Source organism: Prosthecobacter sp. (assembly GCF_044227185.1).
Taxonomy (GTDB): domain Bacteria; phylum Verrucomicrobiota; class Verrucomicrobiia; order Verrucomicrobiales; family Verrucomicrobiaceae; genus Prosthecobacter.
In genome coordinates this window covers 228,339-272,038 of record NZ_JBGAFO010000012.1, presented here as the reverse complement: position 1 = coordinate 272,038, position 43,700 = coordinate 228,339, and the positions used below count along the sequence as shown (strand labels likewise).

The 43,700-nt window shown below is 62.9% G+C and carries 32 protein-coding genes (1 of these 32 only partly in view); 16 read left to right on the top strand and 16 right to left on the bottom strand.

Annotation, left to right across the window (positions count from 1 at the left end; all coding sequences use genetic code 11):
* Positions 1-185: 185 nt before the first annotated feature.
* The 4 genes from ACILSQ_RS25525 to ACILSQ_RS25510 form a co-directional block, all read right to left on the bottom strand.
* A complete protein-coding gene (locus ACILSQ_RS25525) occupies positions 186-608 on the bottom strand; it encodes a DoxX family protein (RefSeq protein ID WP_395746513.1) in 423 nt (140 codons plus the stop codon).
* 361 nt (positions 609-969) lie between these two features.
* On the bottom strand, positions 970-3,867 hold the full coding sequence (locus ACILSQ_RS25520; RefSeq protein WP_395746512.1) for a valine--tRNA ligase: 2,898 nt from the start codon (positions 3,865-3,867) through the stop codon (positions 970-972).
* A gap of 318 nt (positions 3,868-4,185) precedes the next feature.
* Positions 4,186-4,386, bottom strand: a complete 201-nt coding sequence (locus ACILSQ_RS25515; protein WP_395746511.1) for a hypothetical protein — start codon at positions 4,384-4,386, stop codon at positions 4,186-4,188.
* 21 nt (positions 4,387-4,407) lie between these two features.
* A complete protein-coding gene (locus ACILSQ_RS25510; RefSeq protein ID WP_395746510.1) occupies positions 4,408-4,878 on the bottom strand; it encodes a hypothetical protein in 471 nt (156 codons plus the stop codon).
* Positions 4,879-4,975: 97 nt separating this feature from the next.
* Here ACILSQ_RS25510 and ACILSQ_RS25505 point away from each other — a divergent pair, with 97 nt between their 5' ends.
* Positions 4,976-5,218 (top strand): hypothetical protein, encoded by a 243-nt coding sequence (locus ACILSQ_RS25505; RefSeq protein ID WP_395746509.1) that lies wholly within the window; start codon positions 4,976-4,978, stop codon positions 5,216-5,218.
* Positions 5,218-5,676 (top strand): type II toxin-antitoxin system VapC family toxin, encoded by a 459-nt coding sequence (locus tag ACILSQ_RS25500; RefSeq protein WP_395746508.1) that lies wholly within the window; start codon positions 5,218-5,220, stop codon positions 5,674-5,676. Before ACILSQ_RS25505 ends, ACILSQ_RS25500 begins: the two co-directional genes overlap by 1 nt.
* Positions 5,677-5,736: 60 nt before the next feature.
* Here the strand turns inward: ACILSQ_RS25500 and ACILSQ_RS25495 are convergent, their stop codons facing one another.
* Genes ACILSQ_RS25495 through ACILSQ_RS25480 form a run of 4 tightly spaced genes read right to left on the bottom strand, consistent with a single transcriptional unit; the run spans position 5,737 to position 11,731 of the window.
* A complete protein-coding gene (locus ACILSQ_RS25495) occupies positions 5,737-6,609 on the bottom strand; it encodes an ABC transporter ATP-binding protein (RefSeq protein ID WP_395746507.1) in 873 nt (290 codons plus the stop codon).
* 5 nt (positions 6,610-6,614) lie between these two features.
* Positions 6,615-7,943 carry a hypothetical protein gene (locus tag ACILSQ_RS25490; protein WP_395746506.1) on the bottom strand — a complete coding sequence of 443 codons (1,329 nt, stop codon included), beginning with the start codon at positions 7,941-7,943 and terminating at the stop codon, positions 6,615-6,617.
* A complete protein-coding gene (locus ACILSQ_RS25485) occupies positions 7,940-10,069 on the bottom strand; it encodes an ABC transporter substrate-binding protein (protein ID WP_395746505.1) in 2,130 nt (709 codons plus the stop codon). The genes ACILSQ_RS25490 and ACILSQ_RS25485 overlap by 4 nt, the downstream gene beginning before the upstream one ends.
* A gap of 45 nt (positions 10,070-10,114) precedes the next feature.
* Positions 10,115-11,731, bottom strand: a complete 1,617-nt coding sequence (locus ACILSQ_RS25480) for a formate--tetrahydrofolate ligase (protein WP_395746504.1) — start codon at positions 11,729-11,731, stop codon at positions 10,115-10,117.
* Between the two features lie 89 nt (positions 11,732-11,820).
* On the opposite strand from ACILSQ_RS25480, the gene ACILSQ_RS25475 reads away from it, so the two are divergent.
* Positions 11,821-12,591, top strand: a complete 771-nt coding sequence (locus tag ACILSQ_RS25475) for a hypothetical protein (protein WP_395746503.1) — start codon at positions 11,821-11,823, stop codon at positions 12,589-12,591.
* Positions 12,592-12,675: 84 nt separating this feature from the next.
* Here the strand turns inward: ACILSQ_RS25475 and ACILSQ_RS25470 are convergent, their stop codons facing one another.
* The gene (locus ACILSQ_RS25470) at positions 12,676-13,662 is read right to left on the bottom strand and encodes an isoaspartyl peptidase/L-asparaginase family protein (protein ID WP_395746502.1); all 987 of its coding nucleotides are present in this window, start codon (positions 13,660-13,662) and stop codon (positions 12,676-12,678) included.
* A gap of 117 nt (positions 13,663-13,779) precedes the next feature.
* On the opposite strand from ACILSQ_RS25470, the gene ACILSQ_RS25465 reads away from it, so the two are divergent.
* From ACILSQ_RS25465 to ACILSQ_RS25445, 5 genes are all read left to right on the top strand, one after another.
* Positions 13,780-15,750: a CapA family protein gene (locus ACILSQ_RS25465; RefSeq protein ID WP_395746501.1), complete on the top strand. Its 1,971-nt coding sequence runs from the start codon at positions 13,780-13,782 to the stop codon at positions 15,748-15,750.
* A gap of 62 nt (positions 15,751-15,812) precedes the next feature.
* A complete protein-coding gene (locus tag ACILSQ_RS25460; RefSeq protein ID WP_395746500.1) occupies positions 15,813-16,904 on the top strand; it encodes a hypothetical protein in 1,092 nt (363 codons plus the stop codon).
* Between the two features lie 44 nt (positions 16,905-16,948).
* Positions 16,949-18,742 carry a hypothetical protein gene (locus ACILSQ_RS25455; protein WP_395746499.1) on the top strand — a complete coding sequence of 598 codons (1,794 nt, stop codon included), beginning with the start codon at positions 16,949-16,951 and terminating at the stop codon, positions 18,740-18,742.
* A gap of 35 nt (positions 18,743-18,777) precedes the next feature.
* Complete coding sequence (locus ACILSQ_RS25450) at positions 18,778-19,686, top strand: hypothetical protein (RefSeq protein ID WP_395746498.1); 909 nt, start codon at positions 18,778-18,780, stop codon at positions 19,684-19,686.
* Between the two features lies 1 nt (position 19,687).
* A complete protein-coding gene (locus ACILSQ_RS25445; RefSeq protein WP_395746497.1) occupies positions 19,688-21,232 on the top strand; it encodes a serine hydrolase domain-containing protein in 1,545 nt (514 codons plus the stop codon).
* A gap of 54 nt (positions 21,233-21,286) precedes the next feature.
* Here ACILSQ_RS25445 and ACILSQ_RS25440 read toward each other — a convergent pair whose 3' ends face one another.
* The 3 genes from ACILSQ_RS25440 to ACILSQ_RS25430 are packed head-to-tail and all read right to left on the bottom strand — an operon-like array spanning position 21,287 to position 28,396.
* On the bottom strand, positions 21,287-24,790 hold the full coding sequence (locus ACILSQ_RS25440) for a PAS domain S-box protein (protein WP_395746496.1): 3,504 nt from the start codon (positions 24,788-24,790) through the stop codon (positions 21,287-21,289).
* Positions 24,791-24,794: 4 nt separating this feature from the next.
* Positions 24,795-25,247 carry a response regulator gene (locus ACILSQ_RS25435; protein ID WP_395746495.1) on the bottom strand — a complete coding sequence of 151 codons (453 nt, stop codon included), beginning with the start codon at positions 25,245-25,247 and terminating at the stop codon, positions 24,795-24,797.
* Positions 25,244-28,396 (bottom strand): PAS domain S-box protein, encoded by a 3,153-nt coding sequence (locus tag ACILSQ_RS25430; protein WP_395746494.1) that lies wholly within the window; start codon positions 28,394-28,396, stop codon positions 25,244-25,246. Before ACILSQ_RS25430 ends, ACILSQ_RS25435 begins: the two co-directional genes overlap by 4 nt.
* A 587-nt stretch (positions 28,397-28,983) precedes the next feature.
* On the opposite strand from ACILSQ_RS25430, the gene ACILSQ_RS25425 reads away from it, so the two are divergent.
* Positions 28,984-30,522 (top strand): hypothetical protein, encoded by a 1,539-nt coding sequence (locus ACILSQ_RS25425; RefSeq protein ID WP_395746493.1) that lies wholly within the window; start codon positions 28,984-28,986, stop codon positions 30,520-30,522.
* Positions 30,523-30,559: 37 nt separating this feature from the next.
* On the top strand, positions 30,560-33,328 hold the full coding sequence (locus tag ACILSQ_RS25420; protein WP_395746492.1) for a toll/interleukin-1 receptor domain-containing protein: 2,769 nt from the start codon (positions 30,560-30,562) through the stop codon (positions 33,326-33,328).
* 9 nt (positions 33,329-33,337) lie between these two features.
* Here the strand turns inward: ACILSQ_RS25420 and ACILSQ_RS25415 are convergent, their stop codons facing one another.
* From ACILSQ_RS25415 to ahcY, 3 genes are all read right to left on the bottom strand, one after another.
* The gene (locus ACILSQ_RS25415) at positions 33,338-34,441 is read right to left on the bottom strand and encodes a patatin-like phospholipase family protein (RefSeq protein WP_395746491.1); all 1,104 of its coding nucleotides are present in this window, start codon (positions 34,439-34,441) and stop codon (positions 33,338-33,340) included.
* Between the two features lie 61 nt (positions 34,442-34,502).
* Entirely contained in the window at positions 34,503-34,868 is a 366-nt protein-coding gene (locus ACILSQ_RS25410; RefSeq protein ID WP_395746490.1) for a hypothetical protein, read from the bottom strand.
* 10 nt (positions 34,869-34,878) lie between these two features.
* Positions 34,879-36,282 (bottom strand): adenosylhomocysteinase, encoded by a 1,404-nt coding sequence (ahcY, locus tag ACILSQ_RS25405; protein WP_395746489.1) that lies wholly within the window; start codon positions 36,280-36,282, stop codon positions 34,879-34,881.
* Positions 36,283-36,410: 128 nt separating this feature from the next.
* Here ahcY and ACILSQ_RS25400 point away from each other — a divergent pair, with 128 nt between their 5' ends.
* The 5 genes from ACILSQ_RS25400 to ACILSQ_RS25380 are packed head-to-tail and all read left to right on the top strand — an operon-like array spanning position 36,411 to position 41,216.
* Entirely contained in the window at positions 36,411-37,049 is a 639-nt protein-coding gene (locus ACILSQ_RS25400) for a DUF1080 domain-containing protein (RefSeq protein ID WP_395746488.1), read from the top strand.
* A 3-nt stretch (positions 37,050-37,052) separates the two neighbouring features.
* On the top strand, positions 37,053-38,003 hold the full coding sequence (locus tag ACILSQ_RS25395; RefSeq protein ID WP_395746487.1) for a threonine/serine dehydratase: 951 nt from the start codon (positions 37,053-37,055) through the stop codon (positions 38,001-38,003).
* A complete protein-coding gene (locus ACILSQ_RS25390) occupies positions 37,991-38,299 on the top strand; it encodes a YunC family protein (RefSeq protein ID WP_395746486.1) in 309 nt (102 codons plus the stop codon). Before ACILSQ_RS25395 ends, ACILSQ_RS25390 begins: the two co-directional genes overlap by 13 nt.
* 10 nt (positions 38,300-38,309) lie before the next feature.
* Positions 38,310-39,800 (top strand): sulfatase, encoded by a 1,491-nt coding sequence (locus ACILSQ_RS25385; protein ID WP_395746485.1) that lies wholly within the window; start codon positions 38,310-38,312, stop codon positions 39,798-39,800.
* 9 nt (positions 39,801-39,809) lie between these two features.
* Positions 39,810-41,216, top strand: coding sequence for a sulfatase (locus ACILSQ_RS25380; RefSeq protein WP_395746484.1), 1,407 nt, complete (start codon positions 39,810-39,812; stop codon positions 41,214-41,216).
* Here the strand turns inward: ACILSQ_RS25380 and ACILSQ_RS25375 are convergent, their stop codons facing one another.
* Positions 41,217-41,819, bottom strand: coding sequence for a lysophospholipid acyltransferase family protein (locus ACILSQ_RS25375; protein WP_395746483.1), 603 nt, complete (start codon positions 41,817-41,819; stop codon positions 41,217-41,219).
* Positions 41,820-41,891: 72 nt separating this feature from the next.
* Here ACILSQ_RS25375 and ACILSQ_RS25370 point away from each other — a divergent pair, with 72 nt between their 5' ends.
* On the top strand, positions 41,892-43,700 hold the 5' portion of the coding sequence (locus ACILSQ_RS25370) for a heavy metal translocating P-type ATPase (protein WP_395746482.1). 441 nt of this gene lie beyond the right edge of the window; the window shows 1,809 of its 2,250 coding nt (coding positions 1-1,809); the start codon lies at positions 41,892-41,894; the stop codon falls past the right edge of the window.

Here is a 43,700-nt window from a genome sequence, read left to right as displayed (position 1 = left end):
GTGTAGCGTTTTGCTTCTGACTTCCTTCGGACCCAGCCTCGCGGCTGACGCCCTTGTCTTTCGGCTAGCACTTCCCCTTGCCGGGTGTGCGGCGGACTTGAACCGCCAAGTGAGTGCGCCCTGCCGGGCGCACCAAAAAAGGCCCGGCAGCCTGCGCTGCCGGGCCTGGATGAATCAAAGCGCGCTTATGCGCGATCAACGGAGAACTTTCCGGCGCCGGTGAAGAGGAGGGTGACGTAGGCGATGAGATAGACCATGGCGAGCTCGCCGGACTTGATGTTGCTGGCGGCCACATCCACCAGGGCTGACTTGTGAACGAGGAAGAAGGCGACGCCCATGGTGACGGCGAGCATGAGCGCGGCGAAACGGGTGAAGAGGCCGGCGATGAGCAAGGCGGAGCAGAAGACCTCCGCGAAGATGGCGAGGCCCAGATTGACATTGCCAGGGACGCCAGGCAGGCCGCCGAATTTTTCCGCCATGGTGGAGAAGTTCAGCAGCTTGCCGCGGCCATGCAGGAGGAGCATGGAAAAGCCGAGGGCGACACGGAGGATCAGCAGGCCGTAGTCGGGAGACTTCGGCAGGAACGACAGTTTCAGTACTTTGAGCATGAGTGTGTTGGGTTCGGGTTGGCGGGGATTTACGTGAGCATGGGCATGCCGGGGGGCTGGGGACAAGCCTAAAATTTTGGCTGCAAATGCAGGAAACCGGGGGCGGGCGGCGTTGGGGCGGACCACGGTGTGTGGAGGCCATGGGTGTGGCGGCGGCTTGTGTCACCGCTCCGCGGTTCCGCGAATTCCATCCCATGGACTGGCGCGAACCGTGGGTTGGCACCCACGGCTACGGTTGTGGCAGCGCTACGCGCTTATGAACCCATCGAGCCCGTGCGAGCGGGGCGGTGGGTCATTTGTGGGTGCTGTGTGCTTGAGATAGCGCTGGGCTCATCTCGGCGGAGCGAGATGAGTACTGTACTTAGCCGAGGGCGGCCATCATCTCCTTGAGCTTGGCGAGTTTTTCCTGCCAGTCGGTTTTGCGCTGAGTGTGCTCATCGAGCACTTTCTGCGGAACTTTGGAGGTGAACTTTTCGTCGGCGAGTTTGGCGGTGACTTTTTCGAGCTCGGACTCGGCTTTGGCGACTTCTTTGCCGATGCGGGCGCGCTCGGCTTCGACGTCGATGAGGCCATCGAGGGGGAGGTAGAGGGTGCCGAGGGGGGTGAGGGCGCTGGGGGTGCCTTGAGTTGGCGTAAACGAAGTGTCCACGTCCAATGGCTCGGCATTGAGGAGGATGCGGAGGACTTCGATCTCGTGGGCGGGGAGTTCCTGATTCGGCTTGAGGACGAAGCGGACGCGCTTGTTGATGTTGAAGGTGCTCTTCAGGCCGCGACCGAGATTGACGGCTTCGTATTTGTCGTTGGCGGCTTTTTCGTCTTCGGGAAGGATGCCGAAGTAGGCGAGTTCATCGGCGTCCAGAGGTTTGGGCCACTTGGCGAACATGATGGTTTTGCCGCCCTGATCGTCTGGCAGGTCGGTGTTGAAGCCCATGCCGTGCCAGAGCTCTTCGGTGATGAAGGGCAGGAAGGGATGGAAGAGGCGCAGGGTGTGGCTGAGGACGAAGTCGATGACGGCGAGGGTGTTGGCTTTGCGCTGGTCGTCGGTGCCCTGGAGGGTGGCTTTGGAGGCCTCGATGTACCAGTCGCAGTACTCGCTCCAGAAGAAGCGATAGAGGGTGGCGGTGGCATCGCTGAAGCGGTAGTCTTCGAGAGCGGTGGTGACTTCGGTGATGGCGGTGTTGAGGCGGAGGAGGATCCACTTGTCGTCGCTGCTGAGGAGGGCGGCGCTGATCTCGGTCTCGGTGGTGCCGCCCTGCATCTGGCGGAAGCGTGCGGCGTTCCAGAGCTTGGTGCAGAAGTTGCGGCCGAGCTCGACGTTCTTTTCGTCGAAGCAGATGTCCTGACCCAGCGGGGCGCTGCGCATGATGCCGAAGCGGAGGGCGTCGGCGCTATAGCTGGCGATGAGTTCCAGGGGGTCGGGCGAGTTGCCGAGGGACTTGGACATTTTGCGACCTTGTTTGTCGCGGATGATGCCGGTGAAATAGACGTTCTTGAAGGGGAGCTCGCCCATCCATTCGAAGCCGGCCATGATCATGCGGGCAACCCAGAAGAAAATGATGTCCGGGCCGGTGACGAGGTCGGTGGTGGGGTAGAAGGCCTTCAATGTGGCGGTCTTTTCCGGCCAGCCCATGGTGGCGAAGGGCCAGAGCCAGGAGGAGAACCAGGTGTCGAGGACGTCGGGGTCCTGGGTGAAGCCTGCGGCTTCAGCAAATCGCTGAACGCGGTTTTGGAGCTCTGGTTGGTCTGCGGAATCCGAACATGTGCACACGTATACTCGCACATCAAAATCACCTTCTTTATCAAAAACATCTCGAAGCTTATGCCACCCTGTATTCAGCGGTATATCTCCTTCAATGTCATGCCAACGACGTGTCCCGTTGACTTCTTCAACAGTAACAACCGATTCGCAGCATGTAATGTCAAACAACCCAGCCAACACTGAGTCATCGCGATCAAACATTTTGCTTAATTTCATCTCGCGGCTCCACACGGGAATGCGGTGGCCCCACCAGACCTGGCGGCTGATGCACCAGTCTTGGAGGCCGGTCATCCAGTGGTCGTAGGTTTTGGCCCAGCGGTCGGGGTGGAATTTCATTTCGCCGCTGGCGACGACTTCCTGGGATTCTTTGACGCTGGGGTATTTGAGGAACCACTGCTCGCTGAGGCGTGACTCGATGGGGACATCAGCGCGCTCAGAAAAACCGAGGTTGTTCTGATATTGCTCTTCTTTGACGAGGCTGCCGATTTCGGTGAGGAGCTCGGCGGCGCGTTTGCGGGCGGCGAAGCGCTCCATGCCGGCGAGGTCTTTGCCGGCGAGGTCATTGAGCACGCCATTGGGGTGCATGACATCGATGACGGGAAGCTTGTGGCGCTGGCCGATCTCGAAGTCGGCTTTGTCGTGCGCGGGGGTGACTTTGAGGACGCCGGTGCCGAAGGTGAAATCGACGTGCTCGTCGCCGATGATGGGGAGGAGTTCCTGATTTTCGACGGGGAGCGGGCGGCGGACGTGCTTGCCGATGAGATGGGTGTAGCGCTCGTCCTTCGGATTCACCGCGATGGCGGTGTCTCCAGGGATGACTTCAGGGCGGGTGGTGGCGATGGTGAGCCAGGTGCCGGGCTCTTCGACCACTTCGACTTTGAAGTGGTACATGATGGCGTTCTGGGGCTTCATGACGACCTCTTCATCGCTGAGCGCGGTGAGGGAAGAGGGGCACCAGTTGACCATGCGCTTGCCACGGTAGATGAGGCCTTTTTTGTAGAGATCGACAAACACGCGCATGACGCAGGCGTTGTAGTCGTCGTCAAAGGTGAAGCGCTCGCGGGACCAGTCGCAGGAGGCGCCGAGTTTTTTGAGCTGCTCAATGATGATGCCGCCGTGCTTTTCTTTCCACTCCCAGATTTTGGCGACGAGGGCTTCGCGGCCGAGGTCGTCGCGGTGCTTGATGACGCCCTGTTTCTTGAGGGTCTTTTCGACGACGTTTTGGGTGGCGATGCCGGCGTGGTCGGTGCCGGGGAGCCAGAGGACTTCTTTCCCGAGCATGCGGGCGCGGCGGGCCAGGATGTCCTGGATGGTGTTGTTCAGGACGTGGCCGAGGGTGAGGATGCCCGTGACGTTTGGTGGGGGGATGACGATGGAGTAGGCCGGGCGGGTCTCGCTCACGCGAGCTGGGTCGGCTTCAAAGCATTTGTCATCCAGCCAGCGCTGATACCAGCGGGCTTCGACTTCCGCGGGCGTGTAGGTCTTGTCGAGTTCGGGCATAAAGGGCGGCCAAGATGGGGGAAAGCGGCCGGTTTGCAAACGGGGAGGTGCGTCTTGGCTGACACGTGGGGGACTGACTGCCGGCGGTGCCCGGCGTCAGAATGCCTCTTGTCTTCTCTCACACTGCCGCACAGCATCAGGGCTGAAAGGCCCACGACCGGAGAGGTGAGGCTGGGGAGGGGCGGACGATCTCCCGCGCCCCTTCAGGGCGCGACCTTCGGTGGGAAGGTGGCGTCATGCGTGACCCAGGGCTTGCTGCGCTGCGCCCTGGGCTGAATCCGGCGGCCCTTCAGGCCGCGAGCCAATCCTCCTATGGGATCAGCGCATGGGCATGGAAAGGGGGCCGACGGGGGGCATTTCGGGGCGGGGGTCGCGGATGTTGTCTGGGACGGTGTGGGTGCGGCGGGCTTCGGCCTCCATTTCGCGCTCGGTTTTAGGCGGGGACTTGTCTTCGAGAACGGCGCAGCCAGACAGAAGGGCTGCACTGAGGAGGATCAGGGCGGTGGGTGCTGAGTTCATGATGGCGTGGGTGGTCAAAAATCACTTGGGGAGCCGCGCGTTCAAATCCTGCACGTACTTGCGGTCTTCCTCGCTGAGGCGTTCGAGCGGGACCTCGACGGGTTTTTTGTTCACCAGGAGGCGGATTTTGCCGTCGCGGATGAGCGTGGGTTTGTCCGGCATTTTGGCGGGCGGGGCTTTTTGGACGGCTTCGCGCGCGGCGGCGGGATTGGCGGCTTCAAATTCAATGACGGCCTCCTCAAAGGTGATGATGGCGCCGAGGAGCGATTTGCCATCGGTGCTCTTCCACTGGCGGGCATCGCCGAGGATGAAGTAGGAGGTCAGCTTTGTCTTGGTGGGAGGCGGTGGCTTGGTGGAGGCGTTGACATTGACGCCGTTGCTGCCGGCGCTGCCATTGATGGGACGGGTGTCGAATTTCTTGCCGGTGGTGGGAAGGACCACCTGCGCGCTGAGCGGCGCCGCCATCGCCAGAAGGATGAGCAAGGCTTTCATCCTGAGAGGCTAGCACGGCTTTTGGGTGGGATGCAATGGGGATTATGCGGCGGGTGGAGCTTGCCTGAAGAGAAGTAAACGACTATTCTCCGGCGTTATGTCCACTCTGACACTCGATCAGACCACGCGCATCGAAAGCCTGCTGGCCGCGGGTGAACTCGTGTATTTGTCGAAGGGTGGAAAGAAGCTGGGAGTGATCATTCCAGTGGTGGAGAAAGCGCATGGGGTGCCACTGCCGGACTTTCGCGCCCGCCTACGGCAGACCTGGGGCAGCCGTGTGTTCAGCAATGCAGAGGTCCGAGAGATGCGTGAGGCGGAGCTTGAACAGGATCACGGCTGATGCACTGCGCGGACACGTCTTATCTTTGCGCGCTGTACCGGCAGCAAAGCCACTCTGAATCGGCCATTGCAACCCTGGAGGAGATCGGGGCTCCGATTGTTATTTCACCGCTACTGGCCTATGAATTCCGGCAGGCCGTGAGGTTCCAAGTATTTCTGCGCTCCCGTGATGCCAGGAAAGGATATTTGGAGACGGAGGGTCTGGCGATGCTGGCGCAATTTGAGAACGATCTGGAATCTGGCGTTGTCATTGAAGCGGGCATGAATCTGGCGGACATAGTCACTGAAGCAGAACGCTTGAGCGACCGGCATACGATGCAGCGAGGTGCGCGTTCCTTTGACCTGTTCCACATCGCCACAGCGCTGAAATGGCAAGCCACGGTGTTTCTGAGCTTTGATGTCTTACAGCGAGAAATCGCGGCAGCCGAAGGATTGAACGTGCTGCCAGCGATGAACTGACCCGTTGGATTCACAGCAGCAGAGAGCTTTAAAAAATCTCCTAGCTGCCCGTCCTCCCATTTATGCGTCCAGCGCGGCGTAGTCGATGGCCTTGAGGCGGGGCTGCTTGGGGCCCATGCGGGGGACGCAGGCGATGAGGGCCTTGGTGTAGGGGTGCCGGGGGTTGCGCAGGATTTCATCGACGGGGCCGGTTTCGACGATCTCGCCGCGGAACATGACGGCGACGCGGTCCACGACGCTGCGGATGATGCTGAGATTGTGCGTGATGAGGATCATGCTCATGTCGAGATCACGGCGGAGCTGGGCGAGGAGGTCCATGATCTGTTTTTGAATGGTGACATCGAGCGCGGTGGTAGGCTCGTCGGCGATGAGGAGCTTGGGCTGCATGCAGAGGGCCATGGCGATCATGACGCGCTGCTGCATGCCGCCGCTGAGCTCGTGCGGGTAGGCGTTGAGGCGCTTGCGGGAGTCAACGATGCCGACTTTGTCGAGCCACCTGACGATCTCGTCATCGCGGCCGGTCTTGGGGATGTCCGGGCGGTGGAGGGCGAGGGCCTCGCCGATCTGGGTGCGGATGGTGAGGACGGGATTGAGCGAGGTGGTGGGCTCCTGGAAGATGTAGGCGATTTCTTTGCCGCGGATCTTGCGCAGCTCGCGCTCGCTCATCTCAAGGATCTCGTGGCCGCCGAGCGTCATCTGCCGGGCGGTGATGGTGGCGGGGGGCTCGGGAAGAAGGCGGGCGAAGGAGAGGGCGGTGGCGCTTTTGCCGCTGCCGCTTTCGCCGACAAGGGCAAGGGATTCGCCGCGCTTGAGCTCGAGGCTGATGCCTTTGACGGCCTTCACGGGCTCGGCGTCGTGGCGGCTGAACTCGATCTGCAGGTCGCGGATGCAGAGCAGCGGGGCGTCTTGGGCGGAGGTGGCTTCGGCGGACATGGGACTCAGGGAAGTCGGGGTTGTACGATGCGGCTGACTTGCAGCAAACACAAGGCGGCAAGCGCGATGATGCCGCCGGACTGGAGGAGGGGCATGGGGTCCGCAAGAGCGCGCTCGGCATCCTGCATGGAGGCGACGGCGAGAGGGCGGAAGATCTGGGCGAGGGGTGCGTTCAGCTCCGCCACCAGCCGGGGCAGCAGCGCGCAGACGGCGGCGATGCCGAGCAGCGTCTGGGCAAAGACGGTGCCAATCCAGGCGGCGAGCATGCGAAACTGGACCGCGGCGATGTGGGTGCGCCAGATGGCGAACTCCGAGGCGCCGAGCATGCGAGCGGGCTCGATGGGCAGCTCCGCCTCGAAGTGATTCCAGGTCTGATGCCAGGCGGCGCTGCCAGACACAAGCACGACGGCCCATAAGAGCAGCCAGAGCAGCGGCGACGGCGGACACAGCGCCAGCGCACCGAGCCCCCAGAGCAACCAAGGCTGCCATGCGAGCGCGGCCACATAGCCACCGGAGGATTTGAGCCGGCCGCGCAGCCTTTGCAGGCAGAGGCACAGCAGTGCGAGCATGGCCCCGCCGCTGGCGAATCCGAGAGCGATACCGCCGGCCGCGCCGGCACGAATGCTCTGCGCCATCCAGTCTCCCCAGCCCATGAAACGCAGGGTGTCTTCAACGATGATGAGGTAAACCGCCGCCACGAGAACGAGCGACTGCAGGCGCACGCGCAGCAGGGGGAGAAGCTGCGTGAAGTGATGACGCCAGAGGCGCGAGCTGCGCGGTACGCCGCGGGCACGGAGGAGGAAATCAAGATTCAAAACCGATCTGCCGTCCACGACGACGGCGTGGATCATCTCTCCGCACAGGGGCAGGGCCAGAACCAGCGCGGGAGCCAGAAACTCCCAGAGCGTGCGTGCGAGCAGGATCTGCTGCGAGTCGTGGCTGTCCGGCAACTGGGCGGGCATCAGCGACTCCACCGGCCAGCCCAGGCGCCCGATCCAACCGCCGATGAAACCCCAGGCCAGAACAACCACCGGCATGCAGGCCAGCGCGCGGCCGAAAAAGGCGGCCAGCATCTCCGTGCGCGGGCCGATGCGCCGTGCATTGAGGCCCACGATCACGCCGAGGCACAGGGCCAGCAGCAGGGCGATGGTGAGCACGATCAGGCTGGAGCCGCAGCGCACCCAGAAGCCTGGAGCGGGCACCGTGATGGAGCGCAGCGCCTGGAGATCGTGCTGCCTGAAAAGCAGCACCGCAGCCGCAGCCACCAGGCCACCAAGAAACAGGCGGAGAGGCAGCCACCGGGGCGGCAATGAGAATGGCTGCAGGCTCGTCATTCTCGCAGGCGTAGTTCAACTTTGATCCTGGGGGCAGCCGGCTTTTGCGTTTGCGGCGGCTGCATCGCCGGCTCTTCATCACGGGAGCGGAGCTGGAGCTTGAGGTCCGAAGCGGGCTGCGCGGGCTTCGACGCCGGCGTGAGGGTCTGCAGCGTCCAGTCAGACACGGGACCGTGTGCGGCAGCGCCCTGCTCATGCAGCGTGGGCATGGCGGCGGCCTCATCATGCGTGGTGAAGAGGGTGAGCATGGGGTGCATGGGCAGCAGGCGGGCCTCCAGCTCGCGCACGCGCCTGGTCACCTGATCGGGGTCAAACTCAGACGCGAGGGCCTCGAGGAGGAGATCGGTCTGCGGATCGGTGATGCCGCAGAAATTGCTGCCGCCTTCCTTTGCCTGCGCGGAGTGCCACCAGGGGAGCTGGTCCCAGGAAACTTCAAAGCGCTGGTCCAGCAGCACGGCGTCAAAGCGGTGCTCGTGCAGGCGCTGGGAAAGGGTTTGCGAATCCGGCACGTGCTCGATCTTCACCTCGGCGCCGAGCTTGCGCCACTGCGCGACGAGCAGCTCCGAGGTGCGGCGGTGGAGGGCGTCATTGCCGGGGACGAGCAGGGTGAACCGCAATGCGCGCTCCGGGCTGCGCGCGATGCCGGAGACATCGCGCGGCCAGCCGGCCTCGGTGAGGATCTGTCGCGCCTGCTCAAGCTGGAAGGGCTGGCTTTTCGCACGAGTGCTGAACCAGAGGCCGGGGGCGAAGAGGCTGGCATCCGCATGGCCCAGACGTCCTGGCAGCGCGCGGATGAGCTCGTCCGTGTCCGTGGCGAGGGCGAGCGCCTCGCGGCAGCGCTCGTATTTTAAAACGTCATGCCGCGTGTTCCAGAGCACGACGAGGCGCTGCCGCGGCGGGGTGAAGCGCAACTGCTCCAGGTCCGTGCGGTCCGCCGCCGGCCAGATGAGATCCACCGAGCGGGTGCGCATGCCGATCTGCGTCATCAGCGGCGAAGCCAGGAAGTTGAACAAGAAACGCGGCGCCGCCCTGTCCTGCCGCACCGGCGCGAGCAAGAGCGAGCGCACATCCCGCGAGGCGATGCGGTGCGAACCGGCGCCGGGAGGCGCGTGCTGTACAAAATCCGACTCCTGCGCGGACGGATGAGCGCGCAGCCATGCGGCGGGAAGCACGGGCAGACCGACCAGCACGCACAAGGCGGTGCCCTGGCGGCGGCGGAAGGAGACATGGAGGCGCGAGCCGTCATTCTGCGACTCCACGGCCTGGATGTTGCTGAGCGCCTCGCGGTTTGGCAGCGGCCAGTCGTTGGTGCGGAGAAACTCGAGCGTGGCCCTGGCGTCCTCCGCAGTGGCGGGTGTGCCGTCATGCCAGTGCTGGCCGGGGCGGATGTCGATGTCGAGCACCGGCTCGCTGAGGGCACCGACTTCGGCCATGGGATTGATGACGGCCGGTTCGTTCGTGGCGATGTCGAGGAAGCGATGGAGGTCTTCGAGGAGACGCTGCGAATCTCCTGCGACGACGATCTCGCAGGCGTTTGCGCCGTCGAACCACACGCGCTGGATCAGCTTTGCCTGGGGGGAGCCGGTCATGAACTGGTCCCATGATTTGCGCAGGGGTTTGCGGCTCTCGATGCGCCAGAAGACGACGGGCTTGAGCGGCAGGCCGGCGATGACTTCAAAGGCCTGGCGTACGCCGGCGGCATTGGGCTCCGTGAAGCTGAGCAGCAGGCGGTTTTCGATGACGCGCACCGAGCTGAGGCGCCACTCGGCCCAGAGGTTTTTTTCGCCGATCTGGGCCTGCAGCAGCTCCTGACCTTTCTTTGCCGCGGCCTCGTCTGCAAACCAGCAGGTGACGTCCTGCGTCCAGCGCCAGAACTCGGCCAGTGCGGGCTGAAGGGTGCCGCCGGGCCCGAGACGGATGAGGGGCTCATGCACGAGGTCCGAGATCTCCCGCTCCACCTCGGTGGCGGGAAGATAGGGGTTCAGCACCGGCAGGCTTTGGGAGAGCATGACCACGACGCCATCGGCGCGGTCCGCGCGGCTGCGTCTGGACTCCTGCACCGACCACCCGGCCGCCGCTGCGAGGAGCAACGGAAAACCATAGATGAGGGTGCGGGCCAAAATCATGCGCAGTGCGAAGCTAGAGCGCGGGCCCCGGGGTGCAAGACATGGCTAGATGCCGCTCATGATGCCGTCGTCCGTAACCTCGATGCGCTCGGCGGCGGGCACCTTGGGCAGGGCGGGCATGCGCATCATGGTGCCGGTCAGGGCGACGAGGAAGCCGGCGCCGTTGGCGATTTCAAAGTCGCGCACGGTGATGGTGAAGCCGCGCGGACGGCCGCGTTTTTTCGCATCGTCAGAGAGGGAGTCCTGCGTCTTGGCCATGCAGAGCGGGAGTTTGTCGAAACCGCTGCGGGCAAAGAGGGCGAGCCTGGCTTTCGCTTCCTCGGTGAGCACCACGCCATCGGCGCCGTAGATCCGGGTGGCGATGGCGGTGAGCTTGGCCTCGACGCTGTCCTCGGGCTGATAGAGGAAGGGCAATGGCGGGGATTCGGAAGGGAGGGCGGCGAGGACTTTTTCGGCGAGCTCCACGGCGCCGGCACCGCCTTCGCCGAAGACATTGGCGGTGGCGCTGGGGACGCCGCGGGAGCGGCAGAACTCGTGAACGAGAGCGAGCTCGTCGGGGTGATCGTTGGTGAACTGATTGATGGCGACGATGACGGGGCGCTGGAACTGCGCAGCGCTGTCCAGATGCGCGGCGAGATTTTCCAGACCGCGAGTGAGGGCTGCGGTGTCGGTTTGAGTGAGCTGATCGAGAGCGACGCCGCCGTGCATTTTGAGAGCGCGCACGGTGGCGACGATGACGATGGCGGCGGGTGCGAGGCCGCTCTGACGGCACTTGATGTGCATGAATTTTTCACCGCCGAGATCAAAGGCGAAGCCAGCCTCGGTAACGGCGAAGTCGGCATGGGCGAGGGCCATGCGGGTGGCGAGAACGGAATTGCAGCCGTGGGCGATGTTGGCAAAGGGGCCGCCGTGGAGGAAGGCGGGCACGCCTTCGACGCTCTGCACGAGATTCGGTGGAAGCGCTTCGCGCAGCAGGGCCATCATGGCACCGGTGACGCGGAATTCTTTGGCATAGACGGGATCGCCCTCGGCAGTGAAGCCGACGACGATGCGCTCGAGGCGACGGCGGAGATCTGGCAGCGACTCCGCGAGGCACATGATGGCCATGATCTCGGAGGCGGCGGTGATGTCGAAGCCGGTGGCGCGTTCGGTGGGCTTGCCGACGGCGGTGCGGACGCTGCGCAGGGCGCGATCGTTCATGTCCATGACGCGCTTCCAGAGAACGCGGTCAGGAGAAAGGCGGGCCTCGCCGAGGAAGAGCTGATTGTCGATGACGGCGGAGAGGAGATTGTGGGCGCAGGTGATGGCGTGGAAGTCTCCGGTGAAGTGGAGATTGATGGAATGCGCGGGGCGCACGGTGCTTTTGCCGCCGCCGGTGGCGCCGCCTTTGCGGCCAAAGACGGGTCCCATGGAGGGCTGACGGAGCGCGAGGGCCACGCTCTGGCCGATTTTTTTCAGGCCCTGAGAGAGGCCGATGGAGACGGTGGTCTTCCCCTCCCCTGCCGGAGTCGGCGTGATGGCTGAGACCAGGATGAGTTTTCCACGCTGCGGTTTGTCATGCATGGCCTTGAGGCTGACCTTGGCCATGTGGGGGCCGTGCAAAATGAGGTGCTCAGGCGCGATGCCGAGATCAGCGGCGATGGGGGAGATGTCCGGATGCATGCGGGATGGAGGCGCGCAGGATGGCAAGGCTGGCGGTGAAGCAAAGGGTTTTTGCAAGGATGGAAGGAGCGGCACAGTTTCCTAAAAACATGCACCCTGCCCTGCCCGCTTCATTTCTTCGCATCGGTTTGGTCAGCGTTTTGAGCGCGGTCTCTCTGCATGGGGAGGAACTGCGGCCGCTCATCACCAAGACGGGGAAGGTGCTGGTGAGCGAGGATTTTTCGGGAGCGGAAATGCCGAAGGTGTTTCGCACGCTGGAGAGCGCGGCGTCGTTCAGCATCGTGGAGGGGGCGCTGCAAGCGGTGTCGCGGGCGGGGCAAAAGCAATCCACGCATGGAGTGATCGTGGCCAAGGCGCATGATCTTACGATCTCGTTTGCGGTGAAGTTTACGAAGCCGGGAGCGCTGTACATTGGAGTGGACGGCTACAAGGAGTCATACAAAGGCAACACGCATCTGGTGCGCTTTGAGCTGACGCCGGAGCGCATGGCGTGGGACCAGCACCGCGGCGGGCCGGAGTCAAAGCATGCCGTGGGGGAGGCGATGAAAGCCGCGCGTGCCGCGAAGCAGGAACTGCCGAAGGCGACGGCGGAGCAGCTCGCGGACCCGACTTTTTTCCGCATCGAGGGACTTGCCTCCAAAGAAATCAAGTGTGCGCTTGATGAGTGGCACGAGGTGATGATTGAGGTGAGCGGGAACGAGCTCGTGGCGCAGGTGGATGGCGAGAAGCTGACAGCCACCGCCGCTGAAGCCGACTCGATGAAAAGCCGCATCGGCTTCGGCCTCACCCAACGCGGGACAGTGCTGATCGACCGGGTGCGGATTTATGAGAACACGCCGCTCAAGGATGGGGGCAAGTGATACACGAGCAGTTGAAAATGGATCTGAGAGGAGGCCTGGGGATGTGGCGGCGCTTTCCAGAGCGAGCTAAAGCTCGCGAGTACTTTATTCCTCGAAGATGGCGATGTGCATGGTGCCGTCGGCTTTGATCCAGGCGTGAAACATGCCGGGGGTGTTGAAGGGGGTGGCGATGTTGCCGGAGGAGTCGAGAGCGATGAGGCCGCCTTTGCCGTCGTGCGTTGGGAGCACCTCGTGAATGACGCGGCGGGCGGCGGTGGCGAGGTCGCTTTTGGCGTATTTCATGTGGGCGGCGACATCGTAGGCGACGACGGAGCGGATGAAGGATTCGCCGTGGCCGGTGCAGGAGACGGCGCAGGCTCCATCCTCGGCATAGGTGCCGGCGCCGATGATGGGTGAGTCGCCGGCGCGGCCGGGGCGTTTGTTCGTGAGGCCGCCGGTGGAGGTGCCTGCGGCGAGGTGGCCCGCTTTGTCCAAAGCGACGGCACCGACGGTGCCCGTGCGCAGGGTGAGATCGGTGACGGGGGTGGAGCAGGCCTGGGCTTTCTGGACTTTGCGCAGGCGTTTTTGCTGCTCGGGGGTGATGAAGTACTCCATCGGCTCAAAGGGGAGCTTGCACTCTTTGGCGAAAGCCTCGGCCCCCTGCCCTACCAAGAGCACGTGCGGGGTGCGCTCCATGATGAGGCGGGCGAGGCGGATGGGATTGCGCACGCCGGTGACGCATGCGGCTGCTCCGGCGGTGTGCTTCTGGCCGTCCATGATGGAGACGTCCATCTCGACGGTGCCGGCGGAGGTGAGGGCGGAGCCGCGCCCGGCATTGAAGAGCGGGGAGTCCTCCAGAATGATGATGGCGGCCTGGATGGCATCGAGACTGGTGCCGCCATCACGCAGGATCTTGTGACCGCTTTGCAGGGCTTCTTCGAGCACCTTGCGGCACTCCGCCTCTTTCTCTGCCGACAAGTCTGCACGGGCGACGCCTGCGCCGCCATGGATGACGAGCGTGATGGGGGCATCGGCGGCCAGCGCGGCTGAGTGGAATGCGAGGGTGGTGAGGAGGAGGCGCAGGATTTTCATGGTTTCATTTCGGGTACCGGGCATACTGGGGGCGCGGAACGCAATCGAAAACCGCGCCGTGCCGGATCACTCATTTTAGTGAAACGACAACCGGGCGCGGCTGGCACAGAATCGCTCATGAAAACGTCCCCAACGCTGCTGATCCTGCTTTTGCTGACGATCGCGTTCACACCGCGGGCGAGGTCCGCGGAGATGAAGCCGGGAGCGGGGCGGTTTGACTTCAGCCAGGCCGGCAAGACGGTGCCGGTGTGGTATTATCTGCCATCCGAAGCGAAGGCGGAGACGCCGGTGCTTTTTGTGATGCACGGGGTGAAGCGCGATGCCGAGCGCTACCGTGACGAATGGCTGCCACACGCGAAGGAGCGCGGCTTCATCCTGGTGACACCGGAGTTTTCGGAAAAGAACTTCCCTGGCAGCGACGGCTACAACACGGGCAACACGATGGATGAGCAGGACAGGCCGCGGCCGAAATCGCAGTGGTCGTTCAGCTTTCTGGAGCCGATTTTTGATGCGGTGAAAGCGGCGGCGCACAACCGCAGCGAGCGCTACTCCCTTTACGGGCACTCGGCGGGGGCGCAGTTTGTACATCGCTATCTGTACTTCATGCCGGAGGCACGCGTGGCGCAGGCGGTGGCGGCGAATGCGGGATGGTGGACGCTGCCGGACCTGAAGGTGGACTTTCCCTACGGTCTGCGCGGCAGCACTTTGGACCAGGACAGCCTGAAGGCCATGCTGCAGCGACCGCTGATCGTGCTGCTGGGCACGGCGGACACGGATCCGAATCATGCCAACCTGCGCAAAACTGCCGAGGCGATGGCGCAGGGACCCTACCGCCTGGCGCGCGGGCAGTTTTTCTATGCCGCGGGTGAGCGGCAGGCCAAGGAGCTGGGAGTGCCGCTGGCGTGGAAGCTGGCGACGGCACCGGGAGTGGGACATGTGGACAAAGAAATGGCGCCGTATGCGGTGGAGCAGCTGTTTGGCAAACATGCGGCCAGCAAGGAAAGCACCGCCCATGTGCGGGTGCTGTTCGGTGGCGACACCAATCATGGCGAGAGCTACCAGGATGAGTATGGCAAGACCAGCGAGGGAAACATCCTGGAGAAGAAAGGCTATGAGCACGGTCTTGGCCAGCTTGGCCGGCTGCTGCAGGCGGTGGACTACCGCATCCTCAATCTGGAAACGCCACTAACGACGAAGCATGACAGCCCGCTGGCCGGGAAGGACTACCTTCATTACAGCGACCCGGTGAAGTCTCCGGCGGTGTTTCAGAAGTATGGCCCGATGGCGTACTCGCTGGCGAACAACCATACGCTGGATCAGGGCGCGGCCGGGCTGGAGGACACCACCGCCGCGCTGAAGGCGGCAGGTGCGGAGTCGTTCGGCGCAGGCAGGACGCTGACGGAAGCAGCGCGGCCTTTGATCCGGAGCTTCAAGCTGGGCGAGCAGCCCTTCACGCTGGCGGTGTTTGGGACCTTTGAGTATCGCAAAAACTACGACGAAGATTATCACTTCTATGCGCGTGCCGACCTCCCTGGGGTGGCTGCGGTGGATGTGCCCGCGGCGCAAAAGGCCATCGCCGAAGTCAGACGCGAGAGACCTGATGCATTCGTGGTGTATTTCGTACACTGGGGAGACAACTACGCGTGGAAAAGCGAAGAGCAGACGAAGACGGCGCATGCTCTGCGTGCCGCGGGCGTGGATCTGATCGTGGGCCACGGGGCGCATACGATGCAGGAGATCGAGCGTGATCCGCGGGGCTGGATTTTTTACAGCCTGGGCAATTTTCTTTTCAATGCACGCGGCCGCTACGTCGCGCACAAGGCCCCGCCGTACAGCCTGCCGCTGGTGGTGGATTTCTCGCTGCAAAACGGCCGCCTGCAGGCGGGGCTGCGCGTTTATCCCATCGTGAGTGACAACCAGGTGACGGGTTATCAGCCGCGCTTTGTTTCCAAGCAGGAGCTGGGGGAGATTTACACTTTGCTGGGGGAAAAGAGCGGCTGGGACGCCACCAGCAGCACCCAAGTGAAGGAGGGCAGCGATGAGATCGGGGCCTTCCTGGAATTTCAGCCGGTTTCCACTGCGAAATAAGGCTGGGCTGGCGCGACGGTCGTTGATATAACAAAGAAACTTTCACGTCTTCATCGCCCACCATGAAACGCACCATCCGCACTCTGCTCGCCCTCACCTTTGCCCTGGGAGCCACCTGGCTGATCGCACAAACGGCGGCGCCCGCCGGAAAGAAGGGAGGCATCGAAGCCAAGCTGGCGATGGCGCTGAAGCTTTACCCCGATGCGGATACGGACAAGAACGGCACGCTCTCGGTGGATGAGGCGCTGAAGTATGTGGAGGCGCATCCGGAGCTGAAGGCGCTGCTGGCTTCCAGGACCAAATCCAACGGCCCGAACACCAGCAAGCCGGGAGAGAACACCACGCCCGCCTCGGCGGGACTGCCAGCGGGCCCGCGTGTGTTTGTGTGCGCGCACAGCTTCATGATTTTCACCGCGACGATGCTGCCGAAGATGACGGAGGCGGCGGGCATCGGCTATCAGGATGCGGGACGGCAGATGATCGGCGGCTCGCGCACGCAGCAGCACTGGGATGTGCCGGATGAGAAAAATCTGGCGAAGAAGGTGCTGCGCGAGGGCAGCGTGGACGTGCTCACAGTCTCGCCGCACATGCTGCTGCCGGATGAAGGCATCGACAACTTCACCAAGCTGGGCCTGGAGAAGAACCCAAATCTGCGGGTGCTGGTGCAGGCCTCCTGGCCGGCGCGGGATGGCAACTTCACGGACGGCTTTCACAATGCCATGCGCAATGAGGCGACGGTGGAGAGCCTGCACAAGATGCGTGAAATGCAGCGCGAACAATGGAACACCAGGCTGGAAGCGCAGGTGAACGCGCTCAATTCCGCGGCCGGGAAGCAGGCCGTGTGCATCGTGCCCGTGGGCGATGCGGTCTGCACGCTGCGCGAATGTGTCGCCGAAGGCAAGGCGCCCGGCATCACGAAGCAGGCTGATCTTTTCAAAGATGATCTGGGGCACCCCATGCCGCCGCTGTCGGTGCTGGTGACCTACTGCCACTTTGCCGCCATCCATCAACGCAGCCCGGTGGGCCTGCCGGTGCCCGCGGCCCTCAAGGATGCGCCGCAGGCCGCCGAGCTGAACACGCTGCTGCAGCAGATCGCCTGGGATGCGGTGACGCATTATCCGATGAGCGGCGTGAAAGTGGCGGGGGCCGAGTGACGACTGGTTCTGGTCCCCTCACTCCGAGAACCAGTGCACAGTTTATGAACTCCTCCCGCCTCATCCTCGCGTTTCTGGCCCTGTCATGCGGCGCAGCCCGGGCGGAATTTTTCCCCAATGATTCGCGCAGCTTTTCCCAAAGCGCGAAGGCGGTGGTGCTCACGGATTTATCGAAGGTGGAGCCTGCGGCGGCGCTGATCACCGGCAAGCGGCAGAAAGGAAAGTGGAAGATGATCCCCTTCACCACGGAGGAGATGAAAGGCACGGCGCTCTCCATCTACAGCGGCACGAATCCACCGGTGGTGAAGCTGCCGCTGGCGGAGCGTGGCTGGCATGCCGTGTATGTGGGCCTTGCGACGACTTCGGGAGGGTTCAACATCGGCGGCAACGGCATCAAGGCGAAGCTGAGCGATGAGCCGGTCTTCAAGCGCATGGCGAACAATCTGGCGCTGCTGAAAAACCGCCGCGCGGTGATTCAGGAGTGTTTTCTCACGGTGGCAAATCTGAACGGGCAGGCGGTGGAGATCGCGCCGATGCCGGGCCTGCCCGCGACGGTGTGCTATGTCAAAGCGGTGCCGCTGACGGAAGCGGAGGCGAAGGCTGCGCAGGCGCCCTCGAAGCAGCGCAGCTCCATCGCAACGTTTGACGGGCATAGCTGGATCTGGCCGTTTAAACCGACCACGGCGGAGGAGCTGGCGGAGGAGTTTCGGGGTTTTGAAACCACGGACATCGGCAAATGGTGGTTTCAGGTGACGGGGTCGGATCTGGTGTGCTACCCCAGCAAGGTCGGCACTTATCCCGGAGAGGGCACGGTGGACTTCCCCAACGGGACTTATGCGATCTACACCAAGTCCCTGGAGACGCTGTTCAAGAAGGGCGTGAATCCGCTGAAGGTGGCGCGGGATGCGGCGAAGGCGCAGGGCGCGGAGTTTCATGTGATGCTGCGGCCCGCGGGCTGGGTGGGCTCCATGCCGTATGAGGAGACCTTCAACAGCAAGTTTTTCTACGCGCACCCTGAGTGGCGCTGTTTTGATCGTGACGGCACGCCGACGTTTTTCATGAGCTATGCGATCCCGGAAGTGAGGAAGCATTTGATCGAGGTCTTCCGTGAAACCCTGGAGCTGCAGCCGGAGGGCGTGGGCTTTCTCTTCAACCGCGGCATGCCGCTGATGCTGTGGGAGGATGCGTTTTGCGAGCGGTTCAAGGCGATGCACCATGCCGACGCCAAAGCGGTGGAGGACGATGATCCGCGCATTCATGCGACGCGGGCGGCGATCATGACCGACTTCATGAACGAGGTGCGCGTGCTGCTGGATGAGACAGCCGCGAAGCAAGGGCGCAAGGAACGGTACAAGATCTCGCTCGGCACGTTCTCGAATGAAGCCGACAACACGCGCTGGGGCCTGGACCTGGCGAACTGGGCCCAGCGTGGTCTGGTGGATGAGCTGGCGACGACGTGGTTCGCCTACCACACCTCGTTTGAGAAGACCCCCGGCAAGATCGACATGGAGTACTACCGCCGCATCACGAAGGGAACGAAGACGAAGGCCTACCCGATGGTGATCGCGTGGAAGACCGGCAAGCCGAAGGACTTGTGCAAGCAGGCCGCTGCTTATCTCGGCGCGGGAGACCCTGGCATAGCGATCTGGGATCCGCAGGTGATGAAGGGCTGGCCTGACAACTCGCCGGGCAATGTGTTTGATGTGCTGGGCAGGCTGGGCCACCGCGATGAGCTGCTGCGCTGGGCCAAAAACGGCGTGCCGGAGCCGCTGACCATTCCGCTCACGCGTCTGGATGAAAACCACTTCAGCCGCTGGTTTCCAAACACGGGGTTTTAGTGCCAGTCTGCCTGCCAACCACCACCAACCCAACCATGAAAAGGAGTCTTCTTCTCTGCATGCTGCTGGCATGTCCAGCCCCCGCTGCTGAGCTTGTGCCGGGAAAGAGCGTCTTCGGAGAGCACCAATACATTGAATACATCCCGGGAGATCTTCCGCTCGTGGTCTGCTCACCGCATGGCGGACGTGAGACGCCGGAGAGCATTCCCGACCGCACGCAGGGAGTGGTGCAGCCTGATGGGAACACGCAGGAGCTCGCACGCACCTTTGCCGAGGTGGTCCATGCGCGGACGGGCCACCACATGCACCTGATCATTTCCAACCTGCACCGCAAGGAGCTGGACCCGAACCGGGAGATCGTGGAGGCAGCGCAGGGAAGCCCCATCGCCGAGAAAGCGTGGAATGAGTATCACGATTTCGTGGCGCAGGCCTGCGCGGCCACGGTGAAGCAGCATGGGGTGGCGTTCTTCATCGACCTGCATGGGCAGAGCCACCCGGATGTGCGAGTCGAGCTGGGCTATCAGCATTCGGCCAGGGACCTTGCGGCGGATGACGAGCAGCTCAACGGCGATGCCTATCTGGCAAAGAGCAGCATCCAGCTCATCGCGGCGCAATCCAAAGAAGCCTATTCGCAGATTGTGCGCGGGCCGGCGAGTTTTGGAGCGCTGCTGGAGAAGAAAGGGTTCTTCGCGGCTCCGAGTCCGCGGATGCCCTCGCCGCAGGAGCCTTTTTTCATGGGAGGCTACACGGTGCGGCGTTACTGCCTGGCGAAAAACAATGTCGCCGGGCTGCAGATAGAGACTTACAAACCCAAACTGCGCGACACGCAGGAGAGCCGGCAGAAATTTGCGGAGGCGCTGGTGGATGTGCTGGAGGAATATCTTCCGGCACGGCTTGCGATTCAACTGGACGGCACGCCTGTGACTTCCAAAACTACACGCTGATATGACCACCTCACGCCGCTCCTTTCTCCGCTACGCCGGACTCGCGCCCTTCAGCCTCTGGATTCCCAAATCTTTTGCGGAGGGAACTGGCGAACATCTCGCACGCAGCACGCCAGACGCCCAGGGTGTGGCGGCGAGCGGCATTCTGGATTTCATCGATGCCGTCGAGCGCGAGAAGTTTGAGCTGCACAGCTTCATGATGCTGCGGCATGGCAAGGTGATCGCCGAAGGCTGGTGGAAGCCGTATGGGCCGGAGTTTGTGCACACGATGTACTCGATGAGCAAGAGCTTCACCTCCACCGCCGTGGGATTTGCCGTGGCCGAGGGCAAGCTGAGTGTGGAGGACAAGGTGGTGTCGTTTTTCCCGGACGACCTGCCCGAAAAGGTGAGCGACAACCTGGCGGCAATGCGGGTGAAGGACCTGCTGACGATGTCCACCGGCAATGAGAAGGAGCCGACGGGCGTGTGCGTGAAGTCGGAGAACTGGGCGCGCACCTTTCTGGCGCAGAACATCGCGCACAAGCCGGGGACGCAGTTCATGTACAACAGCGCCGCCACGTACATGTGCTCCGCCATCGTGCAGCGGCTCACGCACCAGACGGTGCTGGACTACCTGACACCGCGGCTGTTTGCGCCGCTGGGCATCAAGGGCATGCGGTGGGAGACCTGCCCGCATGGGATCAACACGGGCGGGTGGGGGCTGAGCATTCAGACCGAGGGGCTGGCGAAGTTTGGCCAGTTTCTGCTGCAAAAGGGGAAATGGAACGGTGAGCAGCTCCTCCCCGCCGCGTGGGTGGAGGAAGCATCGCAATTCCACATTCAGCAGCCCGGCGGTGACAAGCCGGACCGGCCCAAGGCGAAGAACGACTGGATGCAGGGCTACGGCTACCAGTTCTGGCGCTGCCAGGGCACGGCCTTCCGTGGCGATGGCGCGTTTGGCCAGTTCACGATTGTGCTGCCTGAGCAGGATGCGGTGATCGTGATGACGAGCGAGAACAAGAACATGCAGGGACAGCTGGATCTGGTGTGGAAGCACCTGCTGCCGGCGATCGATGCGAAGGGGGCGCTGCGGGCCGATTTGAGCAAGCTCAAGACGCTGGCACTTGCGCCGCAGCAGGGCGGCAAGAAATCGTCTGTGGTCACCAGCAAGGCCTACATGCTCGAGCCCAACGAACTCGGCCTGAAAACAGCCTCGTTCGGCTTGGGAGGCGACACCTGCGTCTTCTGCACCGATGAGCAGACCATCACGTGCGGCATCGAAGCGTGGCATCGCTGCGAGGCCGCCATCCCAGGCACGCCGCCGCGGCTCATCTCGGGAGGCATGCCGAAAAAAGTTCCCACCTCAAAGATCGCCGCCAGCGCGGCGTGGAGAGATGACCGCACGCTGGTGATGCAGTGGCGCTATTATGAGACACCGCACAGCGACCGGGTGACCTGCGAATTTGAGGGGGATAATGTCACCATCACTTTCCTCAACAGCATCACGGCGATGAATCCGAAGGCGAAGGATGTGCGTGCGCCGCTGAAGGGGAAGGCCGTGGCGTAGGCATGGGCGGCACGAGATCGTGGGGTGTCATCACGCGCTGATGGACGGGCGGGCTTACGCTGAGCGTTCGCCCAGGACCTGCCTGAGCGCGGTCAGAATAGTCTGGGCGGTGAAGGGCTTGGGCAGAAAGTGCTTCACGCCCATGGCGCTGGCACGCGCGGCGCCGCCGTCATTGGCCAGCCCGCTGGCGGCGATGATTTTCACAGCGGGATTCAGGCGCTGCAGCACCTGGATGGTGGCATGACCGCCCATGACGGGCATCATCATGTCTGTCACCACGGCGGCAATGTCCGTCCGGTGCATGGAATAGAGCGCCACCGCCTCGGTGCCGTCCGCGGCGGTCAGCGCGCGGTAGCCGTAGGTTTCCAGCGTCTGCCGGGTGATGGTGCGCACGGCTTCTTCATCATCCACGATGAGAATCAATTCGTCGTTTCCTCGGGGATGCGTGTCCTCCTCCACCTTCGCGCCCCCTCCATCCGGACCGTCCATGGCGGGAAAGCAGATGCTGAAGGTGGCGCCGTTGCCCGGCTCGCTGTACGCATTGAGAAAGCCGCCGTGGCTTTTGACGATGGAAATCACGGTGGAAAGCCCGAGGCCGGTGCCTTTGCCGTGCTCCTTGGTGGTGAAGAAAGGATCAAAAATCTTGTCCATCACCTCCGGAGGAATGCCGGTGCCGGTGTCCGTGACCTTGATCATGAGGTAGCGTCCCGGAAGGGAGCCCTGTGTCATGCCGGCGTAGTTGTCATCCACCTGAAGGCTGGTGGCGGACAAGGTGAGCGTGCCTCCTTTGGGCATGGCATCGCGCGCGTTTACGCAGAGGTTCAGCAGCACCTGATGCACCTGTGTGTGATCTCCCGAGAAGGATGGGAGCTGTGCGTCCAGCTCCGCGCGGAAGACGATCTCCTTCGGGAAGGTGTCCTGCACGAGATGCTGCATGTCCTCGATGATGTGCCGGATGTTGATGACGACGCGCTCCCCCTCCACGCCGCGTGCAAAGGAAAGGATCTGCTTCACCATGTCCGCGCCGCGCCTGGCGCTGGTTTCGATGGTGGAGAGCACGGACTTGGCGCGTTCGTCGCGGCTGGTGAGCCGCAGCAGGTCGATGGACATCAGAATTGGCGCGAGCACGTTGTTAAGGTCATGCGCGATGCCGCCGGCCAGCGTGCCGATGCTCTCCATGCGCTGGGCGCGGAAGAACTGCTGCTCCATCTTCTTTTTCTCGGTGATGTCGCTGTTGATGGCGAGCACGGCCCGCGGGCGGCCCGCGTCATCGCGCACCAGCGTCCAGTGGGCGTCGATCAAAACCGCGGCGCCTGATTTGGTGATCTGCTGGATCTCGCCGCTCCATTCCCCCTTGCTGAGGACAGCCGCGATGGCCTGCTCGTAGGGGGCGAAATCACGATAGAGGAAATCGCCCGTATGGCGGCCCATCACTTCCTCGGCGGTCCAGCCGTAGAGCATTTCGGCGCTTTTGTTCCAATAGGTGATGCCATGCTCGAGATGGCGCACCAGGATGGCGTCGCGGGCCTGGTCCAGGAGGGAGGCCTGCTCCTGAAGCAGGTCTCTGGAACGTTTGCGCTCGGTGATGTCCTGCGCCACGCCGACCACGCGGTAGACTTTGCCTCCGCCATTGCACACGGGAAAGGCGCGGTCCCGGATCCACCGCAGCGCGCCATCCGGGCGGATGATGCGGTACTCCTCGTCGTAGGTGCCTTCCGTCTGCTGCGTGCCCGCGGCACGCAGCACGCGCTCGCGGTCCTCCGGGTGGATGGAGTCGGCCCAGGTCTGCGGCTCGCTCTGCAGGCTGGCGCAGGATCTGCCCCAGATGCGCTCATAGGCCGGGCTGATGTAGAGCATCTTCTGCTTCGCGGTGTCCGTGATCCAGAAGACTTCCTGAATGTTTTCAGCGATCTGGCGGAAGCGCTCCTCGCTCTCCCGCAGGGCGTCCTCCGCGAGCTTGCGCTCGGTGATGTTTTCATGCGCCACAACCACGCGCACCGGGCCGGGGCCGCCAAACTGGGTGACGCGCACCACAAACCAGCGCTGGGCACCTTCGCTATGACAGGGATATTCGAGGTGGAACTCCTCCTGGCGTCCGGCCATGACGGCACGGATGCCCGCGGCCACCAGCGAGGCCTCCTCGGAAAACTTGCCGACCGAGCGGTCGCAGAGCTGCAGATAATTGTCTCCCACGCCATGAGTAGTGCCTCTCCAGTCGTTTTCAGCGGCAAAGCGTTTCCAGGCGGCATTGACCTCGATGATGGTGCCGTGCTCGTCCAGGATGGCGATGTGGGAGGTCAGCGCATTGAGAGTGGACTGCAGGAAGCGCTTGGACTCGAGCAGGGCGATGGCGTCCTTTCTGCGTGCGGTGATGTCGCGGAAGGTCCAGATGCGTCCGTAGTACTGGCCGTCATCGCCCACCACGGGGGCGGAGTAGCGGTCCAGCACGGTGCCGTCCTTGAGCTCCACTTCATCACGCCCGACTTCCTCCAGATGAGCATAGAGATGCTTCACCCGGGCGACGAAGGCCTCGGGATTGGCCGCTCTGGAGGTGACCCACTGCAACTGGCCGCTGTCATCCGGATCGTCTGCGATCTGCGGCGGAATCTGGAAGATTTCAGCCGCACGCTGGTTTTGCAAAATTTTCTTTCCCTGCTGATCGACGACGATGATGCCGTCGATGGTGGCGCGGACCTGGGCTTCGAGAAATGCCGTCTTCCAGCGCAGCTCCGCCTCCGCCTGCTTGCGCTCGGTGACATCACGGCAGGTGCCGAGCGCGCGGAGGGCCCTGCCCTGGTCATCATGGAAGACCTGCCACTGCTCCTCGACAAACTTGATGCGGCCATCAGGCATCAGGAGCCGATGCTCCAGGGAATTCACGCCGCTCAGATCAAGGGAGCGCTTAAACGCCTGGTCCAGCGCTTCACGATCCTCAGGATGGGCGTGAGCGAGGAAATCCTGATGGGTCGGTTTCAGCCCCCCGGGCGTGATTTCGAAGATGCGATAGGTCTCGGCAGACCAGACCGCGGCCAGGGTGGAGAGGTCCGTGTCCCAGCTTCCCATTTTGGCCACAGTCTGCGCGGCGGTGAGATGCGCGCGCTCGACTTTCAGCTCCGCCGTCAGCTCGCGGAGGTCCTGTTCGCTTTGCTTCAGAGCTTCGGTCGTCCTGGCGCGCTCTTTGCGGAGCTGCCCCTGGGCGAGGGCCAGCCTGACGGAGACGCCCAGCCTGGCGAGGCGGTCTTTCAGCAGGTAATCCGTGGCGCCGAGCCGCATCATCTCCACCGCCACGTCCTCGCCGATGGTGCCGGAGATGATGATGAAGGGAATGTCCATGCCGCTTTGTCGCAGCAGATCCAGCGCGGTCGGGCCATTGAAGGCCGGCATGTCAAAGTCGGAGAGAATGATGTCGAGGTCCGGCTTGAGCCGCTTCAGGAAATCCTCTTCGGTCTCCACGCGGTGCCAGTCAGGGGCAAACCCTGCCTGGCGCAGGGCGCGCAGCACCAGCTCGGCATCATTGGGATTGTCCTCGGCGATCAGGACACGGAGTGGCTGGCTCATGTTATTATTGGTCCAACTTGGGAGGCTGGTTGAGCAGGAGCCAGTACATGCCCAGCTCCTGCACGGCGGTGGTGAAGCTTTCAAAGTTCACCGGTTTGACGATGTAGCTGTTCACCCCGAGCTGGTAGCTTTTGACCACATCGACCTGCTCTCTGGAAGAAGTGAGCACCACGACGGGAATGTGCCTGGTGCGGGGGTCGCCCTTGATGCGCGCCAGCACCTCAAGCCCGTCCACCTTCGGCAGCTTGAGGTCGAGGAGGATCAGCCTGGGGGTGTCCTCGATTTTGCGCCCTTCGTGCGCCCCTTCGCAGAAGATAAACTCCAGCGCCTCCTCGCCATCACGGGCGACCTGGATGCGGTTGCCCAAATTGGCATTGCGCAACGCCCGGCGCGTGAGCTCCAGGTCTTCGAGGCTGTCCTCGACCAGCAGGATTTCAATGATTTGTGAATCGTTCATAAAGAGTTTTCGCCTTCAAGGGTGAAATAAAAGGTGGCCCCCTGGTCCACGGCAGCGTCCGCCCAGACCTTGCCGCCATGGCGGTGGATGATGCGCTGCACGATGGCAAGACCGACGCCGGTGCCGTCATAATCCTCCGCGCGGTGCAGCCGCTGAAAGACGCCGAAAAGCTTGTGGGCGTAGCGCATGTCAAAGCCTGTGCCGTTGTCGCGCACGAAATAGATGTTTCCCTGCTCCTCCTTGTTGCAGCCGATTTCGATCACGGCGGACTCGCGTTTCTGGGTGTACTTGATGGCGTTGGACAGCAGATTGATCCACACCTGCTTGAGCAGGGCGGGATCTCCTTCGCACGGCGGCAGAATGGCGATGCGGAGATCGATCTGGCGGCCCTCCCGCTGACTGTGCAGGTCTTCGAGAACGCCCTCCACAAGCTGCGTGGTGTCGATGCTGCGTTTGGTCAGCGTGGCACGGCTGAGGCGCGAGAAGCTGAGGAGATCGTCGATCAGACTGCCCATGCGCTGCGCACTGGTGCGGATGATCTGGAGATAGCGCCGGCCATCAGGCGGGAGCTGCGCGCCATAGTCCTCCATCACCGCGCGGGAGAAACCGTCCATGGCACGCAGCGGGGCGCGCAGGTCATGCGAGACGGAGTAGGAGAAGGACTCCAGCTCCTGGTTGGCGGCCTGCAGCTTCAGGTTGGCGGCCTGCACTTTCTGCGAGCTCTGAAAAATCTCCGCCTCCATCTGTTCCATGCGGGCGCTGAGCTCGGCGTCCCTGCTGGCGGTTTGGGATTTGCGGCGCACGAACTCCGTCACTTCCTCGACGCGGTGGATGATGTACTGGACCTGCTGATCGGCGCCGACCACCGGGGAGTTGATCGGGCTCCAGTAGCGTTCTTCAAAGACGCCGTCCACGCCGCGGACATCGTATTTTTGAATGGCCATGGTGTCCGCCGCACGGGTTGCCAGAACACGATTGAGCGAGGCCCGCAGATTGGACACTCCATCAGCGGTGGGATCATCCGGATTGTCTGGGAAGACTTCAAACAGCCCCTTCCCGATGATGTCTTCGCGTGAGGTGAGAGTGGCAGCCAGATAGGCGTCGCTCGCCGCCAGGATCTTAAATTCGGGTGTGAGAACCAGATACAAACCTGGCAGGGACTCAAAGAGGCTCTTGAGCTCCGCGCGGCTGCTGAGGAGCTCCACATTGGCGGCCTCCACCTGGGCGGTGCGCTCGATCACCCGCTGCTCCAGCTCGAGATTCAGGCGCCGCACCTCCTCCTCGGCCAGCTTGCGCTCCGTGATGTCCACCCAGGCGCCGAAGACCGCGCGCTCGCCAGTTTCCGGCACGGTGAAGGGCTTCTTGGTCGTCTGCAAAATGCGCTTGCGACCGGACAGATCCGTATGGTTTTCCTCCCTGACGAGCTTGGTAACGCCTGAGGACATGATGGCGTGGTCATCCGCCAGAAAGGCCTCCGCCTGGGCCCGGTCTGAGACCAGGTCGAAATCGTTTTTCCCCATCACCTCCTCCAGCGGGAGGCCGCAGGTCTCGGCCAAAGCAGGATTGGCAAAGATGTACCTGCCCGCGGAGTTCTTGGCGAAGATGCCGTGCGGCACGAGGTTGGTGATCAGGCGCAGCCATTCCGCGCCCGCCCTCAGTGCTGCCTCAGCGCGTTTGCGCTCCGTTATGTCTGCAAACATGGAGATCACCACGGGTTCGCTTTCGCCAGGAAACTCGATCTGCTCCATGGAAACCAGAGCGTCCAGCCGCTGGCGGTTTCTGCAGCGGAACTGCGTTTCGTAATCGTGCACAAAGCCCTGCGTCTGCAGTTTTTCCATCACCGCCGTGCGCGTCTCCGGAACATCCCACAAGGCCAGATCCACCGACGTGCGGCCGATGAGCTCTTCGCGCGGGTAATCAAACAGCCGGCAGTAGCGCTCGTTCACCTCGATGAAGCGGCCCTCCTGGATGGTGGTGATGCACATGGCCGCGGGATTGGCCTGAAACGCCTTGGCAAAGCGCGCCTCGCTCCGGCGCAGCGCGGCCTCCGCCTGTTTGCGCGTGGCGATGTCACGCACCATCTTGGAGGCGCCGATGATCGCGCCCTCCTTGCTTCGAATGGGTGAGACCCAGATGGAGACGGGAAGGGAGCTGCCGTCGCTGGTCAGCCGCAGCGTTTCAAAATGCTGCACGCGCTCACCGCGTCTGATCTGCCCCTGGATTTTCTCCTCCTCATGCCGGCGGTCCGGTGGGATGAGGAGGGAGACCGGGCGCCCGACGATTTCACCGGCCGGATAGCCAAACAGCTTCTCCGCACCCGCGTTCCAACTGGTCACCATGCCGTCCAGACTCTGGCTGAAAATCGCATCATCGGACGAGTCCACAATGGCGGCGAGCATGGCGGTGGCCTCCTCGTTCCGCCTGCGCCCGGTGACGTCCCTGAGAATGACCGTGCGGACTTTTTTCCCGTCCACCTCCGTCTGTGAAATGGATGCCTCGGCGGGAAACTCCCCGCCGTTCTTCCGCCGCCCGTTCAATGCGTGCACGCTGGGGGTGGGCGCCACCGCTCCGGCACCGCGTTCCGCAGGCTGGATCTGCTCCGGCTTGAAACCGATGATGAAACGATCCAGCGGCTGTCCCAGCGCCTCCTTTTCGGTACAGCCAAACAGCGTCGCGGCGGCGGCATTGAAGAGCACGATTCTTTCTTCGTCATCCACGCAGATGATGGCGTCCAGGGCGGAGGCCACGATGTCTCCGAGACGCATGCGCACGCGCGTTTCCAACTGCTGGCTGGTGGAGCGGAGCACGCCCAGGACGTCTGTGAGCGGGCCGGTGGTGGTTTGCAGCAGGCTCACCACCACGCCCATTCCGACAAACGTTCCCATCGAAAGCAGCACGTGGGCATGCCTGCCGCCGATGGAAGGAGCGGGAGCGATGAAAGCCCACCACACGAGAATGGCGGAAAATGCCGTGGCCCACAGTCCAGCCCGCCAGCCGCCCATCCACGCGCTGATATAAACGGCCGGAAAAAACAGGAGCCATAGCAGCGGTTGCAGCCAGAACCAGCACAGCCACTGCACCCCAAGGGCCAGCAATGGAAGCAGCAGTGCCGGCCAGGGCGGCATCCAGCGTGGAAGAGTCAGGGGCATGACGTCTCCTGGATATTTCCATTTCCCGGCATGCAGCCGCACCGCCATTGGAGATGGCAGGCTCTGTCAACAGCGTGGAAGCTTGGACCTTGGCGGCGCAACGATGTTTTCATAACCGAGGGATGATTATTGCAGCATGGGCGATAGGACTATTTTCCGCCAGTCAATACAACAGGCAATGCGCAAATGTCGTTAAGTTCTGCTTAGGCAAATCGGAGGAGGAACGAGGGTATAAATCGATATTTAGGACTGGCTGGCTCCACTGTGGCGCTGACCGCTATATTTCCACTGTGTTCTTCTTCAATCTCATACGAAAAAACTTTTCGTGGCAGTATTCTGACGAATATTTCATAATGATCCGGCTTGCCTGCTGGGAACACTGGGGCGTGAAAGAATTTTCGCTGGAACGGGCCCCGAGCACTGACTTCTAATCTAATTTCTTAACCGATGGACTTTTCGCGGCTCGAATTTTTCGTTCCCTCCCCAGAGGGTGGAGACCTGCTTCAGAAAGCGAGGTTGGCATCGTAGCGGAAGAAAACTGACGGGCCGTGCTTGCCATTCTGCGTGGAGATTGCTTCCTGTGGCCCATGCTCAGAACTCGTCATCTGGTTGGTTTTTGCGGACATCGCTCCCGTTTTTCAGAGACGGCGGTGCGCACCGCGCTGATGGCGGCGCTGACGGGCCTGCGGGAGCTTTCCGCGCAGGCAGGGGGAGAGATCGAGCTCTACGCGAGCGCAGCGGAGGGCTCCGACCTGGTCTGCCTGGAGGTGGCGCGTGAGCTGGAGATTTCGGTGCATCTGCTTCTTCCGCTGGTTAAAGAGGAGTTTGAGAAGGATTTTTCCAGTCCTGCCGCCTGGGCGCGGGCCAGGGCCCAGATGGATCTTGCGGCCAGGCCGGGCCGAGACTCTCTCCGCACGGTGGCGGGAGAACCCACGCGACCCGAGTGTTACTTCAACCAGGGCATTGTGATGCTGGAAGCGGTGGATGTGCTCATCGCAGTATGGGACGGGGAGCCGCCACGCGGGCCGGGTGGCACCGCGCAGATGGTCGCCCAGGCCCGGGCCATGGGCATCCCCGTGCTGCACATCCAGCCGCAGGATGGTGCATCCGCCAAAGACGAGGACTTTGACGCCGCCATCGGGCGGGATGCCATTCTGGACGAGCTCAATGGCATCGCCCAGGCCGCGGGAGACGCCAGCGGGAGCGAGGCCTCCACGCCGGATGAACTGCAGCGCTGCCTGGACCGGATCGCCGTGAGCGAAGCCGAAAAGCTGCGGCCCTCGCTGGTGCGCATCATCCTCATTCACGGCATCGCGGCGATTCTGGCGGCCCTCGTCACCTTCAAGATGATGGACAAGCAGGCGCTGTGGGAAAAATACAAGTGGATCATCTCGCTGACCGAACTGGCGCTGGTGAGCGCAGCCCTGTGGATGAATTTTCTGCTGCGGCGCCGGCAGGTGCAGGACCGCTGGCTGCGCTGCCGCTTTGCCTGTGAACTGGTGCGCGGGCTGCGGGCGAGCGTGCCGATCATGGACCCGCTGACTCCGGCCATCTCATGGTTCGATGCAGAGTGGCGCCGCTTCGCCCTGAGCGCGGGGCTTCTCGTGCAGTCCCACCATGCACGGGACAGCCTTCAAGCGCAGCGGGACCATTACCTGGCCACGCGCCTGAGCGAGACTCATGCAGACGGGCAGATCCGCCACTACACCGCCATGAGCCCGGCGACTCTGTGGTGGTGGGGGTTCACCGGCAAACTGGGCGACTGGTGCACCCGGCTGGCCCCTCCTTTTGTGCTCGCTTCCGTGCTCAACAAGCTGAGCAAGATCTGGCACAAGCCGGACGGCTGGGGCCTGGAGCATGGCTTCATGACCTGGATCGCCGTGGGTTTTCTGCCCATCGCCCTGCCGCTGATGGCGGGAGTGACGGCCAGCCTGCGCCATGCGCTGGACGCCGGACGGCGCAAGCTGCGCTACCCGCAGATGGTACAGTCCCTGCGCGAGCTCAAAGCGGCCCTCCAGGGACTGGAGACGGAATCCTCCATCCGCCGGAACGTCACACGCTGCGAGGACCTTTTGCTGGACGAACTGCGTGAATGGCGGCTGGCCGCCAGCTCCAGCAAGCGCTGACAACCGGCACGCCGAACATCCCATCTTCTGACAACTCATGGCTGTCCCTGAATCTTCATCCAGCACAGACGCAACCGCCGCGGCGGAAACCGACCGCCTCAAACGGGAATACTGGTGCTTCATCAGCTACCGCCATGCGGACAACAAGGAACCGGGGCGCCAGTGGGCCACCTGGCTGCATCAAACGCTGGAGACCTACGAAGTGCCCGCGGACCTGGTGGGAACGAAGAACCAGCGCGGGGATGTGATCCCAGAGCGCATCTTTCCGGTGTTTCGTGACGAGGAGGAGCTGCCCGCGGATGCAAGCCTTTCCACGCCCATCGAGGCGGCGCTGCAAAACTCCCGCTTCCTGGTGGTGCTGTGCTCGCCGAACGCGGTACGAAGCAGCTTTGTGGCGGATGAGATTCTGCGCTTCAAACAGCTCGGCAAACAGAACCGCATTCTGGCGGCCATTCTGTATGGGGAGCCGACCCTGGCGACGAACATGGAGCGCGAGTGCTTTCCGAAGCCGCTGCGCCATGCGATTGATGAAACAAGCGGACAGCTCATCGAAAAACTGGCGGAGCCGATCGCCGCGGACTTTCGACTGCATGATGGCGGTCAGGGCTGGACCTCTCCCGCGGCCTACCGTGACGTCTTGAAAGCCGCAGGCATGCCGGACAAAGCGGCGAACGAGCAGGTGAATGTGTACATGCGGCAGCAAAACCTGATGCTGCTCAAAATTGTGGCCGGAGTGCTGGGCGTGCCGCTGGGAGTTCTGACGGCGCGTGACAAAGCGTACCAGATCGAAAAACAGAAGCAGCGCGCCAGGGTGCTGCGCCGCTGGCTGATGGCGGTTAGCGGGCTGGCGGTGGCGGCGCTGATCGCCGGAATGCTGGCGGTGCGCAATGCGAACGAGGCGAAGGCGCAGCGGGACCAGGTGGCGGCCAAGTCACGCGAACTGTCAGACACGCTGGGCGTGGCCTATTTCCGTGAAGGCAGTGCGCGACTGAAGGACGCGCGGACATCCAGCGAGGGCATGGCCTATCTGGCGCGGGCGGTGCGGGAGCACGCGCACCCCATGGCGGCCAACCGCCTGCTGACCCTGCTGCAGCAGCGGGACATGTGGGTCTGCGAAGATGCGGGGGCGGCACCCGCCGCCGTGCCAGCGAAGGCGCTGGAAAAACCTGCGGTGCCTGCCTTTGTGACGCCGCCGCCGCCCCCCAACGAGAGCAAGGAGCCGGGCAAGTTTGACCTCGTGGTCAAAGGACCCAACGGCCTCGTCGCCGTGTCCTGGTGCGAGGATGTGGACTCTCCCGAAGGCTCCAATCATCCGGGCGCCGGGCTGAATCATTTCCGGGTGTGGGACGCGGATGAGAAGCCGCTGTGTGACTGGATCCATGCGAATGCGGAGGCGGATTTTTGGGTGGGCAACATCAGCGGAATGACTTTCTCTCCAGACGGCACCTGGCTGGCCGTGACTGTGGATCGGTGGCGTCAGCCGGCTTATCTGCAGATCTGGGATTTTCGCCGCGGCGCCAAAGTGGGAGACGACATCGAGGCCACCGGCAAGGATCCCCACTACCAAAGCGCCGTCTTCACCACGCTGACATTCATGCCAGAGAAGCAGGAGGCGGAAAAGCGGAGCAGTGCGCTGCTGGTTGGCTCTTCCTGCGGAGACGCTTACTGGAAGGTGGTCCACCGGCCAAAGGATGCGGCGGAGTCTTATCTGCAGGATGTCGCCGTGGTGCCGCACCACTCGGCCATCCGTGCGACGCTGCTTCTGCAGGGCGGGCAGGAAACATTTGTCACAGCCTCTGACGATGCCGAGGTATGGTTCACACCCACGCCCAACCACCTGGAGGGCAACGATGCGCCAGTGCTGAAACTGGAGCAGCCCGTGGACGCCCTGCGCGCAGACACCGCGGGCGGCGTGCTGCTGCAAGTGGGAGAGCGACAGCACCGCGCTCTTAAAATTCCGGCCCAGTCGCTCGCCGGCAAACCTGAGGCGCGCTCCAAGCTGTGGGTGTACACGGATGAAGAACGCCACGTGCGGGTGGACCGCGTGCAGGCAGAGAAACCCCAGACCATCTTTGAAGGCACCGTGGATGAACCCATTGTGAAAGCGCATGTGCAGGAGGATTCTCCGGGATTGAGCCTGGAAGGCGCAGGCGGTGCTGTGACCGCCTTTCTGCTTCAAGACGGAAAGGCAAGCATGGTGGCGGACGGGCGTGGCAGCGAGATCGTGATCGACCCCGAAAAGGGCGCCCACAAGCAGACGCTGCGCGGCCTCGTGGCAGACATGCGGCCCGTGGCGGGAGGCAGCGCAGTGGTGGCGGTGACGAGTCACTACGAGTACCAGGTGTTTGATCTGGCCACAGGAAAGCGCCTGTCCCGGCCGCTGGATGAATCGGTCTTTTTTACTGATGACCATGCCGCCTCGGAGCTGGAGGCTGCGATGCTTTCGCCAGACCGTTCGGTGCTTCTCACCCGCAGCCTGCACCATGAGCCGCCGAATGTGGACCTGACCTGGACCATGCTGTGGGACTGCGCCTCCGGCGAGCCGCTCACTGACCGGATGCTGTTCACCGACCTTGGCCTGGAACAACCCAAGGCGCCCCGTGATCCCTATCTCAACAATGAAAGCGCCAACATCGAGGGGATGGTGCTCTACCGTGCCAAGCCCGCGCTTTATCCGATCCTCGCTGAGCTGGGAGAATCGCTCGCCGGACTGCAGCTCGATGCGGCCGGAGAGCTGCGCGTCTTAAGACCGGCGCAGGGCCGCGTGAAGGAGCTGCTGCAAAAGCTTGCGCAGATGAGCCGGTGATGCGGCGTCTTACAAGAGGTGGTCCAGCCGGACCTGCTCGCCAAACTTTTGCCCTTCTTCGGTCAGGAAGCGGATCATGCGCAAGTTGTCCAGACTGAAGCCGCCGCCGTGGGCCTTCTCGGCGGCGAGCACTTCCGCGACGCTGAATTCGCGGTTGTAGCGCACGTAGGTGAACCGGTCCAGGCCATGAATCTCCGTGACCTCCGTGTCGATGGGTTCGCCATGCAGGGTGCGGCCGAGCGTGCGGCAGAGCATGTCCTGCTCCTTTGAAATGGAGTCCATCAGACCCGAGGGCACGGTGGCGGCAAAACTCAGATTTCCCAGGATGCGGCGCAGAAACGCGTTCAGCCGCGGACGAATCTGCCCCGTGCCGATGGAGACGAGGTGCAGGCGATCAATTCCGGTGGGCCAGCCCACGCGATAGCAGGGCTGCGTGGCCGTGAGGTAGGCGATCAGCGCGGGGTTGTTGTAGGCAGTGATGCCGCCGTCCAGAAACTCGAAATGGTGGCTGCCGAGCTTGATCTTCTCCGGCGGGAAGTACACGGGCGCGGCCGTGCTGGCGCGCACGAGCTGCCAGAGCGGCAGGTTGAGATTGCACTCCTCGCTGGGGCTGCCGTCCGCATGGGTGCGCTGGTTGTAGAGGGCGTTGGGATTGTTTGAAAGCGGCCAGGCGGAGCTGGTGGTGGCGTTTCGCATCACGATCAGCAGCAGCGTCTTCAGCCGCGAAGTGCCGAGCAGCGCGGGCGTGCCGTCCTCTTCCACGAAGATGCTGCGCAGCATGTCCGCGATGTTGCTGTCGCTGAATTTGCCCCGATGAAACTGCCACCACGGCGCGCGCGTGAACATGCGCTGCGCCTGCTCCGAGTAGAGCTGCCGGATCGCCTGCACCGACATGCCCCAGGAAAGGAAAGTGGCGATGATGGCCCCCGTGCTGGTCCCGGCGATGAGGTCGAAATGATCCGCCAGCACCAGGTCTTTTTTGCCGGTGTGCTCCCTCAGCATCCCCTCCATGCGCCCCAGAACTTCGATGGTGAAAACGCCACGGATGCCGCCACCATCGAGAGCGAGAATGCGACGACGTGGTTTGTCCTGGGTGAGGTGTTCGGGAGTCACGCGCGGACCTTTAGGGCAAAGTGTGCACAAAGACAAATGTCCATGTACTCGACCAAGTCCTTCATGCCGTGCGGAATTTCATGAACCAGCTTTGCTGCTCGATCAGGCCAGACGTCGGTTTTGGCGGAAAATTCTGCACAGCATCCCGGAACAATGCCGTCGTGCACTCGATCATGCTGGCGGTGTCTGCCGCCCGGATGTCTGCATCACGCACGCGCTGCAACTCAGGGCCAGCCTCGACCCAGGTTTGCACCCAGCGTTTTGTCAGTGCGCACTCAGCATCAGTCATGCTTTGAGTGTAGGCGGCGACGGTGAATGTGCATTTGAATTCGCCAGCCAAAAAAAACAAAACGCGCCCGGCCTTTCGACCGAACGCGCTTTGGGGTTTTGGGGTGGGGTAATGGGTCGTGCGCCAGTTGCGGCGCAACTGGGCTACCTTAGTAGCGGTAGTGGTCGGTCTTGTAGGGGCCTTCGACGGGGACGCCGATGTAGTCGGCCTGCTCTTTGGAGAGGACGGTGAGTTTCACGCCGATCTTCTTGAGGTGGAGGCGGGCGACTTCTTCGTCCAGCTTCTTGGGAAGGACGGTGACGCCGACGGGGCGGGTGTCCTTGGTTTCCCAGAGCTCGATCTGCGCCAGGGTCTGGTTGGTGAAGCTGTTGCTCATCACGAAGCTCGGGTGGCCGGTGGCGCAGCCGAGGTTCACGAGGCGGCCTTCTGCCAGCATGAAGATGCTGTTGCCAGCCGGGAAGGTGTACTTGTCCACCTGGGGCTTGATGTTGAGGCGCTTGACGTCCTTGCGGGCGTTGAGCCTGTCCACCTGGATCTCGTTGTCGAAGTGGCCGATGTTGCAGACGATGGCCTGGTCCTTCATCTTCTCCATGTGCTCAAGGGTGATGATGTCCTTGTTGCCGGTGGTGGTGACGTAGATGTCTCCGGTGCCGAGGGTGTCTTCGATCGGCATGACGCGGTAGCCTTCCATGGCGGCCTGCAGAGCGCAGACGGGGTCGATTTCGGTCACGATGACCTGGGCGCCCATGCCGCGAAGAGCGGCGGCGCAGCCTTTGCCCACATCGCCATAACCGCAGACGACGCCGACCTTGCCGGCGATCATGACGTCCGTGGCGCGCTTGATGCCGTCGAGGAGGGATTCGCGGCAGCCGTAGAGGTTGTCGAACTTGGACTTGGTGACGCTGTCGTTCACGTTGATGGCAGGGAAGAGCAGCTTGCCAGCCTTGGCCATTTCATAGAGGCGATGCACGCCGGTGGTGGTCTCTTCGGAGACACCCTTGAGGTCCTTGACGATCTTGTGGAAGATGCCGGGCTGGTTCTTGGCGATGTCCTTGAGCAGGTCCTTGATGACCTTCACTTCGTGGTTGTCGGAGGGGGTCTCGACCCACTTGTCGCCGTTTTCCATTTCATAACCCTTGTGGATGAGGAGGGTGACGTCGCCACCGTCGTCAACGATGAGCTGCGGGCCGTTGTCGCCGGGGAAGATGATGGCCTTCCAGGTGCACCACCAGTATTCTTCGAGGGTCTCGCCCTTCCAGGCGAAGACGGGGGTGCCGGAAGCGGCGATGGCAGCAGCGGCGTGGTCCTGGGTGGAGAAGATGTTGCAGGAAGCCCAGCGGACGTCAGCGCCCAGTTCCTTCAGCGTCTCGATGAGCACGCCAGTCTGGATGGTCATGTGCAGGGAGCCAGTGATGCGGACGCCGGCGAGGGGCTTCTTGGGGCCGTACTTCTCGCGGGTGGCCATGAGGCCGGGCATTTCGCTCTCGGCGATGTCGAGTTCTTTGCGGCCGAAGTCGGCGAGGGCGATGTCTTTTACTTTGTAGTCGGACATGAGGTGTGTCGTGGGTTCAGGTTTGGGGTGAAAAGGAACAAATCAACGCATCAAGATGTGATGATATGTTCCAAATAAAGACCTGGATGTCAAACGGGGATTTACCGGCCGTTTGATGCTGACCCACCATGAAATTCGCCTCCCTCCTCCTCTGCCTTGGCCTCGTCGCTTCCCTGCAAGCCGAAGATCTCCACCCCGCTGCGGACGCGGCTGGCTTCGTCCCGCTCTTCAACGGCAAGGACCTGACGGGGTGGAAAACCACGGGAAACTGGGTGGTGGAGGCCGATGGCAGTGTCTCCCTGCACCCGCGCGAGGGCGAGAAGGGCTGGCAGCGCTACGACGCCTACATCGCCACCGAAAAGCAGTACGGGGACTTCGTGCTGGACCTGGAATTCAAGATCAACCCCAAGGGCAACAGCGGCGTCTTCATGCGCGTGGCGGACATGAAGGAGCCGGTGAAGACCGGATTTGAAGTGCAGATTCTCGACACCTACGGCCTGGAAAAACCCGGCCACCATGACTGCGGCGGCATCGTGCATGGCATCGGACCCTCCAAGAACATGGTCAAACCCGCAGGCGAGTGGAACCGCTACACGATCACGGTCAAGGGCCGCAGCGTGAAGGTCGTCTTCAATGGCGAGGAAGTGATCAACACCACCCTCAAAGACATGAAAATGGCGGACCGGCCCAACGCGGGGCAGATCGCCTTTCAAGACGAGGCGCTGCCGGTGTGGTACCGGAATGTGCGGATCAAGGAGCTGAAGTAGCCCGTGACTGCCCCCACTCTCCAGGACATTCTAGAGGCGGCTCTGCGCATCGCGCCGCTGGCGCATCGGACGCCCGTACTGACGAGCCGCGGGCTGGATGAACTCTGCAGCGCTCAGGTTTTCTTCAAATGCGAAAACTTCCAGCGCACCGGCTCCTTCAAAATCCGCGGCGCAAGCAATGCCATCCTGGCGCTTTCGGATGAAGAAGCGAGGCGCGGGGTGGTGACGCACTCCTCGGGCAATCACGCCTCCGCCGTGGCCTGCGCGGCGCGGCATCGCGGCATTCACGCCACGATTGTGGTGCCGAACAACACGCCAAAGGCCAAGCAGGAAACCGCCGCGGGATTTGGCGGAGAAATCCACCTGTGCGAGCCGACACTCGCGGCTCGCTCTGCCGCCGTGGAGGTGATCCGGCAGCGCACCGGCGCAACGATGGTGCATCCCTATGACAATGAGTTTGTCATCGCGGGACAGGGCACGGCCGCCCTGGAGCTGATGGAGGATTTTCCCGACCTGGATGCCATCGCCGCGCCGATCAGCGGCGGCGGACTTCTCTCCGGCACGTCTATCGTCGCCAAAGCGCTCAAGCCAGGCCTCGAGGTCTTCGGTGCCGAGCCGGAGCGTGTGGACGATGCCTGCCGCTCCTTTCGCTCGGGCAAGCTTGAACCGCTGCTGAGCACGGACACCATCGCCGATGGTCTGCGCGGCGCCCTTTGCGAGCGCACGCTGGGGATCTTCCAGGCGAATGTGACGGACGTCCTCACCGTGAGCGAGGCGCAGATCATCGAGGCAATGAAGCTGATCTGGCGCTATGCGAAGATCGTCGTCGAGCCTTCGGGGGCCGTCCCCTTTGCCATGCTCATGGCGCACCGCGGGCGTTTCGCCGGACGCCGTGTCGGACTCATTCTCACCGGCGGAAACCTCGACCTGGACAAACTCCCATGGCAGACCTGACCATTGACGGCGTCACCTTTGAAACCGTGCATGTGCCCACGGAAAAAACCAACATCCTGCTGGTGAAGGCGGCGGGTGGATTCGTCGGCTGCGGCTATTTTGATGTGAATGTGGCGAACCGTGTGGGCGATGCGGTCGCCATCGTCACGGGCGTGAAGACGATTGAGGAAGTGCTGGCCGCGCCCGTGGTGCGGCTCAGTGACAAAGCACGGGAGGCGGGTGTGACGGAAGGCATGAGCGGGCGAGAAGCGGCACTGCTGCTGCAGCGTGAAACTTGCGGGGCACAGCTTCGTTAATGGACGCACCATGCGTCTCTTCCCAGCTCTTCTGCTTTCGTCATTCTGTCTTTGGGTTTCACCCTTGCAGGCGCAGCCGACGAACGTGCTCTTCATCGCCAGCGATGACATGCGTCCGCAGCTCGGCTGCTACGGCGATCCCACGGTGAAGTCGCCCAACATCGATGCGCTGGCGAAGCGCGGCATGGTGTTTCAGCGCAGCTACGTGCAGCAGGCGCTGTGCTCCCCTTCCCGCATCTCCATGCTCAGCGGGCGCTACCCCGCCACAACAGGGATCTTTGAGATCGGCCGCACTCTTCGCACCACCATGCCGGACATCACCACGCTGCCGCAGCATTTTAAAAACAACGGCTACCACACCCGCAGCCTGGGCAAGATCTACCACGAGGGCATTGATGACGAAGCCTCCTGGACCGTGCCGCCCTGGCGCAGCAAGAAGCCGCGCACCAGCGCCGCCACGCAGGAGGCGGTGAAGAAATACATTCAGGATGCGAAGGCCAAAGGCATCGCGATTCCTGACAAAGGCAAAGGTTCCCGGATGTCGGCGGTGCCCGCCTTTGAAGCGGTCGAGTGCGGTGACGACGACCTCCTGGACGGTGACTGTGCTTCCAACGCCATCGCGCAACTGCGCGAGCATGCGAAGAATCCCGCGCAGCCGTTCTTCCTCGCCGTCGGTTTCTCCAATCCTCACGTGCCTTGGATCAGCCCGAAAAAGTACTGGGACCTCTATGACCGCTCCCAGCTGCCGCTGGCCACCAACACCTTTCTGCCCAAAGGCGCGCCCGAATTTGCCGCCACCTCCGGCAATGACTTCCGCTGGTATGCCGGTGTGCCCGAGGGCGAGCTGCCGGAGCCCTATGCGCGCGAATGCCTGCACGGCTACTGCGCCGCCATCAGCTACGTCGATGCGCAGGTGGGGCGGCTGCTGGCCGCGCTGGATGAGACCGGTCTGGCCAAGAACACCATCGTCGTTTTCTGGAGCGACCACGGCTATTACATGGGAGAGCACACCTGGTGGGGGGCCAAGCACAACAACTACGAAGGCGCCACGCGCAACTGCCTCGTCATCGCCACGCCTGGCATGAAACATGCCGGGGAGAAAACCGACGCACTGGCTCAGTCGGTGGACCTGGCACCCACGCTCACCGAGCTTTGCGGCCTGCCTGCGAACACCGGATTCCAGGGCCGCAGCCTAAAGCCCGTGCTGGACGATCCGGCCGCCACGGTGAATGACGCGGCGTATAGCTGGTATCCGAAGGCAGGCTACCTCGGCCTGACCATGCGCACGGATAAGTGGCGCTTCGTTGAATGGACCAAGCCCGGCGCAGCCACCGAGTACGAACTTTATAACATGATGCACGACCCGCAGAACAACCTCAACGTTGCCGCGAAGCCGGAGCATGTGAAGATTATTGAAGCTTTGAGCAAGCGGCTGCGCGAGAAGTTTCCAGTGCAGGAGTTCAAAGCTCCTGGAGCCGTCAAGAAAGGTAAAAACCAATAGCCTCCCGCCATGCGCCTTCTCCCTGCCCTCCTCGTTTCGTCAGTCCTGATGCTGGCTTCGGCACATGCCGCGGATCAGCGCCCCAACGTTCTGCTGATGATGGCGGACGATCTGGCCGCCACGCTGCAGTGCTTTGATTATTCGCAGGCGAAGACACCGAATCTGGATGCGCTGGCGAAACGCAGCGTGCTTTTCACACGCGCGTACTGCCAGTTCCCGCACTGCAATCCCTCGCGCTCCTCCATGATGAGCGGCCTGCGGCCGAACACGACACGGGTCACCAACAACGAAGACAACCTGTACAAAAACATTCCGGAGGTGCTGACGCTGCCGCACCACTTCCGCAACAACGGTTATGCCACGGCGCGCTGCGGGAAGATTTTCCATCTTGGCGTGCCGAGCGGACTGGAAAGCATGGATGATCCACAGGCCTGGGATTTTGGCACACCCTTCAAAAGCGAGCTCCCCTACCCGCCCAAGCGCGAGAGCAGCGTGAAGGTGAAGACAGGCAAGAAGCAGGGGCTCGGCTGGCAGGAAATTCCAGGTGACGATGACCAGCTCGTGGACGGCAACTTTGCGAAGACTGCCATCGAATGGCTGGGCAAACGGGACAAGAGCAAGCCGTTCTTCCTCGCGGTGGGCTTTCATCGCCCGCACATGCCGCTCGTCGCGCCGGCGAAGTACTTTGATCTGTATCCCCTGGAAAACATCACGCTGCCCGAGGCGCCTGCGGATGATGAGGCGGACATTCCTGCGCCTGCGCGCAACGGGGCCGTTCCCGGCTACGCGGTCAGCGCCACGCCGGAGCAGAGACGTGCCGCCATTCGCGCCTACCTGGCCTGCGTGAGCTACGTGGATGCGCAGGCCGGACGTCTGCTGGAGGCGATCAAGCAGATGGGACTGGATGACAACACCATCATCATCTTCACCAGCGATCATGGCTGGCACCTGGGCGAGCACGGCCTGTGGCACAAGCGCAGCCTGTTTGAAGAGTGCGCCCGCGTGCCCTTCATCATGCACACGCCCGACATGAAAGACGGCGGCCAGCGCAGCAGCGGCCTCATCGAGCTGCTGGATGTTTATCCCACGCTTTGCGATCTCTGCGGTGTTCCTGCCCCGAAGCACCTGCAGGGACTGAGCCTGCGCCCGCAGCTCAAGGACCCGTCTTCTTCCATCCATGATGCAGCCTTCACCCAGGCCCGTCGCGGAGCGGATGCGGAATTCTGGGGCCGCACCATTCGCACTGCACGCTGGCGCTGCACGGAATGGGACGAGGGCAAAAACGGCATCGAGTTGTATGATCACGACAGCGATCCACATGAGTACACGAATCTTGCCAATGATCCCAAACACGCGGAGGCGCTGAAAGGTCTGCGCGCCCGGCTGGCGGAGAAGCTGCCGCCGTTTGCGCGGTGATCAATGCTGGCGCAGGCGCAGCACCGCCTCGCGGGCGCGAGTGAGAAAATCTGGTTTGGATTCGCCTTCTTCCAAGCGGATAGGCTCGCCAAAGGTGACGCTGCCCAGCACGGGGACCGGCAGGACTTCGCCCTTCGGCAGGATGCGGTTGAGGTTTTCCATCCAGACCGGGACGAGCTGTACATCCGGCCGCTTTTTGGCCAGATGATAGAGCCCCGCCTTGAAGGGCTGCGGCTCCGGGCTGGTCTGGCGGCCGCCTTCGGGGAAGAGAATCAGGGAATGGCGGTCGCCCATCGCATCGATCATTTCGGTGAGAGGATTGGCCTCCGGCGTGGGCTTCTTGCGCTCGATGAGCACCGCATTGAAAACGTGGCAGGCCAGAAAGGGGCGCACGCGACCCACGGACCAGTAGTCCCTGGCTCCCACCATGCGGGTAAGAGACCGCACCGGCGGCGGCAGGGAGGCCCAGAGCACAGGGCCGTCGAGATTGCTGGTGTGATTGGCAAAATACACGCGCTGCACCAGCTCCGGCCCGCAGCCCTGCCAGCGGGCCACGGAACCCGAGAACACACGCAGCGAGCCGGCGATGAGACTGCGAATCATGTGCAAATCATGAACGAAGAAGAACAGGTTGTCACGCGGCTTGCTCGTCCGTAATGCTTCCTGCTCAGACGCATGCCGAACTCCCCACCAGCACCTCCTGATTCGTCCTCCTGGATGACTGCGCTGGCGGACTTTCTGCTGGACGAGCCGGCGGTGGAATCCATCCGCCTGAACCCGGATTCCAAGCGCGTCGAAATGGCCACGCTGGGGCAGGTGGATGGCGAACTGCTGCAGGCGAAGCTCTCCGAGGTGCTGCGGGCGGTGGATGCGCGATGGCTGAAGCAGGACATGCAGGTGCCGCCGAGCAGCGGCATGCTGGACGTGCAGCAGAAAGGCGGGGCCTTCATTCTCGAGAAACCCTCCTGCCCGACTGCACCGAAGTTCTGGAAGTGGCGCGACTTTGCCTGGCCGGAACCGGACGAGATGGAGCAGGAGAGCGACAACGAATGGCGCATGCTGGCCCTGCAGGCGGGCATCTGCGCTGTAGCGCTGGTGGCGGGCTATGTGCTGGAGCGGTTTTTCTCCGCGCCGGCATGGCTGCCGAAGAGCCTGTTTGCCCTTTCGCTGATCTCCGGCGGCTGGGACGCTGCGAAGGACACCTGGGAAAACCTGCGCGAGGGGCGGCTGGACGTGCACTTCCTCATGCTGGCCGTGGCCTGCGGTGCGGTCTCCATCGGTGCGTGGGAGGAAGGCGCGCTGCTGCTGTTCCTGTTTTCCACCTCGGGCGCGCTGGAGCATTTCGTCATGTTCCGCACGCACCGGGAGATCAATGCGCTGACCAAGGCGGCGCCGAAACATGCGCATGTGCTGCTGCCGGATGGAACGACCACCGACCGCGGCGTACAGACGCTGCAGGTAGGCGAGGTCATCGTGGTGAAGCCGGATGAACTCTTCCCCGTGGATGGCACGGTCACTTCAGGCTCCACTGCGGCGGACGAGTCCACGCTCACAGGGGAGGCGGTGCCCATTGCCAAAGAGACGGGCTCACCCATCTACGGCGGCACTTTGAACCAATGGGGGCTGGTGCAGGTGCGGGTGGACCGCCCGGCCACGCAAAGCGCGCTGGCCAAGATCATCACGCTGATCCAGACGGCGCAGCACCTGCGCGCGCCGAGCCAGCGGTTTACGGACCGCTTTGGCACCCGCTACACGCTGCTCACGCTCAGCACCGTGGCGCTGATGTTTTTCGTCTGGTGGCTGGGCTTTGGCATTCCGCCGCTGGAAAACACCGCGGCCTCGAAGTCTTCCTTCTACCGCGCCATGACGCTGCTGGTGGTCATGAGCCCCTGCGCGCTGGTGCTCTCCATCCCCTCCGCCATCCTGGCCGCCATCGCCTGGGGCGCGCGGCGCGGGGTGCTCTTCCGCGGCGGCGCGGCCATCGAAAAGCTGGCGGAGGTGGACGTCATCGCCATGGACAAGACGGGGACGCTCACGGAGGGCGAGCTGAAGGTGTCGAAGATCGAAAGCTTCCCCGCCGGGCGGGAGGCGGATGTGCTGCGCATCGCCGCGAGCCTGGAGGCGAATTCGAATCATCCCATCGCCCGGGCGATCACCCAGCATGCGCAGGCGCAGGGCGTGGTGGTGGAAAAGCTGGCCGAATTTCAGTCCATCACCGGCCAGGGCCTGCGCGGGCGCACGGCCGCCGGGCTGAGCTACGTGGGCAGGCGGGAACTGGTCAAAGACAGCACCCTGGGCGCGGTGCTGGCCGGGGTGCCGGACGCACCGCTGGGCTTCAGCGAGGTGTGGGTGCTGCACGAGCAGATCGTTGGCCGGGTGCTGCTCAAGGATGAGATCCGGGCGGGGAGCCGGGCGGTGCTGGAAAAGCTGGCCGCCGAGGGCGTGCGCACCATCATGCTGACGGGTGACCGCCGGGCGGCGGCC

Excerpts from the sequence above, each read along its gene's own strand:
- ACILSQ_RS25390 (WP_395746486.1), top strand. The coding sequence starts at position 37,991 with ATGGCAGACCTGACCATTGACGGCGTCACCTTTGAAACCGTGCATGTG.
- ACILSQ_RS25485 (WP_395746505.1), bottom strand. The coding sequence starts at position 10,069 with ATGATTTTGGCCCGCACCCTCATCTATGGTTTTCCGTTGCTCCTCGCA.
- ACILSQ_RS25510 (WP_395746510.1), bottom strand. The coding sequence starts at position 4,878 with ATGAAAGCCTTGCTCATCCTTCTGGCGATGGCGGCGCCGCTCAGCGCG.
- ACILSQ_RS25490 (WP_395746506.1), bottom strand. The coding sequence starts at position 7,943 with ATGACGAGCCTGCAGCCATTCTCATTGCCGCCCCGGTGGCTGCCTCTC.
- ACILSQ_RS25445 (WP_395746497.1), top strand. The coding sequence starts at position 19,688 with ATGACCACCTCACGCCGCTCCTTTCTCCGCTACGCCGGACTCGCGCCC.
- ACILSQ_RS25480 (WP_395746504.1), bottom strand. The coding sequence starts at position 11,731 with ATGCATCCGGACATCTCCCCCATCGCCGCTGATCTCGGCATCGCGCCT.
- ACILSQ_RS25505 (WP_395746509.1), top strand. The coding sequence starts at position 4,976 with ATGTCCACTCTGACACTCGATCAGACCACGCGCATCGAAAGCCTGCTG.
- ACILSQ_RS25515 (WP_395746511.1), bottom strand. The coding sequence starts at position 4,386 with ATGAACTCAGCACCCACCGCCCTGATCCTCCTCAGTGCAGCCCTTCTG.
- ACILSQ_RS25375 (WP_395746483.1), bottom strand. The coding sequence starts at position 41,819 with ATGATTCGCAGTCTCATCGCCGGCTCGCTGCGTGTGTTCTCGGGTTCC.
- ACILSQ_RS25465 (WP_395746501.1), top strand. The coding sequence starts at position 13,780 with ATGAAAACGTCCCCAACGCTGCTGATCCTGCTTTTGCTGACGATCGCG.
- ACILSQ_RS25495 (WP_395746507.1), bottom strand. The coding sequence starts at position 6,609 with ATGTCCGCCGAAGCCACCTCCGCCCAAGACGCCCCGCTGCTCTGCATC.
- ACILSQ_RS25430 (WP_395746494.1), bottom strand. The coding sequence starts at position 28,396 with ATGCCCCTGACTCTTCCACGCTGGATGCCGCCCTGGCCGGCACTGCTG.
- ACILSQ_RS25385 (WP_395746485.1), top strand. The coding sequence starts at position 38,310 with ATGCGTCTCTTCCCAGCTCTTCTGCTTTCGTCATTCTGTCTTTGGGTT.
- ACILSQ_RS25440 (WP_395746496.1), bottom strand. The coding sequence starts at position 24,790 with ATGAGCCAGCCACTCCGTGTCCTGATCGCCGAGGACAATCCCAATGAT.
- ACILSQ_RS25450 (WP_395746498.1), top strand. The coding sequence starts at position 18,778 with ATGAAAAGGAGTCTTCTTCTCTGCATGCTGCTGGCATGTCCAGCCCCC.
- ACILSQ_RS25475 (WP_395746503.1), top strand. The coding sequence starts at position 11,821 with ATGCACCCTGCCCTGCCCGCTTCATTTCTTCGCATCGGTTTGGTCAGC.
- ACILSQ_RS25455 (WP_395746499.1), top strand. The coding sequence starts at position 16,949 with ATGAACTCCTCCCGCCTCATCCTCGCGTTTCTGGCCCTGTCATGCGGC.
- ACILSQ_RS25420 (WP_395746492.1), top strand. The coding sequence starts at position 30,560 with ATGGCTGTCCCTGAATCTTCATCCAGCACAGACGCAACCGCCGCGGCG.
- ACILSQ_RS25380 (WP_395746484.1), top strand. The coding sequence starts at position 39,810 with ATGCGCCTTCTCCCTGCCCTCCTCGTTTCGTCAGTCCTGATGCTGGCT.
- ACILSQ_RS25400 (WP_395746488.1), top strand. The coding sequence starts at position 36,411 with ATGAAATTCGCCTCCCTCCTCCTCTGCCTTGGCCTCGTCGCTTCCCTG.
- ACILSQ_RS25520 (WP_395746512.1), bottom strand. The coding sequence starts at position 3,867 with ATGCCCGAACTCGACAAGACCTACACGCCCGCGGAAGTCGAAGCCCGC.
- ACILSQ_RS25525 (WP_395746513.1), bottom strand. The coding sequence starts at position 608 with ATGCTCAAAGTACTGAAACTGTCGTTCCTGCCGAAGTCTCCCGACTAC.
- ACILSQ_RS25460 (WP_395746500.1), top strand. The coding sequence starts at position 15,813 with ATGAAACGCACCATCCGCACTCTGCTCGCCCTCACCTTTGCCCTGGGA.
- ACILSQ_RS25470 (WP_395746502.1), bottom strand. The coding sequence starts at position 13,662 with ATGAAAATCCTGCGCCTCCTCCTCACCACCCTCGCATTCCACTCAGCC.
- ACILSQ_RS25435 (WP_395746495.1), bottom strand. The coding sequence starts at position 25,247 with ATGAACGATTCACAAATCATTGAAATCCTGCTGGTCGAGGACAGCCTC.
- ACILSQ_RS25425 (WP_395746493.1), top strand. The coding sequence starts at position 28,984 with ATGCTCAGAACTCGTCATCTGGTTGGTTTTTGCGGACATCGCTCCCGT.
- ACILSQ_RS25500 (WP_395746508.1), top strand. The coding sequence starts at position 5,218 with ATGCACTGCGCGGACACGTCTTATCTTTGCGCGCTGTACCGGCAGCAA.
- ahcY (WP_395746489.1), bottom strand. The coding sequence starts at position 36,282 with ATGTCCGACTACAAAGTAAAAGACATCGCCCTCGCCGACTTCGGCCGC.